Annotated in this window: 37 protein-coding genes, 1 tRNA gene and 1 pseudogene (1 of these 39 only partly in view); 20 read left to right on the top strand and 19 right to left on the bottom strand. The window is 60.4% G+C overall.

Translation table 11 applies throughout. The annotated features are described in order from the left end of the window. The 5 genes from ccmA to HCZ97_RS10415 form a co-directional block, all read left to right on the top strand. The coding region (gene ccmA / locus HCZ97_RS10435; protein ID WP_167688648.1) for a heme ABC exporter ATP-binding protein CcmA at positions 1-491 on the top strand (491 nt) is incomplete at its 5' end. Further along, entirely contained in the window at positions 488-1,144 is a 657-nt protein-coding gene (gene ccmB, locus HCZ97_RS10430) for a heme exporter protein CcmB (RefSeq protein ID WP_167688646.1), read from the top strand. The genes ccmA and ccmB, both read left to right, overlap by 4 nt. 106 nt (positions 1,145-1,250) lie before the next feature. Continuing rightward, positions 1,251-2,000, top strand: a complete 750-nt coding sequence (locus tag HCZ97_RS10425) for a heme ABC transporter permease (RefSeq protein ID WP_167688645.1) — start codon at positions 1,251-1,253, stop codon at positions 1,998-2,000. Further along, on the top strand, positions 1,997-2,155 hold the full coding sequence (gene ccmD, locus HCZ97_RS10420) for a heme exporter protein CcmD (RefSeq protein ID WP_167688644.1): 159 nt from the start codon (positions 1,997-1,999) through the stop codon (positions 2,153-2,155). The genes HCZ97_RS10425 and ccmD overlap by 4 nt, the downstream gene beginning before the upstream one ends. Then, on the top strand, positions 2,145-2,687 hold the full coding sequence (locus HCZ97_RS10415) for a DsbE family thiol:disulfide interchange protein (RefSeq protein ID WP_254871461.1): 543 nt from the start codon (positions 2,145-2,147) through the stop codon (positions 2,685-2,687). The genes ccmD and HCZ97_RS10415 overlap by 11 nt, the downstream gene beginning before the upstream one ends. A gap of 85 nt (positions 2,688-2,772) precedes the next feature. On the opposite strand, the gene HCZ97_RS10410 is transcribed toward HCZ97_RS10415, so the two are convergent. Beyond that, a complete protein-coding gene (locus tag HCZ97_RS10410; protein WP_167688643.1) occupies positions 2,773-3,396 on the bottom strand; it encodes a hypothetical protein in 624 nt (207 codons plus the stop codon). Positions 3,397-3,723: 327 nt separating this feature from the next. Further along, positions 3,724-6,471, bottom strand: coding sequence for an aconitate hydratase AcnA (gene acnA, locus HCZ97_RS10405; RefSeq protein WP_167688642.1), 2,748 nt, complete (start codon positions 6,469-6,471; stop codon positions 3,724-3,726). Positions 6,472-6,995: 524 nt separating this feature from the next. Between acnA and HCZ97_RS10400 the strand changes: the two genes are divergently transcribed. After that, positions 6,996-7,748 carry a thioredoxin family protein gene (locus HCZ97_RS10400; RefSeq protein WP_167688641.1) on the top strand — a complete coding sequence of 251 codons (753 nt, stop codon included), beginning with the start codon at positions 6,996-6,998 and terminating at the stop codon, positions 7,746-7,748. Between the two features lie 195 nt (positions 7,749-7,943). Here the strand turns inward: HCZ97_RS10400 and HCZ97_RS10395 are convergent, their stop codons facing one another. From HCZ97_RS10395 to purB, 4 genes are all read right to left on the bottom strand, one after another. Further along, positions 7,944-8,831, bottom strand: coding sequence for a lysophospholipid acyltransferase family protein (locus tag HCZ97_RS10395; RefSeq protein WP_167688639.1), 888 nt, complete (start codon positions 8,829-8,831; stop codon positions 7,944-7,946). Positions 8,832-8,836: 5 nt separating this feature from the next. Further along, positions 8,837-9,736, bottom strand: a complete 900-nt coding sequence (locus tag HCZ97_RS10390; protein ID WP_167688638.1) for a DMT family transporter — start codon at positions 9,734-9,736, stop codon at positions 8,837-8,839. 460 nt (positions 9,737-10,196) lie between these two features. Next, complete coding sequence (locus tag HCZ97_RS10385) at positions 10,197-11,261, bottom strand: flagellar motor switch protein FliG (protein WP_167688636.1); 1,065 nt, start codon at positions 11,259-11,261, stop codon at positions 10,197-10,199. Between the two features lie 189 nt (positions 11,262-11,450). Next, positions 11,451-12,758 carry an adenylosuccinate lyase gene (gene purB / locus HCZ97_RS10380; RefSeq protein WP_167688635.1) on the bottom strand — a complete coding sequence of 436 codons (1,308 nt, stop codon included), beginning with the start codon at positions 12,756-12,758 and terminating at the stop codon, positions 11,451-11,453. 95 nt (positions 12,759-12,853) lie between these two features. Here purB and HCZ97_RS10375 point away from each other — a divergent pair, with 95 nt between their 5' ends. The 3 genes from HCZ97_RS10375 (at position 12,854) to map (ending at position 15,453) form a co-directional block, all read left to right on the top strand. Continuing rightward, the gene (locus HCZ97_RS10375) at positions 12,854-13,261 is read left to right on the top strand and encodes a DUF6314 family protein (RefSeq protein ID WP_167688634.1); all 408 of its coding nucleotides are present in this window, start codon (positions 12,854-12,856) and stop codon (positions 13,259-13,261) included. Between the two features lie 194 nt (positions 13,262-13,455). Further along, positions 13,456-14,184 (top strand): DUF3445 domain-containing protein, encoded by a 729-nt coding sequence (locus tag HCZ97_RS10370; protein WP_167688633.1) that lies wholly within the window; start codon positions 13,456-13,458, stop codon positions 14,182-14,184. Positions 14,185-14,703: 519 nt separating this feature from the next. Further along, positions 14,704-15,453 carry a type I methionyl aminopeptidase gene (gene map / locus HCZ97_RS10365; protein WP_167688632.1) on the top strand — a complete coding sequence of 250 codons (750 nt, stop codon included), beginning with the start codon at positions 14,704-14,706 and terminating at the stop codon, positions 15,451-15,453. Positions 15,454-15,763: 310 nt separating this feature from the next. On the opposite strand, the gene glnA is transcribed toward map, so the two are convergent. Together glnA and HCZ97_RS10355 are read right to left on the bottom strand one after the other, a co-directional pair. Further along, complete coding sequence (glnA, locus tag HCZ97_RS10360) at positions 15,764-17,170, bottom strand: type I glutamate--ammonia ligase (protein WP_167688631.1); 1,407 nt, start codon at positions 17,168-17,170, stop codon at positions 15,764-15,766. Positions 17,171-17,242: 72 nt separating this feature from the next. Then, positions 17,243-17,581 carry a P-II family nitrogen regulator gene (locus tag HCZ97_RS10355; RefSeq protein WP_119400636.1) on the bottom strand — a complete coding sequence of 113 codons (339 nt, stop codon included), beginning with the start codon at positions 17,579-17,581 and terminating at the stop codon, positions 17,243-17,245. Positions 17,582-17,738: 157 nt separating this feature from the next. Between HCZ97_RS10355 and HCZ97_RS10350 the strand changes: the two genes are divergently transcribed. Next, positions 17,739-19,304 carry an NAD(P)H-hydrate dehydratase gene (locus tag HCZ97_RS10350; RefSeq protein WP_167688630.1) on the top strand — a complete coding sequence of 522 codons (1,566 nt, stop codon included), beginning with the start codon at positions 17,739-17,741 and terminating at the stop codon, positions 19,302-19,304. 123 nt (positions 19,305-19,427) lie between these two features. Then, positions 19,428-19,511, top strand: a tRNA-Leu gene (locus HCZ97_RS10345). 73 nt (positions 19,512-19,584) lie between these two features. On the opposite strand, the gene xerC is transcribed toward HCZ97_RS10345, so the two are convergent. From xerC to HCZ97_RS10315, 6 genes are all read right to left on the bottom strand, one after another. After that, a complete protein-coding gene (gene xerC, locus HCZ97_RS10340; protein ID WP_167688629.1) occupies positions 19,585-20,610 on the bottom strand; it encodes a tyrosine recombinase XerC in 1,026 nt (341 codons plus the stop codon). Further along, complete coding sequence (locus HCZ97_RS10335; protein ID WP_167688628.1) at positions 20,607-20,813, bottom strand: hypothetical protein; 207 nt, start codon at positions 20,811-20,813, stop codon at positions 20,607-20,609. The genes xerC and HCZ97_RS10335 overlap by 4 nt, the downstream gene beginning before the upstream one ends. Positions 20,814-21,103: 290 nt before the next feature. Next, entirely contained in the window at positions 21,104-21,838 is a 735-nt protein-coding gene (locus HCZ97_RS10330) for a hypothetical protein (RefSeq protein WP_167688627.1), read from the bottom strand. Positions 21,839-21,868: 30 nt separating this feature from the next. Further along, a complete protein-coding gene (locus HCZ97_RS10325) occupies positions 21,869-23,347 on the bottom strand; it encodes an ATP-binding protein (RefSeq protein ID WP_167688626.1) in 1,479 nt (492 codons plus the stop codon). Positions 23,348-23,591: 244 nt separating this feature from the next. Next, positions 23,592-24,587: a GIY-YIG nuclease family protein gene (locus HCZ97_RS10320; RefSeq protein WP_167688625.1), complete on the bottom strand. Its 996-nt coding sequence runs from the start codon at positions 24,585-24,587 to the stop codon at positions 23,592-23,594. A 106-nt stretch (positions 24,588-24,693) separates the two neighbouring features. Continuing rightward, complete coding sequence (locus tag HCZ97_RS10315) at positions 24,694-25,215, bottom strand: hypothetical protein (RefSeq protein ID WP_167688624.1); 522 nt, start codon at positions 25,213-25,215, stop codon at positions 24,694-24,696. Positions 25,216-25,337: 122 nt separating this feature from the next. Here HCZ97_RS10315 and HCZ97_RS10310 point away from each other — a divergent pair, with 122 nt between their 5' ends. From HCZ97_RS10310 to HCZ97_RS10300, 3 genes are all read left to right on the top strand, one after another. Further along, positions 25,338-25,535: a hypothetical protein gene (locus HCZ97_RS10310; protein WP_254871459.1), complete on the top strand. Its 198-nt coding sequence runs from the start codon at positions 25,338-25,340 to the stop codon at positions 25,533-25,535. 545 nt (positions 25,536-26,080) lie between these two features. After that, on the top strand, positions 26,081-28,255 hold the full coding sequence (locus tag HCZ97_RS10305; protein ID WP_167688622.1) for a P-loop NTPase fold protein: 2,175 nt from the start codon (positions 26,081-26,083) through the stop codon (positions 28,253-28,255). Between the two features lie 113 nt (positions 28,256-28,368). Then, positions 28,369-32,223, top strand: coding sequence for a hypothetical protein (locus HCZ97_RS10300; protein WP_167688621.1), 3,855 nt, complete (start codon positions 28,369-28,371; stop codon positions 32,221-32,223). A 280-nt stretch (positions 32,224-32,503) separates the two neighbouring features. On the opposite strand, the gene HCZ97_RS10295 is transcribed toward HCZ97_RS10300, so the two are convergent. After that, positions 32,504-33,823: a sensor histidine kinase gene (locus HCZ97_RS10295; RefSeq protein ID WP_167688620.1), complete on the bottom strand. Its 1,320-nt coding sequence runs from the start codon at positions 33,821-33,823 to the stop codon at positions 32,504-32,506. 649 nt (positions 33,824-34,472) lie between these two features. Here HCZ97_RS10295 and ctrA point away from each other — a divergent pair. Further along, positions 34,473-35,192, top strand: a complete 720-nt coding sequence (gene ctrA, locus HCZ97_RS10290; protein WP_167688619.1) for a response regulator transcription factor CtrA — start codon at positions 34,473-34,475, stop codon at positions 35,190-35,192. A gap of 598 nt (positions 35,193-35,790) precedes the next feature. After that, positions 35,791-36,147, top strand: a complete 357-nt coding sequence (locus tag HCZ97_RS10285; RefSeq protein WP_254871458.1) for a cupin domain-containing protein — start codon at positions 35,791-35,793, stop codon at positions 36,145-36,147. 943 nt (positions 36,148-37,090) lie between these two features. Here the strand turns inward: HCZ97_RS10285 and HCZ97_RS10280 are convergent. The 3 genes and pseudogenes from HCZ97_RS10280 to HCZ97_RS10260 form a co-directional block, all read right to left on the bottom strand. Further along, a complete protein-coding gene (locus HCZ97_RS10280) occupies positions 37,091-38,443 on the bottom strand; it encodes a sensor histidine kinase (RefSeq protein WP_167688617.1) in 1,353 nt (450 codons plus the stop codon). A 268-nt stretch (positions 38,444-38,711) separates the two neighbouring features. Beyond that, positions 38,712-39,403, bottom strand: a pseudogene (locus tag HCZ97_RS20595) (IS3 family transposase); the annotation flags it as partial. Positions 39,404-39,631: 228 nt separating this feature from the next. Continuing rightward, a complete protein-coding gene (locus HCZ97_RS10260) occupies positions 39,632-40,795 on the bottom strand; it encodes an MFS transporter (protein ID WP_167688614.1) in 1,164 nt (387 codons plus the stop codon). A gap of 91 nt (positions 40,796-40,886) precedes the next feature. Here HCZ97_RS10260 and HCZ97_RS10255 point away from each other — a divergent pair, with 91 nt between their 5' ends. The 4 genes from HCZ97_RS10255 (at position 40,887) to HCZ97_RS10240 (ending at position 45,237) form a co-directional block, all read left to right on the top strand. Continuing rightward, positions 40,887-42,221, top strand: a complete 1,335-nt coding sequence (locus tag HCZ97_RS10255) for a PLP-dependent aminotransferase family protein (protein ID WP_167688613.1) — start codon at positions 40,887-40,889, stop codon at positions 42,219-42,221. 556 nt (positions 42,222-42,777) lie between these two features. Then, the gene (locus HCZ97_RS10250) at positions 42,778-43,617 is read left to right on the top strand and encodes a putative phage abortive infection protein (RefSeq protein ID WP_167688612.1); all 840 of its coding nucleotides are present in this window, start codon (positions 42,778-42,780) and stop codon (positions 43,615-43,617) included. Positions 43,618-44,134: 517 nt separating this feature from the next. Continuing rightward, the gene (locus HCZ97_RS10245) at positions 44,135-44,644 is read left to right on the top strand and encodes a hypothetical protein (protein WP_167688611.1); all 510 of its coding nucleotides are present in this window, start codon (positions 44,135-44,137) and stop codon (positions 44,642-44,644) included. A 17-nt stretch (positions 44,645-44,661) separates the two neighbouring features. Beyond that, complete coding sequence (locus HCZ97_RS10240) at positions 44,662-45,237, top strand: nucleotidyltransferase family protein (protein ID WP_217701763.1); 576 nt, start codon at positions 44,662-44,664, stop codon at positions 45,235-45,237. A 388-nt stretch (positions 45,238-45,625) separates the two neighbouring features. On the opposite strand, the gene HCZ97_RS10235 is transcribed toward HCZ97_RS10240, so the two are convergent. After that, positions 45,626-48,057, bottom strand: the 3' portion of a protein-coding gene (locus HCZ97_RS10235) for a UvrD-helicase domain-containing protein (RefSeq protein WP_254871457.1). 526 nt of this gene lie beyond the right edge of the window; only the last 2,432 of its 2,958 coding nucleotides appear in the window; the start codon falls outside the window, past its right edge — the gene reads right to left on this strand; the stop codon is at positions 45,626-45,628.

The raw sequence follows: 48,057 nt of genomic DNA, 5'->3' as shown, positions 1-48,057 counted from the left end.
CGCTGCTGCGCACGCTGGCCGGGTTGCAGCCGGCGCGGGCGGGGCGGGTTTCGCTGGATCGCGAGCAGGGGGCCTATTCCGGCCCCGCCGATGGCATCAAGGCGCAACTGACGGTGCAGGAGAACCTGGCGTTCTGGGCCGCCGTTCATGCCCAGGCGGGGCTAGAGGACGCCCTTGACGGCTTTGCGCTGAGGGAGCTGGCCGAGCGGCGGGCGGGCACCCTGTCTGCCGGGCAGAAGCGACGCTTGGGGTTGGCGCGGCTGGCGGTCTGTGGGCGCGCGGTCTGGGTGCTGGACGAGCCGACGGTGTCGCTGGATGAGGACTCCGTGGCGCTCTTTGCGCGTGCCGTGCGGGCGCATCTGGCGGGTGGCGGGCTGGCGGTGATTGCAACCCATATCGATCTTGGCCTGCCGGAGGCGCGGATCCTGGATGTGGCGCCTTTCCGCGCCCGGCTGCCGGAGCCGGATGCCTTTGACGAGGCCTTCCTGTGAGCGCGCTTCTGATCCGGGACCTGCGGCTGGCGCTGCGCGCCGGGGGTGGCTTTGGCCTGGGCCTGGTCTTCTTCCTGATCCTCGTGGCCTTGGTGGCCTTTGGCGTGGGCCCGCAGGGGGCGCTGCTGTCCAGCATCGCGCCGGGCATGCTTTGGGTGGGCGCCCTGTTGTCCTGCCTGCTGTCGCTGGACCGGATCCTGGCGCTGGATTACGAGGACGGCTCGCTCGATCTGCTGGCCACCGCGCCGCTGCCGCTGGAGGCCGTGGTCTCGATCAAGGGGCTGGCCCATTGGCTGACCACGGGCCTGCCGCTGGTGGTGGTGGCCCCGGCGCTTGGCGTGCTGATGAACCTGGCCGGGCCGGGCTACCTGTGGCTGGTGCTCTCCCTGCTGGTGGGCACGCCGGCGCTCTCGACCATCGGCACCTTCGGCGCGGCGCTGACCGTGGGGCTGAAGCGCGGCGGCCTGCTGATGAGCCTTCTGGTGCTGCCGCTTTACGTGCCCACGCTGATCTTCGGTGCGGAGGTTGCGCGGCGCGGGGCCGAGGGGCTTTCGGTGGCCACGCCGCTGGCGCTGCTGGGCGGGATCACCTGCGGTACGATCGCGCTGCTGCCCTTTGCCAGCGCCGCGGTCTTGCGGGTCAACCTGCGATAATGTGAACTGCCCCGGCCCAACGATTGGGCTAGGAGGGGCGCAAGCGACGTGACGAGGGTCTAGACGTGACAAGAGGCAAGACGGGACAATGGGGGTAGGAGGGGACATGGCCTCGATCTGGCGATATGCGAATCCGAAGAAATTCATCGAGACCTCCGACCGGGTCCTGCCTGTCATCGCCTGGGGGGCGGTGGCAGCGCTGGTGGTCGGCCTGGTCTGGGGGTTCTTCTTCACGCCGGAGGATTACCGGCAGGGCAGCACGGTCAAGATCATCTACATCCACGTGCCGGCGGCCATGATGGCGATCAACGCCTGGGCGATGATGCTGGTCGCCTCGCTGATCTGGCTGGTGCGGCGCCATCACGTAAGCGCCCTGGCGGCCCGGGCGGCGGCGCCCGTGGGGGCCGTGATGACGGTGATCGCCCTGGCGACGGGCGCGATCTGGGGCCAGCCCATGTGGGGCACCTGGTGGGCCTGGGATCCGCGGCTGACCTCTTTCCTGATCCTGTTCCTGTTCTACCTCGGCTACAGCGCGCTCTGGGCCGCGGTGGAGGATGACGACACCGCCGCCGACCTGACCGCGATCCTTTGCATCGTGGGCTCGGTCTTTGCGCTGCTCAGCCGTTACGCGGTGAATTTCTGGAACCAGGGCCTGCACCAGGGCGCCAGCGTCATGCGCGCCGGGGCGATTGCCGGGGATACGCAGGAGCGGGTCAGCAATGTCTTTGCCGCGCCGCTCTTCGTCTGCATGGCGGGCTTCGTGCTGCTCTTCGTCGCGCTGGTGCTGCTGCGCACCCAGACGGAGATCCGCGCGCGCCGGATGCGGGCCCTCCTGGCACGGGAGCGGATGGGATGATGGTGGATCTTGGGAAATATGCCGGCACGGTGCTGAGCGCCTATGGCGTCTCGCTTGTGCTGATCGGCGGGATCGTGGCGCTGAGCCTGTGGCGGGCGCGACGGATGAAGGCGCAGCTGCGCGCCGTGGAAGAACGGGTGAAACATGGGCTTTAAGCCGCTGATGGTGCTGCCTCCGGTGATCTTTGCCGGGCTGGCGGGGCTTTTCTTCATCGGGATGCAACGGGAAGATCCCGACCAGCTGCCCACCGCCATGGCCGGCAAGGCCGCGCCGGAGGTGCCGGTGACAAGCTTGGGGGATCTGCCGCTGTTCGACGAGGACACCCTGCGCGACGGAGAGGTCAAGCTGGTCAATTTCTGGGCCAGCTGGTGCGCGCCCTGCCGGGTGGAACATCCCAACCTCATGGCCCTGGCAGAGCAGCGCGACATCCCGATCTACGGCGTGAACTACAAGGACAAGCCCGATGCGGCGCTTGGCTTTCTTGCAGAGCTGGGCGATCCCTATGCGGCCGTCGGCGCGGATGAAAGCGGCCGGATCGGGCTGAACTGGGGCCTTTACGGCGTGCCGGAGACCTTCGTGATCGACGGAGAGGGCCGGATCGTGGAGCGCTTCGCGGGCCCGATCACCCAAAGGGTGCTGGAAAGCACGATCACCCCGGCGCTGCAGAAGGCCGCGGCGGGGAACTAGGGCGCGGCGGGCGGCTCAGCAGGCGGCTTGCCGTGCCCTCTGCGCCCCGTTCAAGCCCGTGGTCGCGCCTGTCACGAGCTCTAGGTCACAGGGGCCAGGTCTTCGGCATGCGTCGCGACAGCACCGGATCGCGCATGAGGTCGAGGTAATTGGCGATCCGGTGATCCTCGCCCTCGTTCACCACCTCGGGGCTGATCCAGGAGGTCCCGCCAACGTGGCGAAAGCCCAGGAAGTTGAAGGGCACATGGCAGACCGTGTCATCGGTGCGGCAGATGTTCAGCACATGGTCTTCGCCCGCCAGCCGGCTGTTGTGGCGGCGCGGGCGCGGGGCTGCAAAGGCGATGGTGGGCACCTTGAGCGAGGCGCCGACAATCTGCGCGGAGCCGGCGCCCAGGGAATGCCCGATGATGCAGCGGGGCTTCAGCGGCTTGGCAAAGGCATAGACCATCTGCGCATGGGCCAGGAAGCCCGCATGCCAGGCGGTGCCACTGTCCCCGGTGAGGGTGGCAAAGCCATGCCTGGCATCCCCGAATAGGTTGAAGTTGAACCGGGTCCAGTCCGAGGGCTCGTTGGTGCCCGGGATCACCAGGGTCCCGTCCGAAAGATACACCGCCTGGACCCCGTTCAGATCGATCTGCTCCACCACGTCGGGATGATCGGTCCCGGCATAGATCCGTTCCATGGTCTCGGCTGCCTGAATGCACTCCATCGTTTCGCCCCCTGGCTTAGATGACACCGCGCCTCTCCAGGGCCGAAGGCCCCGGTGCGCGCCATGGCACAGCTTAGCACCCGGGCCGGCTTTCCCTCAGTCGGGAAAACCTTACCCCAGGGGGTATCCTTCTTCTTGCCGGAAAACTCCGGGGGGAACGCAGGCCGCCCCCATTGAGGGGGCGGCCTGCGTGGGGGGCAGAGCCCCCCGGCGCGCCCGCAGAGCGCGCCCCCGCCCGCACGAAAAAGGGCCCCCCGAACGGGAGGCCCTTTCTGTCTCTGTCCCGCGCTCAACCGAAAAGGGTTGAGCGACGACGCTCCGCCGGGATCAGCTTTTCGCCAGGTCCCGCAGCACGTAGTGCAGAACACCGCCGTGCTCGACGTATTCCTTCTCGATCGCCGTATCGATCCGGCACTTGAGCGTGATCTCCTTCGTGGTGCCATCGGCATAGGTGATCGTGCAGGGCACCTCCTGCAGCGGGGTCACGTCCGAAAGGCCCAGGATGGTGAAGGTCTCATCCCCCGTCAGCTTCAGCGACTTGCGGCTGTCCTGACCGGTGAACTCGAAGGGAATGACCCCCATGCCGACCAGGTTGGAGCGGTGGATCCGCTCGAAGCTTTCCGCGATCACGGCCTTGACGCCCAGCAGGGCCGTGCCCTTGGCCGCCCAGTCACGGGACGAGCCCGCGCCGTATTGTTCGCCACCCACGATGACCAGCGGCGTGCCCGCCTCCTGGTATTCCATCGAGGCATCGAAGATCGAGGTCTGCTCGCCGCCCGGCGCCTTGGTGTAGCCGCCTTCGACGCCGTCCAGCATCTCGTTCTTAATGCGGATGTTGGCGAAGGTGCCGCGCATCATGACTTCGTGGTTGCCACGACGCGAGCCGTAGGAGTTGAACTCGCGCACGGGAACCTGGCGCTCGATCAGGTACTTGCCCGCGGGCGTCGTGTCCTTGAAGGACCCGGCCGGAGAGATGTGGTCCGTGGTGATCATGTCACCCAGCATGGCCAGCATCTTGGCGCCTTCGATGTCCTGGATCGTGCCGGCATCCTTGCCCATGCCCTGGAAGTAGGGCGGGTTCTGGATGTAGGTCGAGCTTGCCGGCCAGTCGTAGGTCTCGGCACCCGAAACTTCCACGCCCTGCCATTTCTCGTCGCCCTTGAAGACGTCGGCATACTTGGACTGGAAGGCTTCGCGGGTCACGACCTTCTCGACCAGGGTGGCGATCTCTTCGTCGGTCGGCCAGATGTCCTTGAGGTAGACATCCTTGCCGTCCGGGGTCTGGGCGATCGGATCGTTGGCCATGTCGATGTTCATGTCACCGGCCAGCGCATAGGCCACGACCAGCGGCGGAGAGGCCAGGTAGTTGGCGCGTACGTCCGGGGAAATCCGGCCTTCGAAGTTCCGGTTGCCCGAAAGAACGGAGGTCGCGATCAGGTCGTTGTCCGCGATCGCCTTGGAGATCTCGGGCTGCAGCGGGCCGGAGTTGCCGATGCAGGTGGTGCAGCCATAGCCGACCAGGTTGAAGCCGACGGCGTTCAGATGCTCGGTCAGGCCGGCGGCATCCAGGTATTCCGTCACCACCTGGGAACCGGGCGCGAGCGAGGTCTTCACCCAGGGCTTGCGGTCCAGGCCCAGCTCATGCGCCTTCTTGGCGACAAGGCCCGCGCCGATCAGCACGTAGGGGTTGGAGGTGTTGGTGCAGGAGGTGATCGAGGCGATGACGACGGAACCGTCGTTCAGCTCGTAGTCTTCGCCGTCCACGGGGGCGGACTTGATCAGCGGCTTCTCGACAACGGCGGTGTCGCCACCCTCTGCGGCCATGTCCTCGGCCGGGTCGGACATGTCCAGGCCACGGAAGTCCGCGACGACGTCCTTGAAGGCGCTGGCGGAGTTGGTCAGGGCCACGTAGTCCTGCGGGCGTTTCGGGCCGGAGATGGCCGGAACGATGTCGCCCATGTCCAGTTCCAGCGTCGAGGTATAGACGGGATCATAGCCCGGCTCACGCCAGAAACCGTTTTCCCGGGCGTAGGCTTCGACCAGCGCGATGCGGTCTTCGTCGCGGCCGGTCTGGCGCAGGTAGCGCAGGGTCTCGTCATCGATCGGGAAGAAGCCGCAGGTGGCGCCGTATTCGGGCGCCATGTTGGCGATGGTCGCACGCTGCGCGAGGGGCAGGTTGTCCAGGCCTTCACCGTAGAATTCGACGAACTTGCCGACAACGCCATGGGCGCGCAGCATCTCGACGACCTTCAGAACCAGGTCGGTGCCGGTGGTGCCTTCGACCATGGCGCCGGTCAGCTTGAAGCCGACGACCTCGGGGATCAGCATGGAGATCGGCTGGCCCAGCATCGCGGCCTCGGCCTCGATCCCGCCAACACCCCAGCCCAGGACGGCGGCGCCGTTGACCATGGTGGTGTGGGAGTCCGTGCCGACCAGCGTGTCGGGATAGGCGACTTCGTCACCGTTCTGGTCGGTGTCGCTCCAGACGGTCTGGGACAGGTATTCCAGGTTCACCTGGTGGCAGATGCCGGTGCCGGGGGGCACGACGCGGAAGTTCTCGAACGCGGTCTGGCCCCACTTCAGGAACTGGTAGCGTTCCATGTTGCGTTCGTATTCGCGGTCCACGTTCATCTGGAAGGCGCGCGGGTTGCCGAATTCGTCGATCATGACCGAGTGGTCGATGACCAGGTCGACGGGAACCAGCGGGTTGATCTTCTTGGCGTCGCCGCCAAGGCCCAGGATGCCGTCACGCATGGCGGCCAGGTCGACCACGGCGGGAACGCCGGTGAAGTCCTGCATCAGCACGCGGGCCGGGCGATAGGCGATCTCACGCGGGTTCTTGCCGCCGTTGGCGCCCCATTCGGCGAAGGCCTTGATGTCGTCGACGGAGACGGTCTTGCCGTCCTCGAAGCGCAGCATGTTCTCCAGCACGACCTTCAGGGCGGCGGGCAGCTTGGAAAAGTCACCAAGCCCGGCCTCCTGGGCTGCGGGGATCGAATAATAGGAAATGCTCTTGTCACCGACCGTCAGCGTCTTGCGCGTCTTGGCGGTATCCTGTCCGACTTGGATTGGCATGGAGATGGCTCCCTTCCGAGATGAATGAGGGGGTATATGCTGCCACCGCTTCTGCCCCATTGCCGGATGGCGATCAAGGGCCTCGCGGAGATTTTAGTATACATTTGTGCACAAAGTCGTGCTTTCCCCGCCCGGGCGCGCGCGCTGACAGGCTGTGCAGCACCCCTGCACAGGGCTGCCGGGAAAAGCGGCGATGCCGGAACGCAAAGGGGAAAGCACCTGCAAACCGGGGTGAGTCGCTTCGCTCCGAAGCCTTGCGGGGCAGGGCAGGCGCGATGCCCCGGCCGCGGCGGAGCCTCCGCCGGAAGCCGTGAAACACGCCCCTCCATCCAAGCCAACCGGGATGGCGCCCCGGCCCGCACTCGCCGCCTGGTTGCGCCGGCCACATCGGCTGTTGCAATACGGAACCGTTGGGAAAAAATCACGGTCGCGTCAATGACGACGCTCTCGCAAAACCTTGATTGGCCAAGCCGGACGGGCTTGGCTAAGTCTCACGGGGTGACGAAACAAGCGGAGACCTGGGGATGATCGGACGGCGCACAGCGATGCTGATGGCGGGCCTTGCGGCGACCTGGCCGCTCTGGAGCGCCGGCACCGCCCAGGCGGACCCGGTCGGGACCGGGGTGCAGACAAGCTCACCCGTGGTGGTGGAGCTCTTCACCTCTCAGGGCTGCTCCTCCTGTCCGCCGGCGGATGCGCTGATCGGCCAGCTGGTCGGGCGCGAGGACGTGCTGCCGCTGGCCATGCACGTGGATTACTGGGATTACCTGGGCTGGAAGGACAGCCTGGCAGATCCCGCCTTCACCAACCGCCAGAAGGCCTATGCCCAGGCGCGCGGCAAGCGGATGATCTACACGCCGCAGATGATCGTGGGCGGATCGAGCTTCCTCAAGGGCACCCATCCGATGCAGCTGGCCGATTACATCGACCTGCACCAGGACCGCCCTGATGCATATACGCTCGAGGTCGATGTGCAGGGCGAGGGCCGCTACCGCCTGATCGCCAGCGAACAGCGGCCCGGCAGCACCAGCCCCGCGCCGCTCACTGTCCAGCTGATCCATTACCGCCCGGTCCAGACCGTCCATATCGAACGCGGCGAGAACGCGGGCGCAGAGATCACCTACATGAACACCGTCGCCAGCTGGGCGGACCTGGGCGAATGGGACGGGCAGGGCACGTTGCAGATCGATTTCAACAGCGACGCCGACCTGCCCGGCGCCATCCTGCTGCAACGCCTGGGCCATGGCCCGATCGAAGGCGCCATCCGCTTGCCGTAATTACGCCCGCACCGCCACCCCGGTCCAACGCGCCGCCCCCCACACACACCGCACGCCCGGTCCCTCTTTCTTCTTGTCGAAAAACTCTGGGGGGAACGAAACAGGGGGGCATCGAGCCCCCCTGTTTCGTGGGGGGCAAAGCCCCCCCGCACCCGGCCGCCGGCGCAAGCCCCGGACTTTCAGGAGCAGCCCTTCTCAGCCCGCTTCTTTCCAGCGCCGGTGGACCCAGAGCCATTGCTCGGGATAGCGGTGCACCAGCGCCTCCAGCGTATCGTTATAGGCCTGTGCCATCGCTTCCGGTGCCATGGAGGGGATCGGCTCCTCGATCCAGAGGTGGAAGCTCAGCCCATCGGGCTGGCGAATGGCGAAACAGGGGATGACCAGGGCGCCGTAACGCTCCGCGATCTCGAAGGGCGAGGTCGAAGTATAGGCGCGATGTCCCATGAAGGTCAGCTCGGCCCCGGTGCCCATGTGCTGATCCAGCAGGATGGCGACATTGCCGCCGCCCTTCAGGTGGCGCACCATCTCTCCCAGGCCCCGTCGCCCGCGCGCAAACAGCGGCGTGCCCGCGACCGAAAGGGCCGAGACATAGTGGCGGTCGAAATAGGGGTTGTTGAGCGGCCGGTAGAGCGCCCCCGCCGGGCTGCCGGAGCGGGTCAGCAGCGCGCGCCCCTCTTCGTAGCTGCCGAAATGGGCCGAGGCGAAGATGATCGGCTGGCCCTTGGCGCGCGCGGCCTCGTAGGCGGCGACGCCGGGGCCTTCCATGACCTTGCACCAGTCGCCCCGGCGCAGTTCCTTGGAGGAATACATCTCGATCAGGCTGCGGCCGGCGTTGTCCGCGACGCCGCGCTCCAGCTCACCCACGCGCGCCTCGGGCAGGTCCGGCCAGACCAGCGCAAGGTTGTCGCGCACCCGCGTGTTCCAGCCGGCCAGCGGGCCGACCACATGGGCAAAGAGCCAGCCCATGAAGCGCACGCGGGTCTTGTAGGGCAGCGCCAGCGCCAGCTTGATCAGGCCGGTCAACAGCAGGTTCACGATGTAGTACCCGACGCGGTCGCGTGGTGGCAGGTCGCTTGGCTGCATGGTTGTCAGAGCCCTTCCGGCGGTGTCTTGGCCTGCGCGGGCAGGGCGGTCTGCTGCCCCGCGCGGGTTTCGCGGTGCCATACATAGACACCGGCCACGACGATCACAAGCGCACCGACAATGGTCCAGAGGTCCGGGTACTCACCGAAGATCACCACCCCCAGGAGCGTGGCATTGATCAGGCCGACATAGGCAAAGGGCGCCAGCATGGCGGCCTCGCCGATCGACAGGGCACGGATCAGCAGCAGCTGCGCCACGGTGCCCAGCCCGGCCAGAAGCACCATCTTGGCGGCCGTCGCCAGCCCCGGCATCTGCCAGTAGCCCGGCAGGATCAGCGTGACGATCACCGCCCCCAGGCCGGCCCCGTAAAGCAGCGAGGTCCAGGGATCTTCTCGGTCGCCCATGTGGCGGGTGATCAGAGAGAAGCCGGTATAACAGCAGGCCGCCATGAACGGCAGCACCGCGTGCCAGGTAAAGACGCCGGAGCCGGGGCGGATGATGATCAGCGCGCCCACGAGTGCTACGGAAATCGCCGCGATGCGCCGGGGCCCCAGCTTTTCGCCCAGGAAGAGCGCCGCGCCCAGGGTGATCAGCACCGGGTTCAGGTCCATGATCGCGGTGTTTTCCGCCAGCCCCAGGAACTGCAGCCCGGAGAAGAAGCTTGCCGTGGCACAAAGCAGGAAGGCCCCGCGCACCGCCTGCATCACCGGATAGCGCGAGCGCACCACCTGGCTCAGCCGCCGCCAGGTCAGCGCCAGCACCACCAGGGTGGAGCCCGCGTAGCGCGCCCACAGCGCCATGACGGTATTGGTATCCTCGGCGATGGACTTGGCCGTTGCGTCCATGGAGGAATAGCAGACGATCGCGATGATCATCAGCATGATGGCGCGGGCATTGTTGGACATGGGGCAGGATCCTGGCTGGAAAGGGCCGGGAGTCTGAAAGCCGGGCCGGAACCGGACGCAGACTAGGGGGCGTGCCAGGGCAAGTCCATAGCCTGCGCCAAGCGCTGCGGGGTCGTGGGGGTCGTCATGGGTGGCGCGGCTGCGTCGCCAGCCTGACTTTTAGAGTCATTGAAAGTCAATTAGTTGCGGGGAAATCTTAAAGTAGAGGTTCGCCTTTCGCGGATCGCTTGGGAACCGGTTTACGCGTTCCGGTAAAGCGGGTTTGCGGATTGCAGCGTGCTTGTCGCAGCGCCTGTCGGGGTGGGGTCCCAGGACAGGCGGAGCGCGGTCTGACAGAGGCGGAAGCCGCAAGAGCAGCGCCGGGGCGAAGCTGGTTTAGGCCCGTCACTAGCCATCAACTGAGCGGCGTCCACCCAGGGGGAGCGTCGCCGTCTGCTCCCGGCCAGCAGCCGCAAGCGCTCTAGCCGTCTTCGGCCTCATCATCGCCCGTGAGCAGCAGCAGGTCGCCGGAGGCTTCCAGCTTGCGGATCTCTGCCACGATTTCGTTCATGGCCTCTTCCGCGTCCTTGGCCTTGACCTTGCCGCGGTCGTTGATCTCTTCGCGCAGGCTGTCGGCCAGGCGGGCGGACATGTTGCCCAGGATGTATTCTGCGGTCTTGGCGGTTTCGGGATCGGTAGAGGCGGCCAGGGCCGTGACCAGCACCACCTGATCGACGCCGCGTACCACCTTGGGCACGTCGCGGGGAGCCACGCGGGCGGGGATGTTGGTGAAGGTGAAGATCGCCTTGCGGACCTTTTCGGCGAAGGCCGCATCGGTTTCATCCAGCCCCTCCAGCACATCGTCGCGCGTGGCGGCGGTGGAGAAGTTCAGGATCGCGCCGACCCGTTCCACCGGCCCCTGGTCGAAGGCCGATTCCGGCTGGTTGTCCAGCTGGGCGGCCAGCGACAGGCCGATGCGGTCCAGGCTGTCCGGGGTGATGCCGCTGGTCAGGGAGACCGCGTAGGTGATGCGACGCGCCCGCGGCCCGGGCAGGAGCGACAGGAGCTTGGCGGCCTTGCCGGTGTCCAGCTTGGACAGCATGACGGCCGCGATTTCGATGCTTTCATTTTCCGCGATGGGCAGCAGCTTTGAGATATCCAGGCTGCTGACCCGTTCCCAGGGATTGCCGGTCTGGCGCACGCCGGCTTCCTTGCGCAGGCGCGCGGCGGTATGGGGGCTGATCTTGCCATCCAGGATCGTCAGCGCCCCGGCTAGCCCCTTGGGGAAGGTCAGGCCCAGGCTATCCAGTTCCTCGACGAATTCATCCACCACCTGGCCCAGCGTGTCGCGGTCGATGTGGCGCATGGTGCCCAGCATGAAGGTCAGCTCTTCCTGCATTTCCTCAGGAAAATCCTTGTACTGCAGGTCGGCACCGCTGTTGAGCAACAGACGGACGATGATCGCCGCCTTCTGCTTGCGCGTCAGCTGGCCCGGGATGACGGGCGCGGGCGGAGAGAGCTGTGCCAATGGCGTCAGATTACCCATTTTCCCCTCGTTCTTGGTTGGGGGCAGATAATCAGGGAAGGGTGAAGAAAGGCTTTAGCGGCGCAGGCTTTGCCGCGGTCGTGGCGTTCCCCTGTGGGGGCGAACAGGCAATCCCGAAGCAGGCGTAGGGGCAACGAAAAAGGGCGGCCCCAAGGAGCCGCCCCGTTTCAACCGATCTATCGCGCGCGATCAGCTTTCGCCGAAGACGCGGGTGAAGATCGTGTCGACATGCTTGGTGTGGTAATCCATGTCGAATTTTTCGTTGATGCCATCGGTGCCCAGGGCCGCGACGACCTCTTCATCCGCCAGCAGCAGCTCACGGAAATCAAGGCGCTCTTCCCAGACCTTGAGCGCATTGCGCTGGACCATGGAATAGGCCGCCTCACGCGAGACACCGGCCTGCGTCAGCGCCAGCAGCACCCGCTGGCTCATCACGAGGCCGGGGAACTTGTTCATGTTGTCCAGCATGTTGTCGGGGAAGATCAGCATCTTGTCGACAACGCCGGCCAGCCGGTTCAGCGCAAAGTCCAGAGTCACGGTCGCGTCCGGGCCAATGCCGCGTTCGACCGAGGAGTGGGAGATGTCGCGCTCATGCCAGAGGGCCACGTTTTCCATCGCCGGGATCACGGTCATGCGGACCAGGCGGGCGAGGCCGGTCAGGTTTTCCGTCAGAACCGGGTTCTTCTTGTGCGGCATCGCCGAGGAGCCCTTCTGGCCCATGGAGAAGAACTCGGCCCCTTCCAGAACCTCGGTGCGCTGCATGTGCCGGATTTCGATCGCGACGTTCTCAATGCTGGAGGCGATGACGCCGAGGGTGGCGAAGAACATGGCGTGGCGGTCGCGCGGGATCACCTGGGTGGAGATCGGCTCGGGGGAAAGGCCCAACTTGGCGCAGACGTGCTCTTCGACGCGGGGGTCGATATTGGCGAAGGTGCCGACAGCGCCGGAGATGGCGCCGGTAGCGACCTCTTCACGGGCGGCTTGCAGGCGGGCCTTGTTGCGGTCCATCTCTGCGTAGAAACGGGCGAAGGTCAGGCCCATGGTGGTCGGCTCTGCGTGGATGCCGTGGGAGCGGCCGACGCGCACGGTCATCTTGTGTTCCAGCGCGCGTTTCTTCAGCGCCGCCAGCAGCTTGTCCATGTCTGCCAGCAGGATATCGGCGGCGCGCACCAGCTGGACGTTCAGGCAGGTGTCGAGCACATCCGAAGAGGTCATGCCCTGGTGGACGAAGCGGGCCTCTTCAGAGCCGACGTGTTCGGCCAGGTGCGTCAGGAAGGCGATGACGTCATGCTTGGTGACGGCCTCGATCTCGTCGATGCGGGCCACGTCGAATTCCACGTCCTTGGCTTTCCAGACCGCATCGGCGTTTTCACGCGGGATCACGCCCAGGTCCGCCATGGCATCGCAGGCATGGGCCTCGATCTCGTACCAGATGCGGAACTTGGTCGCGGGCTCCCAGATATCGGTCATTTCCTTGCGGGCATAGCGGGGGATCATGGCGGGGCTCCTCTGGAACGGCTTTACGCGGTGTCGCGCGGTCTTTACTGCCTGTGGGGCAGGGCGGCAAGGCCGCGAAGACAAGAGCAGGGGTGATGCGGGATCTGAAGGCTTTCGAAGGGACGTGGATCCTCAGCCGCCGGGTGGAGAATGCCCTGGGCGAGGATGCGACGCTTTCGGGCCTGGCGCGGTTCGCCCCCGAAGGCGCGGGGCTGCGCCTGACGGAGCGCGGCGAGATGCGGATCGGGGCGCAGAGCCTGCAGGCGGAGCGCAGCTATCTTTGGCAAGCGGCGGGTCCGATGATCGCGGTGCGGTTTTCCGACGGGCGTTTCTTTCACGACTTCGACCCCTTGGCGGAGCGCCCGCAGGCGCGCCATGACTGCGCGCCGGATCTTTACCGGGTGACCTATGACTTTTCCGCCTGGCCCGATTGGTCCAGCAGCTGGAAGGTCAGTGGCCCGCGCAAGGACTACCTGATGCAGACCAGCTACCGTCGCGCCTGATTTTGCGGTTCCGGGGGACGCAGGCCGCCCCCATCGAGGGGCCGACCTGCGTCGGGGGCAAAGCCCCCGGGCGCCCTGTTGCGGACCGTGGCGATGCTGAAATCGTGATCGAGAGGGGCGGCGCGACGGCGGCGCGCTTTTCATTTGCGCACATCCTGCTCGCCAAGGCGCAAAGCGGGCCATACACAGGTGGCATGGACCCGATCAAACAATCCTCCCTGCCGTACAAGGTGCCCGAGCGGCTGCCCGGGACGGCCCCGATGGACCCGGCAGACTGGCTGCTGATGGATGATGCCTTTGCCGGCCAGATGGCCCTGCGCGATGAGCTGATCGCCACGCGGCCCGAGGATGTGCTGGCGCTGGATCCCGGCGCGCGGGCCCCGGCGGAAGAGCTGCTGGCGACCGTGCTTGACGTGCTGCGCGACCGCCCCGGCTACCGGGTGGAAGAGATGTCCGTGACCCGCCCCGATGCCGTCACCGTGCCCCTGCTCCCCGAGGCGCCGATGGCCACGCTGGGGCGCCTGGTGCAGGAGGATTTCTGCATCATGGAGCGGCGCGAGGGCATGACGGAGCACATGCTGACCGGCGCGGTGCTGTGTTTTCCGGCGCAATGGACCCTGCGGGAGAAGTTCATGCGGCCCATGGTCTCCATCCACCGTCCGGTTGAAGAATACGACGAACAGCTGGCGCGGCGCGTGCAGCGCTTGCTCGATGGGGTGCAGGTGGGCCGGCCGCTATGGCGGGCGAACTTCCTGGGCAATCGCGCGCCGGTCCTGTTCAACCCGGAAAGCGAAAAGGTGGAGCGTAGCCACCGCTATGACAGGGAGGCACCCTACCACCGCTCTGAACGCCAGACCATCTGGCGGCTGGCAGAGAGCAGGGTGGTGGTTTTCGGAATCCATACCTTCATCGTGCCGGCCTGAACGGGGCGGGGGCTGAGCGCTGGTTGAGGGGGCAGGGCGGATGGCGCGGATGCCGGAGACCGACGCAGGCCTTGCTTGGTCGGTTTCGTGCGCGGCATCGCGCCCTTGCTCACTTCTTGCCCATTGGCCGCCGATCGCTTGCCTGAGGGCCATGGCGCGGTGACAGGAGCGGCGCTCGGCTGGACTATATGGGCGGCATGCGCCATGTCGGATGGGCTATCTGTGTGCGAGGTGCTTTGAGCGCGGAAGGCTGAAGCGGGTCGGATCGCGCACGATTTAGTCCGGCGCGATATAATCGCTCCCGACTTGATCGCCCGCGATTTGATCGTGCGGGATAGGATCGCAGACGATTTGGTCGCGCACGTCTAAGCTGGGCGGGACGGGAGCGGAGGCGATGGGGTGACGCATTTAAAAGTGCGCCGCCGCAGAAGATTGGGGCCGCATAAAACGGCCGCCTCAGACAAAGGCCGCGGACAGATGCCGCTGCAAAGGAACGTGGCAAGGGAACAGGGTGCAGAGATGACGATTACCAGGCAGGACGAGCTGGACGGGCTGAAAGAGATCGGGCGCATCGTGGCCAATACCATGCGCGCCATGGCCCGCGCTCTGGAACCCGGCATGACCACGCGGGAGCTGGACGAGATCGGGCGCCTTTGCCTGGAGCAGGCCGGGGCGGTCTCGGCCCCGCAATCGACCTATGATTTTCCCGGCGCCACCTGCATCAGCGTCAATGAAGAGATCGCCCATGGCATCCCGGGCGACAGGGTGATTGCCAAGGGCGACCTGGTGAACATCGATGTCTCTGCCTCCAAGAACGGCTTTTACGCCGACACCGGGGCGACCCATCGCGTCGGGCCAGTGCGCCCCTCTCTTGAGCGGCTGTGCCGGGACGGTAGGCGCGCCACACAGATCGGCATTGCCCAGGTCGGGGCCGGCAAGCCGCTGGCCGGGATCGGCAATGCCATCGGCCAGTTCGCGGAAAAGCGCGGCTATACGCTGATCCGCAACCTGGCCAGCCACGGCGTGGGGCGCTCCCTGCATGAAGAGCCCGAGGAAATCGCCACCTGGCCCACCCGGGGCGACCGGCGGCGGATCCACAAGGGGCTTGTGCTGACCGTGGAACCCTTTCTGTCCCGTGGCGGCCAGTTCGCCAGCGACGGCAGCGATGGCTGGACGCTGTACAGCACGCCGGCCGCGCCGGTGGTGCAATATGAACATACGGTCGTGGCCACGGAGCGCGGCGCGATCGTGCTGACCCTGCCGGGCTGAGCGCGGAATGCCGCGCGCAGTTCTGAGGCTTAGCAGAAGGCGTGGCTCTGACGGGGGCGCAAAATAGCTATTAAGATCAGTTTGATGACTGGCCCGGGGCAGGGGAAACTGGCCCGTGCCTGGCGTGTCTGCTTTGCCTGTGAGTCCCGGTGAAAGACCGTGGCGGCCTCCCTCAAAAGCGCTGCTCTAGCCACATCCAGACATACCCCGTGCCATCCCGACACCAGCGCCCAGACCTATCTTTGCCATCTCGCCAACGAAAAAGGGGCGCCCCGAAAGGCGCCCCTCGTGTCCGTCGATCCGAAAGGGATCAGCAGGAGTAGTACAGCTTGTATTCCACCGGGTGCGGCGTGTGCTCGTACTCTTCCAGCTCTTCCATTTTCAGGCCGATGTAGCCTTCGATCTGGTCCTTGGTGAAGACGTCGCCGGCCAGCAGGAAGTCCATGTCGGCTTCCAGCTCGGTCAGGGCTTCGCGCAGCGAGCCGCAGACGGTCGGGATGTCAGCCAGCTCTTCAGGCGGCAGATCGTAGAGGTTCTTGTCCATCGCGTCGCCGGGGTGGATCTTGTTCTTGATGCCGTCGAGGCCGGCCATCAGAAGTGCGGCGAAGCACAGGTAGGGGTTTGCCGAAGGATCGGGGAAGCGGGCTTCCACGCGTTTTGCCTTGGGGGATTCCGCCCACGGAATACGCACGCAGCCGGAGCGGTTGCGGGCGGAATAGGCGCGCAGAACCGGGGCTTCGAAGCCGGGGATCAGGCGCTTGTAGGAGTTGGTGGACGGGTTGGTGAAGGCGTTCAGCGCCTTGGCGTGCTTCAGGATGCCGCCGATGAAGAACAGGGCTTCGTCGGAGAGATCCGCATACTTGTCACCAGCGAAGAGCGGCTTGCCGTCCTTCCAGATGGACATGTTCACGTGCATGCCGGTGCCGTTGTCGCCTGCGATGGGCTTGGGCATGAAGGTTGCCGACTTGCCGTAGGCCTGGGCCACGTTGTGGATGATGTACTTGTACTTCTGGATCTCGTCAGCCTGCTTGGTGACGGAGCCGAAGATCAGGCCAAGCTCGTGCTGGCAGGAGGCCACTTCGTGGTGGTGCTTGTCGACCTTCATGCCGATGCGCTTCATCGTGGAGAGCATCTCTGCACGGATGTCCTGCGCGTCGTCGATCGGGTTGACCGGGAAGTAGCCGCCCTTGACGCCCGGACGGTGGCCGGTGTTGCCCATCTCGTAATCGGTGTCGGTGTTCCAGGATGCGTCCAGCGCGTCCACTTCGTAGGACACCTTGTTCATGGCAACGGAGTATTTCACGTTGTCGAACAGGAAGAATTCCGCTTCCGGACCCATGAAGGCGCTGTCGCCGATCCCGGAGGAGATCAGGTAGGCTTCGGCTTTCTGCGCGGTGCCGCGCGGGTCGCGCTCATAGGGCTCCATGGTGTCGGGTTCGACAACGGAGCAATGCACGCAGAGGGTCTTTTCGGCATAGAACGGATCGATGTAGACCGACTCGGTGTCGGGGATCAGTTTCATGTCGGAAGCTTCGATCGACTTCCAGCCCGCGATCGAGGAGCCGTCGAACATGAAGCCTTCATCGAGGAAGTCTTCGTCGACCAGGTCCGCAACCACGGTCACGTGCTGCAGCTTGCCCCGCGGATCGGTGAAGCGGATGTCGACGTAGGCAACGTCCTCATCCTTGATCAGCTTGAGAACGGATTCCTTGCTCATTCCCTTTTCCCTTCGGTTTTGAGTCTCTTGGAGTGCGCGCGTCCCCGCACGCCCACCCTGTAAAGGGTGTGTTTAGAGTGCGTCCGTGCCGGTTTCCCCGGTACGAATGCGAATGGCGGTCTCTATCGGAGAAACGAAGATCTTGCCGTCACCGATCTTCTCGGTCTTGGCAGCATCGATGATGGCCTGAATGGCGCCATCCACCTGGTCGTCGTCCAGCACTGCCTCGATTTTCACCTTCGGCAGGAAGTCGACGACGTATTCGGCACCGCGATACAGTTCCGTGTGACCTTTTTGACGGCCAAACCCCTTCACCTCGATGACGGAGAGACCTTGAACGCCCACGTCTTGAAGCGCCTCCTTCACCTCATCAAGCTTGAACGGCTTGATGATCGCTTCGATTTTTTTCATCGGAAACTCCTCGCAGTAACGTCGGTCCGGTCAGACCACTTTCACGTCGCACTCACAATTGACTAATGTCAAACGCCGGTGAGAGGCTAGAGGGCGCAACGAAATGCCGCGCGAAAAATATGCGGCGTGACTAATATTTGTGCAGTTTGGAAAGATCATGTCAATATTGCTGACCGGTGCCCAGATGAAAGCCCGGGAGATGGAGCAGATTTCAGCCGGTTCGGTGACCGGTCTGGAGCTGATGGAGCGGGCCGGGGCAGGGGTGGTGGATGCCGTTCTTGCGCGCTGGCCCCGGCTGGCGGAGGCGCCGGGACGGGCGGTGATTCTCTGCGGGCCCGGCAACAATGGGGGCGACGGTTTCGTGGTGGCCCGCCTGCTGGCGGTGCGCGGCTGGGCGGTGCAGCTTGGCCTGCTGGGCGATCCGGGCGCCCTGCCGCCTGACGCGGCCGCCAACAAGATGCTGTGGGAGGGGCAGGGGAAGACGCTGTCCCTTGAGGAGGCAGCGGGGCAGGCGCCGGGCGCGGACCTTGTGGTGGATGCGCTGTTCGGCACGGGGCTTAGCCGGGCGCTTTCGCCGGATCTGGCCGCGCTGCTGGCCCGTGCCCTGGGGGCGGCGCGCCATGGCGTGGCGGTCGACATCCTCTCTGGCCTCTGCGCGGATTCGGGGCGCTGGCTGGGGGAGGATCCGGGCTATTGCGCCGATCTGACCGTGACCTTCCACGGTGCCAAGCCCGGCCATGTGCTGGGGGCGGGCGGTGAGGCCGGCGGGTCGCTTGAGGTGGTGGATATCGGCCTGCCGGGGGAGGGATCGGATGAAAATCGCGGCACTGGGGGCGGCACAGAGGTGGCAGAGCTGCTGGCGGACCCGCGTTTCTGCGCCTTGGTGGCGAAAAAACAGGCAGGCGCGCATAAATACGGGCATGGCCATGCGCTGGTCCTTACAGGTGGCGCGGGCAAGACCGGCGCCGCACGACTGGCGGCACGGGCGGCGCTGCGGATCGGGGCAGGGCTGGTCACCCTTGGCGTGGCCCCCGGGGCTGAGGCCGAGGTCGCATCCCAGGTCACCGCCCTGATGATGCAGCCCCTTGCCGGGGCATCGGATCTGGCCGCGCTGCTGGAGGATCCGCGTTTCAACGCGCTGTGCCTTGGCCCCGGGCTCGGGATCGAGCGGGCGCGGGAGCTGGTGCCAGTGGCCCAGGAGGCGGCCCAGGACGACGATCGCGGGCTTGTGCTGGATGCCGATGCGCTGAGCGCCTTCGGCTCCGATCCCCAGGCCCTGTTCGCCGCACTGCCCGCGCGCGCGGTGCTGACGCCCCATGGCGGCGAGTTCGCGCGTCTCTTTCCCGACCTGTCCGAACGGCTGTCTGATCCCGCCACCCGTGGGCCGGCCTTTTCCCGCGTCGATGCGGCGCGTGAGGCCGCGCACCGGGCAGGCTGTGTGGTGCTGATGAAGGGCGCGGACACGGTGATTGCCGCCCCTGACCGGCGCGTGCGGGTCCATGCCGCCCTGGGCGCGCGGGCCGCACCCTGGCTGGCCACCGCCGGGTCCGGGGACGTGTTGTCCGGCGTCATCTGCGGGCTGCTGGCCCGGGGGTTCCCGGCGTTTGATTCCGCCGCCATGGGCGTCATGCTGCATGTGGAGGGCGCGCGCCATTTCGGCCCCGGCCTGATCGCCGAAGACCTGCCAGAGGCCCTTCCTGCGGTTCTGCGCGCCCTTGAGTGAGCGCGCAGGCCCTTTGCTGGCAGGGCGAAAGGGCCTGCCGGCATCAATCCCGCGTCGCCTGCCGTTTTAGGCTTCAATCGGCGCGGGCGCTTTGCTAGTAAGCGCGTCACGCGATCAGCGTGTGCGGGTGTGGCGGAATTGGTAGACGCACCAGATTTAGGTTCTGGCGCCTTTGGCGTGGGGGTTCGAGTCCCTTCACCCGCACCATTTTGATTTTAAAGAGAAAACTTCCAAATTTGAAACGCTGCGCTCAGATCGAACAGCCGAGTTTGGCAGTTTGTTAGCACTTTCCTGGTTCGTTTCTGCTCTGTTCCCGTGCTGTCTGGGCCCTTCTGGAGGCTGCTTTCTGGTTGGCTTGAGCGGTATACTTCTGAACCATCGATAGCGTCTTGTGACCGGTCACGGCCTGGATGTCGCGCATATCGACTCCGGCGTCGGCCAACTGGGTCGCCGCCGTATATCGCCACCCATGAGGCACGAGACGATCCTTCCCGGCGAGGACGCCGATCGCTTTCCGAATTGCCTCGAGCTTCTTCTGCACCTGCCGCTTGCCAATTTGCTGCGTGCGGTTCTTCGCGAGAATATGGGCTCCGTTCCGGGGAATGGTTTCCAGGAAACGCTGAAGGCGCGTCGGGCAGTACACCTGGATCCTGGCTGAGGTCTTCTCCTGAACGACTGTCATATACTCGCCATCAAAGTCGGCCCACTTCATCGAGATGCAGTCACCAAGCCGCTGGCCAGTTCCAATTGCCAGTTCATAGGTGATGCGTTCCACGCTATGCTCTTCGCATGCTGCTTCGTAGGCGAGCAGCTTGTCCTCGGGCCAGGGCTCATATTCTCCGCCCGAAAGCTTCTCGACGTCCACGACAGGGTTACGGTTGATCCATTCGAGGTCCACGGCATGGCGCATGAGGATCGAGAGGACGGCCACGCGTTCGTTGGCCTTCGACCAGGTGTCCTGCAATGCATCGCGCGCCTCGATGGCGTGTTTGCGACGGAAAGTGCGGACGTCTCTGGCACCGTTCTTCTCACGGATTGCTTCACAATGCCGTCTGTAGTTGGCTGCGGTTCCCTTGCTGAGGCGCTTGTACTTCGAGCTCTGGTAGTAGCTGGCGATCAACCGGTCCCAAGTCGTTCTAGACGCCGCAGACGGTTGACCACGACGCAGATGCCAGTATTCCCGCAGGAAGGCGTCGCTGCCGGGCGCCGCCTTGAGACGTACCCTTGTCTTGCCTTTCCGGAAGTAGTGGTAGGTACGCCCCTTCACGGTGATGGTGTCCAGGTAGGGAAGTTCCAGCTTCTTCATGTTTCGAACCCTTCGTCGGGCACGGCGCCGGTCAGGATCGCTTCCAGGTCGGAGACACGCCAGCGCAGTACCTGCCCGGCGAGGTCGATAGGCTGCGGCAGCGCGCCGATCTGGACGAGGTTCCTGAACTCGTTCGTGCGCATATCCAGCATCTGCGCCGCGGTTGCTTCCTTGACGGCCAGAAGGGGTGTGCGTCTGGACATGTGTTCCCTCCCTTTCCGGCGGTTGTCCTGCGTGAAGTCGTCTTGCCAGTTTAGTGGGGATTGGGGCCTGCGGGGATGGGGTAGACCCCGTACACGCCTGGAAACATGTGGATAACGGCCCGAACTTGCGGAGAATTTCTCTTCTGGAGCAATTGCCACCGGTACGGCGGCGCGCATGTTGGGCAGCGAACGTTTGGCAAAACTTTTCATGGAGAGAGTATTCCGGGAATACGCGAACCCGAGCTGCGCCTTGAGCGTGCGGGTGCTCAAGGCGCGGCGAGCCGAGACAGTCATGACATGTGTATCGGTTGAAGCGGCGACAGGTCTGACGGCGTATCGCCAAGCCACTGCGCGAGGACCCGGGCGTTCATTTCGCGCCGATGCACCAAGTCGTTCGAGATATTCTCGAGAGTATCCTTCTTGGATCCGAGCAGCGCATATGCCTTGCGTTCCGCCTGACCCAGTTTCGCACTGATCCGCTGTTTCTCCTCCCCGGTCAACCTGTACATGTCAGCAGGCCCAAGCCAGCTATGGCCGTTGCGGCCAAGGCCCAGCTCACGGTCCAGCTGCAGGACCAGGGTGGTTGCAAGAGCGAGGTCGCTTTCCGTGTCTCCCCCTGCGCCGCCGGAGATCGTGCCCAGCACCAGCCGCTCGGCCGCGCGGCCGGCCATCAGGATCAGCAGCTCGGTCTCGATCTCCTCGACCGTCAGCTGGGCGAACGCCGAACGGCGTTCGGTCCGACCGTCGCGGTCAGAGAGGCTGAGCTTCACGACAGATCCCGGCACCAGCAGTTCGGCGGCAAGCGCGTGACCGGCTTCGTGGACGGCGATACGGCGGAGCAGTTCCGGGTTGGGCTGATCGATCCCGAGGTGTCGGCGCACCAGGTCGGATGACATGAGCAGTCGTTGCCGCCGCGCATCGGCGGTGGCGGCACGCAATGCGGCGTCGAGTTCGGCGGGGGTCTTGCCGACTGCGGCGCGCGCCAGGGTATTGATCTCGCTTTTGGGCAGCTTATCCGCCAGCACCTTGCCCAGGATCAGCCTGATGTCCGCGAGCTACGGAAGTGGCATTTGCAGGATCTGGTCAAACCGGCCAGGCCGCGTGATCGCAGGATCGAGCCGGCTGATCTGGTTGCAGGCCCCGATCAGGATCATGCCCGGGGTACGTGCCAGCCGGTCGATCTGCTGGAGGAAGCCGTTCACGACCTGAACCCGGTAGCTAATCCCGTGCTGGTCGCCACCGAAGCGCGACCCGACCGAGTCGACTTCATCGATGAACAGGACGCAGGGGGCGTTCGCGACCGCGTCGTCGAAGCATTTGGTCATAGCGGCAAGCATATGTCCGAGGTGCCCGGCAGCTTGCCAGTCGGCGAAACTACCCTCGACCAGAGCGACACCAGCCGCCTCGGACAGCTGCCGGGCCAGGTAGGTCTTGCCCGACCCTGGGGCGCCATGGATCAGAAGGGAGCGCGACATCTCGCTCCAGTTCAGATCGCCGGCCTGCCACGCCGCAAGATCCTCTACGATGTTCCGGACAGCATGGTGCGCGGGCGTGGTGCCGTCGATGATGGCCGGGCCGGAGCGCTCTCGCGCGACCTCTTCGGTGGGCGCTGTCTTGGTCATAAACGAGATCCGTTCTGCCACTTCTCGGGCTGTCGGCGCGCGGCACGCCATCGCCAGATGTCCCACCTCCAGAGTGGCCAGGCTTTCATCGTTGGGCAACAGTGCCCGCACGCTGTCGGCATCGATCCGTCCGGTCGCGCTGTGGCTGACGCTCAGGGCGAAGAGCAGGATATCGGCATTCACCTTCTCCAAGAAGAGAATGCGCTCGCCTGTCTCGCCGGCGCCGACGAGAGCTGGCAGGTGCTCCTGCTTCGCGACCGGCAGCAGGATTGGCGCCGGATGCTGAAGCAGGCGCTCCAGCTCCTTTTCCATCACTGGGCGGTCAGGCAGCTGGAGCACCGGATGCGGCGCGGACCTTGGCGCTCGGCTCTGGATTGCCCAGCCATTCGGCAGCATGGCGGCAGTCAGCAACTTTCCCAAGGAAAGGGTGGGTTCGAGGCCCACCACGACCGTCAAAGCTCCGGGTTGGAGTGTTGCCTCCCAGGTCTCCGCAGTCCGGAAGGTTGCGGCAAGGCGGGCCAGAAGGATCACGTCGCGGAGGGGAAGCGGTATTGCGGGACGGGTGCTGCCGTCCTGAGCGGTGGCGAAGGGATCGCCGCCGTCTGCCGCGATCGCGTCCCACTCCTCCGGGGACAGATGAGGCGCGCTGCTGACGCGCCCCATGGCCTCGGCGGCGGACTCCATCCCGGAAGCTGCGCGGCGCGAAGGCGGTTTCGGGCTGTCGCCGCCTTCGTACGCCATCAAAGTGTCAACTGCGGCGGCGTCACCATCTGTTGCGCGCCGTTCGAGATCGACGATGTCAGCTTCGGTCGCGCGCAGGCGCGCGATGCAGTCCTGGGCGTAGGCCCACCACTGCGGGCGCTTCGCGCCATTTTTCTTTGGAAGGGGGGATTGGGGGGAAGGTTTGGTCATTGTCAGCTCCGTACTGTACGGATCAGGACGCCCGGGTTGGGACCGCGATCCGGAAGGGGGCGTGGAAAGGTTCAGGGAAGAAGAGGTGGCGCTGTCCGGTATGTGGGCGTTACGGCGCAGGTCAGGACGCCCCGCACCCTGTGGCGTGCGGGTTACGCTTACGGGCAAACGGGCCGGGCCGCTGGGGCGGCTCCGGATCCGGACGGGACCGTTCCGGAACCGGCCCACGCTTGGGTCGCTATTTCTATCGGATGTCGTCCAGGTGCTTCAGGATGATCGGCGCGATCTCGATCCCGTAGACCTCGGTCTTGACCGCCAGCCAGTCCCGAAAGTGCTCATGTGGAATGATCGCGTCCGGATGAGACGTCTTCAGCGCGCGGTGGAGGGCCTTCTCCTGACAAAGCGCGGCGTGGCCTGTCGGCTGCGGAACGGTCCGCAGAAGCTCTGCCTGGATTCCGGATTGCAGCAAGAGTTGATTATGCAGTCGCGATTCCGGGTCTCGGGAGAAGCCCAGCTTGACCACCCGAAGCCCGGTAGGGAGTTCCAGACGAATGGCATAGATATGACTTGGTGCAGTAGCCCAACCTTCCCCGCATGCGGTGCATTGAAAGCGACCGCTCTGCATGTTTGCCCGGGCAACCCGCTGCCTATGCCCATAGCCGTGCTGATAGATCCGGTAGTTCGGGTTGCCTTCGGGATCGCTTCCCAGCAGCTGCCACCCACGGTCAGCTGCTTCCTCGGCTTCTTTCCCGGAGTGACAGGTCTCGCAGCGCAGCTTGCAATGGCCGTTTGCGATACGTTCGATCTGTCCGAACTGTCGGCGCACGGTGTGGCCGCACACCGCGCGGTAGATGCCGATTTTATGATAGTCCGGGTCATAGCCTAGGAACTCCAAGCCAGCCTCCTGCGCGATCACGACGATGGCGCGATGCCTGCAACTCGCACAAGCTGGCTGGGCGGTGCGCAAGGTGAAGATCTTCTGCGCCGTCAAGGCTCCACAGGTGTGGCACCGCAAGACAACGTGGAACTTGTCCCGGACCCTGCGGATCAGGTCGAAGCCCTTAGACTGGGCAATTGTGTTCCACTCCGTTTTGATCGGTCCTGCATAGGTACGGGACCAGCCTTCCGCAGAGAGCTTACGGGAGCCGCGCGGCAGGTAGAGCTTATTCTTGGACGCGCCGACGTAGATATGCGGGCGAACGGGTGCGGATTTGAGAGACGTGTGTGCGGGATGAGCCATCACTGGACCTCCGAGAATATGTCGGCTGAGAACGAGGGCACGTTTGTTTGAGCCCTGACCCGTTCCGGGACAGGGCATCAGGGTGCCGGGACGATGTTTGTGGAGATCAGGCGGCGAAGGGCTCGTATCCGGTGAAAGCCTCCGGGAAGGCCACGGCATCAATCGGGTTCAACATGTCGAGCATGCAGACCTCGTGGAACTGCTGCCGCCCGCGCGCGAGCATCTGCACGATGCGCAGCCCCTCGGGGTCCCTTCCGTTCCAGGAGAAAAGATCCAGGTGACCCGCAACGACCTGGCGAGCAGTCCGGAGTTCGGCAGCGGTCTCGCAGCCGAGCGTCCAGTGCAAGTGACGCGCGAAACGCTGGAGCGGGACATCGCTCGGACGGGTAGCTGGTGCGTCGATGACGGAGCAGCAGCGACCGGTGGCACGCTCCCACCCGAGTTCCGCCTCCTTCAACCAATGATCGAAACCCGGATCGGACCAGAGGCCGTTCTCAATGTCACGCTCGGCCTCGATCGCAGCGGCCAAGGCCGCGAGCAGGTGTGAGAAGTGGCCCGAAACGGGCGAATGACGAAAGTGCGCGGGTTCATCCGCGCCGTGGCGCGTGGTAGGGCAGGTCTCAGCCATGATCGATCTCCATGTGATCGGTTGGGGTTAGAGTGTGATGGGGAGGTCAGAGCCCCCATCGCACTTGACAATTTAGGTTTATGACGTCATTTAGTCAAGTAGTTTCTTGAAGGAGATTCGAAATGGCTAAGATGGGACGTCCAAAACTGGATACCGAACCGGTCACCATCAGAATGGATCGTCAGATGCTGAAGGCGATCGACGATTATCGGCGGGTGCAAGAGGATCTGCCTTCCAGGCCAGAAGTTGTTCGGAGGGTCATGACAGAGTGGCTGGCCACACGGGCAAAGGACGAAGCCGAGGGAGATCGCTCAGCTTGATAAATTAGGGCGCGCGGACCTGATGGCCTGGCCGGGCAGATCTTGGGCGGGGATACCAGTTGCCCCGGACAACACTTTCTCCGGCATAGGGGCCATGCGCGCCGAAGCCGCAAAGTAGCCGCTGAGCGCAGGGAAAGATCCTTGCCACTGAAAGACACCTGGGCACCCAACCAACACGAACCGCCCCTCAGCCGCCATTGGCGGGTTCGCGGGTATAAAGTGCTGCTTCCCCGAACCGGACGGTCCCGGGGGCGCTCGGCGGAGGCGGGGTGTCCAAGATCAGAGACGCCGATCTAAGCTACCGTTAGCCGACTGACTCGGTTTACGCCGCACTTGCGAAGTCAGGTGTGGGCGGGAAGCGGACTTTGGCCGCGCTCGCGAAGAGCTTATGTTAGTGGTCATGGAACCGGACATTCGACTCCTGCCGTGTCCGAAACTTGCCACGGTAAAATAGTTCGTCCGGCCAACATGCAGACTTTAGTGAGGATGGACTTTGTTTTGCTGCAAAGGGTTCTTCCCTGGGCCAAATCTGCACGAGGTAGTAGATGAGTAACTTTGACGATGTTCCAATCACGACCCCCGACAAAGATAGATTTGGGTGTGACCCATTCGCCAAGGCCATCAGCGATTGCATTCGTAGTGTCGAGAACCCGCTTGGCAGCGTGGTGGCAATCTACGGTCCTTGGGGCTCTGGCAAGAGCAGCGTTATCAATCTTGTCCGGCACCATCTTGCGAATGATGCGGCCGATTTCGAAGTGATTAACTTTCCGGCGTGGATGTATCGAACCGAAGATGCGTTGGCCGTGGGATTCTTTAAGGAACTCTACGCTGGGCTTTCGCCCGTCCTTTCGGAGCAGACAAAGGCCGCTGGAGCCCTCCGCAAGTTGGGGGCCAACCTTGCAGGCGCAAGCAGTCTTGCGGGTATGGCTGTAGGCTTGTTTGCAGGATCACTGGGAGAGAAGGCAACGACCGCGACCCTGGACGCACTCGGCGGCTTCATCGAGCAGGGTGAAACTGCAGAGGACCTACAGGCGACTCTTGCAGACGCTCTTCGTGAAGCAGGGAAGAAGTTCCTTGTAATCATTGACGATCTGGACCGTCTTTCACCGGAGGAGGCGCTGGTCATCTTCCGGTTGGTCAAATCTGTAGGACGGCTTCCAAACGTGATGTATCTTTTAGCCTATGATCGAGAGACCACTGAGCAGGCCGTTGCACGTCGGTTTCCGTCTGAAGGCGCACATTACCTTGAGAAGATCATTCAAGCGGGATTCGAGCTTCCTCAACCCGATCAATCACATCTTAACGTCATGATGGGTGAGGTGCTAGATGGTTTGGCGGCTGACCTACCTGACATTGATCCGGTCGAATTTGGCAATTTGTTTCATTCTATCGTGGTGCCGGAGCTGAAAACGCCTCGGGATGTCTTGCGACTGGCGAACACGCTTTCGATTACAATCACTCCCATCAAGTCTGATGTCTTTTTGCCGGATTTTGTGAGCCTTGAAACTCTGCGAGTGTTCCGACCAGCGGTCTATAAGGCCATACGGCAGAACAAATCGGCCATCCTGAACGCAGGTCAGAACGATAGGTACGACCAGCGTGATGCCCGTTCTGCCCAATACGCATCGATGCTCCTGGGGAGTGAACCTGAAGAAGATCATGGGCAACTTCGGGAAGCCCTTATGAGATTGTTCCCTCAGTTGCAGAATGTCTTCGCAAACACCATTCACTCAGGGACAAGGGAATGGGCTCGTCAAAGGCGAGTTTGCTCAAACGAACACTTTGACACCTATTTCCGATTTTCAGTCTCGCCGAAGACCATACCGAAAGCAGAACTCGACTATCTCCTCGACGCATCGAGGACGGTTGAAGAGATTCAGGACCGTGTTCGGGACGCGATAGAGATCACTCAGGCTGAAGGGCGGACCAAAGCCTCATACATCCTTGATGAGTTGACAGCCCACGGACCCAATATCTCCATTGAACAGGGCGAGAAACTGTTGACCGCATTGTTTGGCATGGCCGACGAATTGTTCTTGGACCAAGATGAGGGGCGCGGTTTCGGATCATTCGGCGACAACAGGTTCAGACTGCACTGGCTGTTGCGAGCCATACTCAGAGACCGAACTACCCTTGAAGAACGATCCGAGATATTGGCAAGGGCTGTTGCGGCAGCCACCTTGCAATGGCACGTCGATTTCAGCAATTCGGCTTGGGAGGACCACTACCCCAGCAATCCTGACCGCGATCCTTCTTCGGAAGTGGAAACGCTGACAACTGAAGCCGTAGCTCAGCAACTTCGAGGGCAAACACTCGAGATGCTTCGGGCAGCCGCTGCCGACGGGACCATGCTGTCGTCAACCAACCCTGCCCGCCTGCTTTCTGAATGGGACGGGCTACAGCCTGATGGGTCTGGCGAGGTCATTGCCTTCACAACTCAGGCTTTGGAGGGCGACGCGAAGCTCTACCAACTCGCTTCAGCTTTCCTAGGGAAGTCTTACAGTCAAGGCACGGGAGGTTTCGGTGGCGCACCTAGCGATCTCGTCCAACGAGAGAACGACCGCGCACAGGTCAACGGAATTGACCGATTGTTAGATCAAGACCAGTTCAGACGGCGGTTGAGCGAAGCACAGCGAGGCGACACTCTCAATGAACAGCAGAAGTCTACCATCAGTCGGTTTTTAGCTGCGTGGGATCGACGAGACGCTGGTGAAGACTGACGATCCTTGGCTCGACTCGAGGCCGTTTCCCATTTTGCCACGCGATGCCTGCATCGCTAGATGTTGTGGGCTAAATGTGCTACGCCTACAGCCCGTTGCATTCAGGTGGTGAGATGGCGATCTTCGATATTGAAAAGGATGACCTGCTTCGTTTGTCCGACGAACGGCTGGAGGAGTTGATAGCACGTCTCGCCGAGGCGGAGGTCGCCGCACATGACCATAGCCCCGCAAGTGTCAGTTGGTCAGGCTCGATAAAGGCCCAAGATGAAGGCATCGACATTCATGTGCAGGTGGACACCACCAACTTAGAAACGGGATTCCTGACCCGCCCAAACACAGTTCTCCAGTCCAAGAAGGACTCTATGCCAAAGTCCGCAATTTTGGCGGAGATGCTGAAGGATGGAGAACTGAACCCAACCATCGCAAACCAAGCCCAGATCGGCGGCAGCTACATCATCGTGAGCCTCGCCGACGATTGTTCACCTCCGATGAAGAAGGATCGCTTAAACGCCATGCGGGCAGCGGTAGCCAGTGATCCGAACAAGGGTAACATCCACCTCGATTTCTTCGACCGTTCCAAGCTGGTCCAGTGGGTTAGGCAGCACCCGTCGGTGTTACTGTGGTTGAAAGACAAGCTCGGTCAGGGTTATTCGGGATGGCAGCCATATGGAGCTTGGAGTAATCCGCCCAAAGGATCGCCTGACACTCTGATTTCTGCTCCAGGCGTCACTGTCCATGTGCCGACTGAGCGAGGTCAGGAGTTTTCAATCGAAGACGCAATAGAACCTATGCGTCGGCTGATACGCACATCAAACAAAGCGATCCGCGTCACGGGGCTTTCAGGTGTTGGCAAAACACGGATTGTCCAGGCACTCTTTGACGATACTATAGGCGATGATCCTCTCGATAGGACTATCGCAGTCTACGTCGATACCGGACAAGACCCCGATCCATCCGCCTCTGCCATGCTAGATCGTCTGACTGCCGAAGGTCGTCGCGCGGTAATGATCCTAGACAATTGCCCCTCCGATCTGCATTCGGCATTGGCAGCCAAAGTGTCTGCTGCAAGTGGTGATGTCCGCCTGATCACGGTGGAATACGATATTAGAGACGACAAGCCGCAAACCACTGAAGTGGTCCACATTGAGGCGAATGGACCGGAAGTCGCCGAAAAACTTCTGGTGCGCCGGTTTCCCGAAATCGGTCAAGGAAATGCACGACGTGTCGCCGAGTTTGCCGATGGCAATGCGAGGGTTGCCTTGGCAATTGCAGAAAGGGTTGAAGAGGGTGAGAGCCTCGCACAATTATCAGACGCCGAATTGTTCGACCGTCTTTTCCAACAACGGAAAGGAGCCGATGGTGACCTTCGTGAACAGGCCGAGGCTCTGTCCTTAGTCTATTCATTCTCGGTTTCTGACCCAGAGGTTGGTCAGAATGAACTGGAAGTCTTGGGCTCTATTTCAGCGCACTCAACGGCTCAATTGTTCAAATCTACCAAGAAGCTGGCAGACCGTCACGTTGTGCAAAAGAGAGCCCATTGGAGGGCGATACTGCCCCATGCAGTCGCAAACAGGTTGGCAGAATCTGCATTAGAGAGCATCCCCGTAGAGACACTGAGATCAACTTTCGAAGCACCAGGGAATAGTCGGCTTCTGATGTCGTTCGCTCACAGGCTTGGCTTGATGCATGATAACCCGATTGCCAGAGAGATTGTTGAGGCATGGCTGCAACCGGACGGCCTGCTGGGTCGCGTTTCCAACCTTGATGAGAATGGATCGAGAATTCTGGACTACATTGGGCCCGTTGCACCGGATGCGCTGCTTGACCGCATCGAAGCCGAGCTCACTGCTGCAGATTTTCAGGGAATTGACCCGAGGCACAACCCTCGTAGGACTACGATCATAAACTTACTTCAATCCATGGCATACGAGCCCAAAGCCTTTGATCGCTGCGTAAACCTTCTTATCAGAGTTGCTGATTTCGAGGATGAGGTAAGCAGCTACGACTCAATCAGAGATAAAATCATTCGGTTTTTCCAAGCATATCTATCGGGCACACACGCAGCCTTGGAACAACGTGTCTATCTAGTGGAGCAGTGCATCCAATCAGCAAGTCAGACGCGGCGGTCGTTGGGGCTAAGAATGCTGTCCAGTGCTCTAGAAGGTTCCCACTGGACTGGGTCAGGCTTGAGCGACTTCGGTGCCAGGCCAAGAGACTACGGATATCGACCAGATAACGATCAACTCGCGTCTTGGCGCAAATCGTTCGTTGATATTGCCGTCCAGCTGGGAATCGGCGACGACCCGGGGCTAGCTGAATCGGCAAGGTCGATTCTCGCGCAGAATTTCCGGGGTCTATGGCGCCAACAAGCAATGCAAAATGATCTCGTCGATGCAGCAAGGGCACTTCACGCCAAAGAGCCTTGGGGGGAAGGCTGGAGAGCAATCCGTTCGACCATCTACTTTGACTACAAGAAAAAGAAGCCAGACGCGGACCCAAGGCCGATCCCGAACAGCCTTGTGGCGTTGGAAGCCGATCTCGAACCGCACGACCTATTGCCAATGATCAAGACCTACGTTTTAGAGAAAGGCAGAAACAACTGGGCCTTAGACGAACAATTTGATCATGACGACCCAAAGAAGTATTCGAAAGCTGAAGAGAGGCTTCAAGCCAAAGCCCTGCGGTTGGGGCAAGACTTTGCACATTCGGACTATGACCTAGAAGACCTGGGTCCGGCGCTATTTTTGACGGATTGGATGCCACACCGAACTGCATTTGGCCGCGGTCTTGCAAGAGGTTCTGATGACTTGCGGCAGACATGGCGAAGCCTAGTTGGCCAACTCGAAGCCCAAGAAACGGAAAACTTCGATTATTCAGTCCTTTGTGGATTCCTAGAAGAGGTAGACACCGTTGAACCACAACTTGCGCAGCTGCTGTTGGATCAATGTGCTGACCACAATCTCCTTCGTCAGGTCATAGTTGGGCTACATCCTGCTAGGAAATTCGATGAATCCGACCTTGATAGATGTTTGGCGCTGCTTGGGGGCCGAAACATAAACGGGTGGATGTTCGAAAACATTCTATGGCGAGATACCTACACATCCCTCCCTAAACACCGGATCATTGAAGTCGCAGAGAGAATTCTTGCGAAGCCCAACGGCGATGACGCCGTGTTGGAAGGGCTGACAATGAGACTCCATGGGAAAGACAGCCAATTGGATACACTCGGACCTGAACTTCGGCGTCTTGGCTTAGTTGCCGCAACCCAGCGTATGCTCAGAGATCACAACGATCCGGGCGGTTCAACTAATCATCGGATGGAGTGCGTTGTTCGGGCGGCGCTGAGGTTCCAAGGCAATGAGAAGGAGAAAAATGCCTGGCTCGACGCCATCTTTGAGGTTGTTGATGAAAGATATGGACATCTTCATGCCTTCGAAGGCGCTGTTCGGAACACTGCCGTTGAGATACCAATCGATTTTCTTAATCGTGTATTCGCCGGTGACGACGAAACACGCGAAAAGCGGCGCTTCTTTATTGAAAGTGGTGGCATGGACCGCCTGCCTCTTGCCCAAGTTGATGTCCATACGCTCGTTTCTTGGTGTGAGAGACAAGAAACAGCTGAGGTTTGGTCGGTGATCGGCTCCAGTCTCGAATTATGGAAAGTTGACAAAGAAACTGGAGCAATAGTTTTGACTGACACCGCGATGAGGTTTTTGGAAGCTGCTCCCAATCCACGCGGTGTCTTGAACGGTTATGCGAGCCGAATGGAACCTCGCAGTGGGTGGTCAGCTACTCAAGCAGATACCATGCAACCAAGAGCAGATGCTATCCTCGCTCTAGCTTCCCATGCTGACGCAGAAATCGCAGAAGCCGCTAAGGTCGTTGCAGGTAAAGCAAACGAACGTATTAATCGTATTCGAAGGAGGGAATGTCAACGCGACGAAGCCAGAGAGCAGACTTTTGAATAGCGATATCAATTACATAACAACTGGCTAGATCCTTTTGATAGCTGATCATGTCACGTGATAATTGGGGCGAAACTGCCAAGAATGCAGCTGACGACCAAATCCGAATTCTGCACTTTTAGCCAACGGCAGCTATGCGGGATGCGAGCGCAGCATTTGATAGCTCGGTCGAGCGGCAGCCTTGGGCCGCACGCAACAATGTGCCTGAGGGAGAGAGCATGCAGCATACGTCTCCACATCATTCAACGAAGGTGCTGGGCGGTCTTCAAAGCAAGCGTCGCCGTTACTTATTGCCCGGTGCAGATTCCTCCGTCGGGAAATCTATCATTGGAAGGGCGATACTGAAAGCGGCACCATTTGGGGAGCTTTCTACCTGCAAGAAACCACCGGATTGTCCGACGAACCCTGACACCATAGAAAGACCCAGCCCGGTTCCCTTGCCGATTTCCTTCGTCGTGAAGAAGGGTTCAAGTATGCGGGCGCGAATTTCGTCGGGAATGCCGGGGCCAGTATCCCGGACTGTTACTCGTGCGAAGGTCCCTGGGCCGGCTGTCGCACCATCCGCTGCCTCGGTGATTGTCTTGAGGTCGAGTCTGTCCGCTATGACGCTGATGGTACCAGAATCGCCCATGGCGTCTTTCGCGTTGATGATCAGATTTAGGATTGCGGTCGTCAGATGGCTCTTGTCGACAAGAACTGGCAATTCGCTGTGCGGAATCTCTTTCTCCAGATTGATCGACGTGGTCACCAACGGTCTGCCAAGGCGGATGCAATAGTCGGCGATCTCGCGCAGATCGGCCTTGCGCGCACTGTAATCAGCACGGCGAGCATAAGTCAGAAGCTGTTGAACAGTCCCCCGCGCCCGTTCGGCCGCTAAACGTGCGGCTTCCAGCGTTTCGGCCTTGTCTCTGGAATCCGGAGACAGATCATGAAGTTCCAGGTTTCCTAGAATGACCGTGAGAAGGTTGTTGAAATCGTGTGCAACGCCACCAGCAAGTCGGCCGATCGCCTCCATCTTTTGAGTTTCAATAGAAGCTTTCACCGACGCTTCGGCCTGCAGCCGGTTCTTGCGGGCCTGCAACAGGGACTGCAAAAAATATCCCACCACTCCAATTTCCGACGCCACGACAACCAATTTTATCACAAGCTCGTCTACCTGGTTGATCGCGCGCCAGGCAATGAACATGGCGGCGGTTGCGACGATCAAGACCTGCACCGCGATGATATCGTATTGCTTTTCGGCACGGCTGATCATGAACAGCATGAATGCCAGAATCGCAGCCGTAGCTGGGATGTTCAGCGCAGGATCCTGGATCTGGAGCAGATAGATGGGCATCCAGGCGAAAGAGACCATAAGCATTACCAGCAGCGTAGTCGCGATAATCCTCGATCGTGGAGCTCTATTGCGAACTGCCAGAAAGAGATAGGAAAAGTACGCAATGTGCATGACCGCATATCCGGCAATCCAGTACAGCGACGCTGCCCAGCCCGTGTAGCCGAAGAGCACGATGGCCGCTCCGCCTATGATCGCGCATCGCGCGAAGAATTCTGCGACGTTCTGGTACTCGATCTTGAAGAGCCGCTGAAGCTCATCATGATTCATGTCGCATGGGACCATGATCGTCACACGCCTCTCTACCACTGCGGAACAGTAGAAAGCCAAGCAATCGCATGGCAAGGGGTTTCAACCGAGGCCTGCAGGCTTTCTTCCTACCCCCTCTGCCTGGCGCAGTTCAGCGCATTGGGACTCGTGGTCTGATCGATTGTCGGGAAGAACGCAAAATTCTCTTGCGCTGCAACCTGCGGGCGCTGTCATGTCTCGGAACTTCATTTAGATTCAGCCGGCTTTCATGTGGCAGTCACGCCTGTCGGCCACAGGCCGGGCAACCGGCCAACGCACACGTCTGCCGGTTCGACCGCTCTCCTGCGTCACCCTGCCAAGGTCCGCTTCCGGGAACGCTGCGGCGCAGCGCTTGATGGGCGTGTCGACGGCAGATCTGGGCCGAACGTGTTCGAAGCGCCAGGAAGGCCGCTCTGTCGCGAGGGGCGGAGAGCTGCCGTACGCTGCGACTGGCACGAACGGCGGCTCTGGGCCGCAACCGGAAGCGCCTTTGTTTTGGATCGGACGGCACCTGCGGGCCGCTGTCTGGAAGGAAATAGGGTTTATTTTTGCATTAAGGTTTACGGATCGTTAACCAATTTTTAGCTACTTCTCGACCCCTGATGAGCTTCCCCAAATAGGATTCGAGTAAATGCGCCTCCTCCTTGTCGAAGATGACCCCCAGACCTCACGCAGCATCGAAATGATGCTGAGCAAAGCAAACATCAACGTCCTCACTACGGACTTGGGTGAGGAGGGCATCGATCTCGCGAAGCTGTATGATTACGATCTGATCCTCTTAGACTTGGGGCTGCCTGACCTGAATGGACACGAAGTTCTCCGGACGCTCCGTGCAGCCAAGGTAGCAACACCAATTTTGATCTTGTCTGGAGCTGATGATCACGAAAACAAAATCAAAGGGTTCGGGTCCGGTGCCGACGATTATCTGACAAAGCCGTTCAATCGAGATGAGTTGATGGCCCGAGTCAATGCCATTATCCGACGCTCCAAAGGTCATTCGCAATCAACGATCAAGACTGGCGACATTGAAATCAACCTTGACGCCAAGACGGTGGACGTTTCGGGTCGGCCGGTCAGCTTGACGGGAAAAGAATACCAGATTTTTGAGCTGCTCAGCCTCCGCAAGGGCTCGACGATCACCAAAGAGATGTTTCTAAACCACCTGTACGGTGGGATGGATGAGCCTGAGGTCAAGATCATCGATGTCTTCATCTGCAAGTTGCGCAAGAAGCTCGCCGTTGCGACTGGTGGGGAGAGCCACATAGAAACGATATGGGGGCGAGGATATAAGCTTACTGACCCGAAAGCTAAGATCGTGATCGAAGAGAAGGTCAGCCGGAACGCTGCTTAACACTGATATTGGTGCTGAAGGGGAAGGTTCCTGGCTATGAAACCGATTCATTGTCGAAGCTGGACCTCGCCAAACCGGCCATTCAGGACTGCGCTTCACCTTCGTGGCGACGCCCATTTATTGTCATGATGCTTAGCGCAGGTATAGCAGTTCTTGCTGCAAACCTCTCGGGAAACTTCCGCCTGCTGCGGACACTGTTTGGCATCTGGGAATGCAGGTGATGGAGTGTAAGCGTCCTTTCATGTCGCTCCGTTGAAAGCTAACTTTGTCCGCCCCACTGACCTTGGAGCGGCGGACAATGCTGCACGATGCTGCCGACGGGCGGTTTGGGAAACTGCACTGCAGAGATGACCACGTTAGTGGAAGGCAGCTCTGGGCCGGCAGGGACGCCGCGCGAGGGGCGGCCAGATGTTTGGCCATACCGCACCGCGCAGCGAAGGTTCGGAACGGGTGTGTGTGACGGCAGCGGAACGTTGCACGACTGTCAGAAGCCGCGCTAAGCTCGAAAGAGTGAGTTAGCCGGAAGAGGTGACGTATGACTGAAACAGGAGTGCGGGCGCCCATTTTCCTCAAGCGCGGGCAAGGCCGGAGTTACGACATGGGTCGCATCACCGCCAATTTCAAAGCCGACGGCGATGAAACGGCCAATCAATACTCGATTTCCGAATGGTGGATGGAGCCGAACACCAAGGGTATTGGCGCTCATTCGCACGAAAGCGAGAACGAGATATTCTATGTGCTGGAAGGAACGATGAGCTTTCTTGTCGGCGATGAATGGCGTGATGCGGAAGAAGGATCCTTTATCTTCGTGCCTGCTGGCGTGCAGCATGATTTTGAGAATCGGAGCAAGAATAGATCAGGCGTACTGAATGTCTTTGCGCCTGGTCGATTTGAATCCAACATGCCTGAGATCGTAGATTGGTTCAGGTCAAATCCCCCCAGGGATGCTATTTAGATTTTGTCGGTTACGCAGGCACGGATCAGGCGTTGACATAGTATGTTCAATCGTCAGCTCCGTCTTGCAGCACAAACCCTCAGACATAAAAAATGCTGCACCATGCTCGATTAGCGGGTTCAGGGAAGCCGCAGTGAGACACGAGTGCCAAGCACAAAGATCCGCCATGGGCCGGAAGTTCCATGAAGGCAAGGCGCGCCACACCAGCTGTAAGGACCGCTCAATTGAGCACAGCTACCGTTGATGCCGGATGCAGAAAAAGCCCGCTGTTGGCTCTGCTATGAAAACTCATATTCGAAAGTATAGGTTTGTTATCCTTCTGCAAGCAAGGATATCCCACCGCGCCGATGACTGCACAGTGTGTATTGTCTAGTCCTTCCGTGCTGTGCGCTGGCCAATGGAGAAGTTTATGAGTTCAGTTTGGCAAGAGTCCTTCGACCTTGGCCCGGAGTGCCAGTTGGTCGAGAAACTTGAGGGCGAGGCCCTTGCGTTAGCCCATAGGGGAAATTCTGTCGCAGCCATGAAAAAGTTCGAAGAGGTTTCTCGAACTTGCCTACCGTGTATGAAGGCGACGCCGGGAATGGTCTGCAGAAAAGTATCAGCTTCTAAAGTTGCAAGTTTTTCTGAGCAAGGCTTTGTTGCGAAAAAGGCTGGGTCAGGGACTCATCTCGGGGATCCAGCGTGGTAGCCGGTCTGGATGAGGATAGGGATCGCGCAGTGCGACTAAACCAGGAAATGCTCTGTCTACAGTAAGCCGGTGAAGGCGCCACTGGTGCCAGCCCACCGACGCACGCCCTAAAACAGCGTGGCTCCCCGACGATCTGGCTTAATCCGGAGCTGGTCTGCGTGCCACCGCCAGTCTGAACGGCTACATAGCGCTCGGCAAACCAATCACAGGGCCCGTAGGATAAGCGTGTTTGGAGAACGTGGCGAGGTGCTGGCTTCACGCGCTTTGAGCAACAGAGCCGTCGATCGATGCAAGTTCCTGCGTCGGAAAATCTGTCATTGGAAGTGCAATACTGAAAGCGGCGCCATGAGGGGAGCTCTCAACTTGCAAAAAACCACCGGATTGGTTCGCGAAACCGGAAACCATAGAAAGCCCTAGCCCGGTTCCCTTACCGACCTCCTTCGTAGTGAAGAAGGGTTCGAGTATGCGGGAGCGAAGCTCATTGGGGATCCCAGGTCCAGTATCTCGGACTGTTATTCGTGCGAACACCCCTGGTCCGGCCGTCGTACCATCTGCTGCTTCAATGGTCCTATCAACTTGAAATTTATCAGCTATGATGCTGATCGTACCAGAGCCATCCATTGCGTCTTTGGCGTTAATGATGAGGTTTAGAATTGCTGTCGTCAGGTGGCTTTTGTCTACAACAACCGGCAATTCTGTGGGCGGTATTTCTTTCTCGAGATTGATTGACTTAGTAATCAACGGGCGTCCAAGGCGAACGCAGTACTCGGCGATTTCACAGAGATCTGACTGGCGTGGGTTGTATTCGCCACGCCGAGCAAAAGTCAGAAGCTGCTGTACCGTCCCACGCGCTCGCTCGGCCGCTAAACGTGCCGCCTCCAACGTTTCTTTTTTTTCCCTCGAATCGTGCGATAAGTCGTGAATTTCTAGGTTTCCCAGGATGACCGTGAGGAGATTGTTGAAATCGTGCGCAACTCCACCAGCAAGTCGTCCGATCGCCTCCATCTTTTGAATTTCAATGGATGCTTTTGCCGACGCTTCAGCCCGTAGGCGGTTCTTACGAGCCAGCAGCAGTGTTTGAAGAAAATATCCCACCAGTCCAATCTCGGACGTCACGATAACCGCTCTTAAAACATGTTCATCTACTTGGTGCATCGCTCGCCAAGCAATCGCAATAGCGGCAGCAGAGACGATCAAGACTTGCACTCCGATGATAATGTATTGCCCCTCAGCTCGGCTGATCATAAAGAACATGAATGCCAGAATTGCAGCAGTAGCCGGCAGATGGAGTGCAGCATCCTGGATCTGGAGCAAATAGATAGGCATCCAAGAGAAGGAAATCATTAACAATATATACAGTGTATTGCCGAGGCTCTTTGAGCGAGTAGCTTTGCTCCGAAGTGCCAAGAAGAGATATGAAAAATACGCAGTGTGCGTCACTAGATATCCGACAATCCAGAATAGCGAGATTACCCATCCCGTGTAGCTGAACAGCACTATGGCCGATCCGCTTATGATTACGCATCGTGCGAAAAATTCGGCGACGTTCTGGTACTCGATCTTGAAGAGCCTTTGGAGCTCCTCATGTGTCAAATCGTATGGGGCCATGATGAGCGCACGCCTCGCTACAGTTGTAAGAGACTAGAAAGCTCCGCAACGGCGTGGCAAGGGGATTCGACCCCAACCTCAACTTTTTCGTGCATTCTGTGCCAAGTGCATTTCAGCGCATAGTGGCTGCTGATTAGTCATTAACTGTCGTAAGAGACCGAAGTGAGCTACGCCCCATCTCTTGGACAGGATCTGGCGTAAATTAGGCTACTCGTTGCACCTGCTGATCGGGTTGGTTGATATCATTTCTCTCCCATTAGACCAGCGCCGGAGGCTTGCCGCCGAGGGCCGAGTGAGGGCGCTGGTGGTGGTAGAATGTCATCCATTTCCTGATGGCCGCCTTTGTCTGCCAACCGGTCTCCCAGGCATGCAGGTAGACGCACTCGTATTTCAGAGTGCGTCACAGCCTCTCGATGAAGATGTTGTCGAGGAACCGGCCTTTCCCATCCATCGATATGCGCACGCCAGATCGGCGGAGCCGATCCGTCTAAGCAAAGGATGTGAACTGGGATTCGTGATCGGTGTTCATGATCTCTGGTGGACCGAACTTGTGGATGGCCTCGATCAGCGCCTCTACACAGAAGTCGGCCTCCAGTGTGTTCGAGATTCGCCAGAACAGAACCTTGCGGGTGTGCCAGTCCATGATCGCCACGGGGTAGAGTAACCCGCGCCGCATGGGCAGGTAGGTGATATCCGAGCACAAGACCTGGTTAGGGCGGTCCACCCGCAGGCCTCTCAGCAGATAGGATAGGTCTTCTGCCCCTTCGCCGGCCTGCTTGTGTTCGGTTTCTAATAGATCGGCATCAACCCCATCAGGCGCATCAGCCGGCGTATCCGCTTCTCGTTCACGAGATGCCCGTCATTGCGCAGGTGCCAGGTAATTTGCCGGACGCCGAAGAACGGCGTCTCCAAGAACTGTTCGTCAATCTGCCGCATCAGGCCGAGGTTCTGCTCGGTCTCGCCCTTCGGCTCTGGAGTGCGAACCTTTCCGTCGGTCCATGCTGCATGGCGCGTTAGATGACCGCTCTAGGGAAAACCGACCATCCGCTGCGTCCTGAACGAATGTCCGCAAAGGGCCGGGAGCGACGGACGCGAGGATAAGTCCGGGCGCGCGTCCTGCTGCAACGCCGTATGACCGCTTCGAGCCCATTGTACCGAATGCCGCGCAATGCGCGAATGGCAGCTTCGTTAGTCCGGTTCGGCGGCGAAGGGTGGAACGACCCCTCGTTTCCATATAATCACGATGATCGCCGTGACCGTGATCTGGACCGCTGCGAACACCACCATCGCCGACAGAAGGCCAAGCATATCGGCCAGTGCGCCACTGGCGATCACGGGAAGCGAGAACCCGAAATACGCATAGACGAACAGACCCGCGGTCGCCCTTGCTCGGTCGTCCGGCGCACGCAATGAAACTTCCGCCAATGAAGCGAGATAGGTGAAGCCGTAGCTGGCCGCACTGGTGATGCAGGTGCCGACGAGAACGAATGCCAGAATCTTCAACCAAACACCGGCCAGAAGGACGAGAAAGCCGAGTGGGATCAAAACGAACCCGAGGGCGAGCGCGCGCTCGTTGGTCATGCGCCGGGCAATCGGTTGGCAGAGAAATCCTACGAAGATCGCCAGGAAGATGACAAGGCCCGTCCACCCACCGAGATCGTTCACGGCAAGCTCCAGCGGAATGACCGCGATGGTCATGCCGGTCGTGGACCAGGCGAGCGCCATTGCGGCCCCGAACATCCATGTGCCGGAAGGGAAGACCGGCAGGCGCAGAAGGGACACGGGGCGAGGCTTGTCCATTCGGGGCAGTCTGAGGGCAATTACGGCGAGGACCGGAGCCGCCACGAACAGGGCGATGTAGCTGGCGGGCAAAAGCGTCGGACCCTGCACCCCGAGGCTGATACCGGTCGCCAGAGCGCCGCCGCCAAAGCCGAGAGATGTAGCAGAGGTCACGATCAGGGCGGCGTTCTTCGCGCGGTCCGAGCCGAGAATTTCCGTCATGTAGGCCGTCCCGGCGGTTGTCGCCAGGCCGGTTCCGATTCCGAGCAGGAAGCGCGCGACGACAAGACTTGTCCAGCTTGGCACCTGCACGAGAAGCGCCGTCGCCACTGCGCCTAGGATCAACGCCAGCGCAATCGGAACCCGTCGTCCAATCCGGTCAGACAGCCCACCGAGCAGCAAGAGCGTCGGCGTGAGACCCCCGACATAGGCCGCGAACGCAACCGTCACCGCCGTCGCCCCGACATCACTTTCCGCTGCATAGGCATCATAGAGCGGAGCCTGAAGGTTCACGGCGAACGTCACCGTGAAAAGGCCAAGAGCGAGCAGCGAAACGGGGATCAGTTTGGACATGGGGCGCGGACCTCGAAGATTGACTTGAGATCGGAATGCCATGAGATAGCAAGTATGACAATTTTTTGATTGTACTAGATACAGTGAGAATATGAAGAAAGCTCGTTACATACGCCTCGCCGACCTGGTCTCGACCGCGATTCAAGAGGGCAAGCTGGCCCCTGGCACGAAACTGCCCACACATCGCGCGTTTGCGGAACAGTTCAATGTGGCTCTTGCCACTGCGACTCGTGCTTATGGGGAGCTGGAGCGGAGAGACATGATTGTCGGCGAAGCTGGTCGTGGCACCTTCGTGCGAGATCTCGGACTACCTCCTACGCTGGGGGTCCGACAGACCGCCAGCAATGGCCTCATTGATCTGGTTTTCAACATGCCGGGGGACGCGGCCGATGCGGATATGTTGCGGACGGGCCTGCGGCGACTTGCGGCGGCGGGCGACCTTGAGGCGATGCTGCGTTACCAGCCCCACGGCGGGCGGACGCACGAACGCCGGATTATTGCCGAAAGCCTTGCCGCGACCCTTGGTTCTATCGACCCCGAATGCCTTCTGGTCACGTCAGGCGGTCAGCATGGGCTGGCAACCATCGCCCTTGGGCTTTTGGGACGCGGCGACAGGATCGCAACCGACACCCTGACCTACCCCGGCTTCAAATCCATTGCGGCGTTGCAGGGCCTTGATCTTGTTCCTGTCGAGGGACGGCACGGCGTGATGGAGCCGGACGATCTGGAACGAAAGTGTCGCGCGCGCAAGCTGCGGGCGGTTTATCTGATGCCGACGGTTCACAACCCCTTGGGTTCGGTTATGGATGAGGCAACACGCCTGCGTCTGGTCGAGATCGCGCGCGCGCATGACCTATTGCTCATAGAAGACGCGGCCTACGCTTTTTTGGAGCCGGACCCACCACCAAGCCTCATCGCTCTCGCGCCGGAACGAACGATCCACGTAGGGGGCTTCTCTAAAAGTCTCGCCACAGGGTTGCGTCTGGGATACTTGATCGCTCCTATGACCCACACAGACAGATTGCTTGAAGCGATCAGGGCGACGACCTGGAACGCCCCGGCGCTGATTTCCGGTCTGGTCTCGGGCTGGGTGGAGGACGGCACACTTGCCAACTCAGAAGAGACCCGGCGACGGGATGGCGCGGAGCGTCAGCAGCTATGCCAGACCGTTTTTGATGGACGGTCCATTCTTTCACATCGCAACGCAGGCTTTGCCTGGTTGCCGCTCGAAAAGGGTGTTCGGGCAGAACCCATCGTCACACGTTTGAAAGAGCGCGGTATTTCCGCATCCGGTGCAGAACCTTTCGCAACGACGGTTGCAGTGCCCCAGGCGCTTAGGCTTGCTTTTGGCGGCGTGCCGAAAGATGAGCTGGAGGAGGTCTTTCAGATAGTTCGCAAAGCTGTCGATAGGGCTTCTATGTCGTGAGAAAATTCTGAGAGCTGACATTCGTGAAGCCACAGCGAAATGGTGCTTTGTCCGCATAGCTGCACTTGGGGCCTTGGACTATGCTGCGCGGTGCCATGAAGGTCCTGTGTGGATGGCTCCTGCATAGCAAGACCGACGAGATGATGGAGACACCCACAGCCGTAATCCCGGGAGACCCCGCCGAAAGTCCGGGGCGTAATCGCCCGCATACCTGACAGGGACCCGGGACGCGGAAGCCATCAGGGCCAGCGGCCGAAATGCCGCGCAAACAGGCCGGACACACGACCGCTTCTGAATGGGTGAATTAAAGTCATTTCTCGCTTGCTATGCAGGAGCCATCCACACAGGACATTCGCGCAGATCGAGGCCGCCGCAGTGCGGCTTCCCTGAACCCGTCATTCAAGATACGTTGCAGCAAGGCTAGGCAGGCCGAGGTCCGCAGTGCCAACATTCAAGCCAGGATCTTCCTCCATCCGGTCAGGGGCCGCCTGAAGACTCTATATGAAATTCTCGAACATGGGCATAAGTTGTGAAGAATAAAAGTAGTGGAGACGAGATGCGAAAGCGCATTTCAGGATGGTTTATTATTTTTGTTGCAGTCATTGCGGTTGCGCTTTGGCTCGCTAACCTCTGGATCGGCCTGCATTACAGCGGAACGGAAACCATCATTGGTGAGCGCGGGACGTTCGGTGACGTTTTTGGCGCAGTCAACTCCATTTTCACAGGTATGGCATTTGTTGGCGTAATATATTCCATTGCAATGCAGAGAGAGGAGCTTTTCATCGCGCGGAGCGAAATGACGCAAACGAAGAAAATTTTAAAAGAACAGCAGGACAACCTAAGAGATCAGAACCTTGCAACAAAGAAGCAAGTTTTCGAGTCAACATTTTTCAAGATGTTTGATAGCTTTGTATCCCTGACCAATTCCATTGTTATTCGTAATGAAGAACTCGAACAGCTCAGGGGGAAAGATGCCATCGACTTTCTATTCAAGTCTCTTCAGCGTAGGTACTACGAAAATAAAGAGGGAGTCCACAAAATTACAACGGATAGCTCAGAAGAGCTTTTTGACCGGGTTTACGATCATTTCTTTCACGATTTTGGTCACGAGCTTTCTCACTACTTTAGGACCCTCTACACCTTACTGAACTTTGTCGAAAATTCCGAGATGGAGGACAAGGTGTTCTATGTGAAGTTGGTTCGGGCTCAGCTTTCCGATTCCGAAGCCGCACTTCTTCTGTGCAACTACCTTTCAGTAAATACGACAGAGCGTTTCAATATGATCCAGAATAAATATGGGATGTTGAAGAATGTCGATACAGCTCACCTTATTGTCGAAGACATCTTGCATCTAGTTGCCCCCCAAGCATTCGGACGAACACGTTCGGCCAGCTAGTCGCCCTAAGTGCCGAGAAGTCTTTGCTGCTGTGAATAACGGATGAAGCTCTAGAGCCGGCAACACATCGGTGCGATTGCCCGTGGAGGCGGTCGCTGATATTGTATATACTTAATCAAACACACATTTTCCGTACTCTTGGCCGAAGGAAAGCGGCGTTAGCCGTAAGCGGGCGTGGATGTCGCGGAAGGACTCAAAGCTGGTGTGCGGCCCTGAGTTGGGCCAGTTAACACACTCGCAATGCTATTTAATTCTCTCGGCCCAAAGCTGCTCTGAGCTGCCGTTCGACCAGGACGCAGCGAATGGCAGCTCAGGGCCCTTGGTGTTGATGGACACGAACGGCCCAAAGCGGAGACGATCCGTGATAGTGTTAGTATTAACATGTTTTGTTCAATCTGGCACGACTCGCATGGCAAAATTTCGTTTCTTAGCTTAGAGTGCTGACAACTATCACAGCACAAGCTCATGATTTACAGTCTGTCGACGCGTGACCGTCACAACTTTCTGCGGAAGCCACATGAAAGAGATAGATCCAAGTTACAACGATGAACAGTTCCGCAAGTTCTGTGTAAGGTACCAGAGAAAAGCAGCGGTGATGAAAGAGATTTGTGATCTTCGACACGACAGATCATTGAATCGAGCAATGATCAGAGATTTTTTGACCGTGACTGCTTCTGCGCTTTTTTTGGTACTGACATTTTTTGGTTCTGGAGAAATTTCTCATCTGCTTGGCATTTCTGAATCGTTCGCCACAATTCTGATAAGTGCCGCCACTTTTTTGCTTCTTGCCACTTCTATTTGGCAACTCTCAGCTGACCGCATGACGGCATTCCAAAACTACCGCGGCATCCAAGAGTTTGCATCAATCGCCAACAAAATAGAATACGTGACAAGCGGTTCCACACTTGATGATGATGTGGCGACATATTGGGCTAAAGAGATTACCCTGATGTATGACAATGCCGCCAGAGATATCTCGCGGATTACGGACAAGGAACATGCCGCTGCGAAGAATCGTCTCGAATGACAAAGTATTGTAAAGTGATGGAGCTTTTGGACCACAGCCACATGGTTCGTGAGGCAATCGATGCGTCAATTAGTGTTGATCTGCCAAACTGGTGCATAGTCGGCGGACTTATTCGAGACTTGGCTTGGGGGAAAATCCTCGGACGTGAAGTCCCGCCGAGAGATATTGATTTGATTTACTTCGATCCGATGAATACCACGCCGGAAAAAGACTGGGAAATCGAAGAATATTTAAGCAAGCTTTCTGGTCTTCCATTCCGGTTGAACAACCAAGCGAGAATGCATCAGTTTAACTCTGAGGCTAGGTACACTAGTGTCGTTGATGCAATGACAAAGTTCCCCACAACCGTCAGCGCCATTGGTATTTCAGGTTCTAAAAACCGTACCCCGCTAGTCTTTTCAATTTTTGGCTACTGTGCACTCTTTGAACCCGTCTTCCAGATCACTCCACATTTTTCAAACAGTAGAAGGCAGAATGACTTTAGCAAGTATTTGCGCAGGAACGGTCTTTTCGAGAGATGGCCCGAAGTCCCCGTGAACCTTGGTCCTGAACGTTCAACGAGTGCAAACGTGGTTGCTAGTTTGGAACCCTAGTTGGGATTCTGCGGTTGCCGATGTCCTTCAGCAAGGAACTACGCCGAAAATCTGTGTTAGGTTTGTATATCCCGTATGCGTACCTGTTAACCTGTCGCCATATTATTTTCTCCAACGCCCAATTCAAAGTGGAATAGCTGACATGCGGATGCTGCACTGCCCCACTCGTAGGCGCATTCAATGTCCGCGAAGGGCCGGTCTTGCCCTGTAGGATGCCCTCAGTTTGCAGTTTTGCTGAAGCCGCTTTCTGGGCACTGCTGCCGTCTGTGCCCCCGCAGCGAACGGCAGCTCTCCGCCCGTCGTGTCGTTGCCAACCGTGCGGTTGTGCTGCGTCTGAGCGTCATCTCCGGCCAGGCTTGCCAAGGCGCTGCCGCTCTCCGGCACTTAGTTAGCCACCTGTTCGCTTGCCTGCTTGACGTCCTAATTTCGACTTTCCGGTGCAATCCGGGAAGCGGACGCAGCCCAGGAAAGCCCCGTATCTTCCCCTCCGTTCCACGAGCCAGCCGTCGGTGCATTCCGGACATGGCTCCTGAACGGCTCCGCACTCTCCGCAAACCTTCTCGTCTTTCGGTTCCTTGCGAACCGGAAGCCCGGTGCCGCAAGCGGGACAAGCGGGCATGCGATTGCCGCAGTGCTTGATGTGCTCGCAACGGTACCAGCCTGGGCCATCGCCGCCAGGCACGAACAGCAGGCGCCCACCACATTGCCCGCATGTATGGGTGCGCTCCTGGGCCTCGCGTGGGCTGGCTACGTCGTAGACGGGATCTTTCAGCAGCTCCGTGACGAAGGCTGAAGGGCGCGCCTCGGACGCCAGGATCGTGACCGTTCGTCGCGCCCGGGTCATGGCGACATACATCACGCGGCGCTCTTCGGCGTTGGCGAAGGGTTCCGCTTCAGGAGAGACAAGGGCGAGAAGGGGGTCGTCGACGATCATCGATGGAAAGCCCATGCGTGCGCTATCAGCGCCGAGCAGGACAACGTGGTCGGCCTCCAGGCCCTTCGAGGCATGAATGGTCTTGAAGGTGATCGTCAGGTTCGAATGCCGTCGACGGAGGCTGCGCATGTCGGGCTCGACAAAGCGGTAACGGCCCAGCAAGAGCACCGTGGCCGTGCGACCGGGAGGAGCAGGCTCTGCCGCCAGAGCTCTCAGGGCGTCGTCCAGCACCTGGTCGCCGGTCTCGCGCCGGGTCCATGCAATCCGGATCGCGGGGTGCTCTGCGGCGCCGGCAGGAACAACTGTCTTGGTGATCTGCGCCGTGTTGCAAAGCACGAAGCGCCGGGCCGCCAGGGCAATCTTGTCGACCGAGCGGAACGTCCGTCCGAGGTCCACCGTGCGGTGGACACCGGTGTGGCCGGCGAAGACGCCGCCGAACTCGCGACCGAAGTTGCGCATGATGTGGATGTCGGATCCGGCAAACCGGTAGATGGACTGCCAGTCGTCGCCGACGGCAAATATCCTCGTCTCCGCATGCTGGGTCTTGAGCGCCTGGATCAGCCGCGCCCGGCCGGTCGAGATGTCCTGGAATTCGTCGACAAGGATATGCCGGAATGGGCTTTCGTAGCGACCGCTTTCCACCAGCGCGGTCGCGCGGTTCACCATGTCCTCGAAATCGATGCGCTCGCCCAGCCTGTTCTTGTATTCGCGGTAGACCGCCCCGAAGATCTTGAGAAAAGCCGCGCCGCGCTTGCCCATCTTCAGGGTCGCGGCCTTCGTCTCGCAATCCTCCAGGTGATAGCCGCCGTTCTTGAAGTGCCGCAGGAAGGTTGCGATCAGCGAGGTGAAGCTGTCGACGACCCCGAGGGACGTCACGCTGTCGTAGATCTCGAGGGCAGGGCGCGGGCGCATCGTGACATGCGGTGCAACCTTCTCTGCCAGCGCCTCGAGCAGGCGGCCTTCCTGGTTCTCCCAGCTATAGGTCTCGATCAGGGTCGTGCCGTGTTCGGCATGGACCTGGCGCTTCCACGCCATGCCCTCCAGGTAGGCATCGCGGTCGATGAAGGGTGCGGTGGTCAGCTCCTCCGTACCGTCCCGCCGTGTCGTCTTGCGGACGCCGAAATGCTCAAGATAGACGCCGCTTTCAGTGAGCCGGAAGTCCGGCGTGTAGGCGCGCCTGCCGGTCCCGGCCAGCTTGTGTGCGTAGGTCGGCTCGTATTCGTAGGCGATGCCGTTCAGGTACAGCCAGTTGGCGATCATCAGCTCCTCGAAGCTGGCGACGGTGTCGCCCTTGAGGCTTCGCAGGTTCCGGCTTTCAACCTCGGAATACCACTTGTGGGCGGAGTCGTAGTCCCATGCACTGGGGATGTCGTCGAAGAAGCCTGCGAACCAGCCCACCACGGTTCCGGCAATGTCGGCCATCCGGCTGACGATGTCGCGCAGGATGTCCTTGATCAACTGGAGGAAGGCCTTGTCGTCGGTGGCCGTCGGAGCAAGGGGCGGCTTTTCTCCCTCGACCGCGCCGATGATCTCGTAGGCCAGGGCGTGGAAGGTGCGCGCCATGATCGGCACGCCGCACCGCGCCTCGATGCGCTCGGACATCTCGGTGGCGGCATCCTTGGCGAAGGCCAGAAGCAGAAGCTCAGGCGGCTGCCGGATACCGGCCTTCACCAGATAGGCAGCCTTGGCGGTGATGACCGAGGTCTTGCCCGAACCTGCGCCGGCGAGAACCAGCGTCGCATCCTCGTCGACCACGACCGACAGCCGCTGCTCCGGCGTCAGTGGCATAGACTCCACGGTATCGAAGAACGCTTTCCAGTCCGTCAGCTGCTGGTCGACGAAGGCCGCGATCGCTGCATCGCGGAGTTGCTCTGGATTGCGGGCGA

The sequence above is a fragment of the Pseudooceanicola sp. HF7 genome, assembly GCF_011806405.1.
Classification (GTDB): domain Bacteria; phylum Pseudomonadota; class Alphaproteobacteria; order Rhodobacterales; family Rhodobacteraceae; genus Pseudooceanicola.
Note: the sequence above shows the minus strand (reverse complement) of the source record. Positions and strands in the feature narration are given on the sequence as shown.

Excerpts from the sequence above, each read along its gene's own strand:
- HCZ97_RS10300 (WP_167688621.1), top strand. The coding sequence starts at position 28,369 with ATGGCGATCTTCGATATTGAAAAGGATGACCTGCTTCGTTTGTCCGAC.
- HCZ97_RS10305 (WP_167688622.1), top strand. The coding sequence starts at position 26,081 with ATGAGTAACTTTGACGATGTTCCAATCACGACCCCCGACAAAGATAGA.
- HCZ97_RS10370 (WP_167688633.1), top strand. The coding sequence starts at position 13,456 with ATGGACCCGATCAAACAATCCTCCCTGCCGTACAAGGTGCCCGAGCGG.
- HCZ97_RS10315 (WP_167688624.1), bottom strand. The coding sequence starts at position 25,215 with ATGGCTGAGACCTGCCCTACCACGCGCCACGGCGCGGATGAACCCGCG.
- HCZ97_RS10250 (WP_167688612.1), top strand. The coding sequence starts at position 42,778 with ATGCGAAAGCGCATTTCAGGATGGTTTATTATTTTTGTTGCAGTCATT.
- HCZ97_RS10280 (WP_167688617.1), bottom strand. The coding sequence starts at position 38,443 with ATGGCCCCATACGATTTGACACATGAGGAGCTCCAAAGGCTCTTCAAG.
- map (WP_167688632.1), top strand. The coding sequence starts at position 14,704 with ATGACGATTACCAGGCAGGACGAGCTGGACGGGCTGAAAGAGATCGGG.
- glnA (WP_167688631.1), bottom strand. The coding sequence starts at position 17,170 with ATGAGCAAGGAATCCGTTCTCAAGCTGATCAAGGATGAGGACGTTGCC.
- HCZ97_RS10375 (WP_167688634.1), top strand. The coding sequence starts at position 12,854 with ATGCGGGATCTGAAGGCTTTCGAAGGGACGTGGATCCTCAGCCGCCGG.
- HCZ97_RS10385 (WP_167688636.1), bottom strand. The coding sequence starts at position 11,261 with ATGGGTAATCTGACGCCATTGGCACAGCTCTCTCCGCCCGCGCCCGTC.
- HCZ97_RS10320 (WP_167688625.1), bottom strand. The coding sequence starts at position 24,587 with ATGGCTCATCCCGCACACACGTCTCTCAAATCCGCACCCGTTCGCCCG.
- purB (WP_167688635.1), bottom strand. The coding sequence starts at position 12,758 with ATGATCCCCCGCTATGCCCGCAAGGAAATGACCGATATCTGGGAGCCC.
- HCZ97_RS10395 (WP_167688639.1), bottom strand. The coding sequence starts at position 8,831 with ATGCAGCCAAGCGACCTGCCACCACGCGACCGCGTCGGGTACTACATC.
- HCZ97_RS10410 (WP_167688643.1), bottom strand. The coding sequence starts at position 3,396 with ATGGAGTGCATTCAGGCAGCCGAGACCATGGAACGGATCTATGCCGGG.
- HCZ97_RS10335 (WP_167688628.1), bottom strand. The coding sequence starts at position 20,813 with ATGTCCAGACGCACACCCCTTCTGGCCGTCAAGGAAGCAACCGCGGCG.
- HCZ97_RS10260 (WP_167688614.1), bottom strand. The coding sequence starts at position 40,795 with ATGTCCAAACTGATCCCCGTTTCGCTGCTCGCTCTTGGCCTTTTCACG.
- HCZ97_RS10355 (WP_119400636.1), bottom strand. The coding sequence starts at position 17,581 with ATGAAAAAAATCGAAGCGATCATCAAGCCGTTCAAGCTTGATGAGGTG.
- HCZ97_RS10350 (WP_167688630.1), top strand. The coding sequence starts at position 17,739 with ATGTCAATATTGCTGACCGGTGCCCAGATGAAAGCCCGGGAGATGGAG.
- HCZ97_RS10425 (WP_167688645.1), top strand. The coding sequence starts at position 1,251 with ATGGCCTCGATCTGGCGATATGCGAATCCGAAGAAATTCATCGAGACC.
- HCZ97_RS10240 (WP_217701763.1), top strand. The coding sequence starts at position 44,662 with ATGGAGCTTTTGGACCACAGCCACATGGTTCGTGAGGCAATCGATGCG.
- HCZ97_RS10255 (WP_167688613.1), top strand. The coding sequence starts at position 40,887 with ATGAAGAAAGCTCGTTACATACGCCTCGCCGACCTGGTCTCGACCGCG.
- acnA (WP_167688642.1), bottom strand. The coding sequence starts at position 6,471 with ATGCCAATCCAAGTCGGACAGGATACCGCCAAGACGCGCAAGACGCTG.
- HCZ97_RS10295 (WP_167688620.1), bottom strand. The coding sequence starts at position 33,823 with ATGAATCATGATGAGCTTCAGCGGCTCTTCAAGATCGAGTACCAGAAC.
- HCZ97_RS10245 (WP_167688611.1), top strand. The coding sequence starts at position 44,135 with ATGAAAGAGATAGATCCAAGTTACAACGATGAACAGTTCCGCAAGTTC.
- HCZ97_RS10415 (WP_254871461.1), top strand. The coding sequence starts at position 2,145 with ATGGGCTTTAAGCCGCTGATGGTGCTGCCTCCGGTGATCTTTGCCGGG.
- HCZ97_RS10310 (WP_254871459.1), top strand. The coding sequence starts at position 25,338 with ATGGCTAAGATGGGACGTCCAAAACTGGATACCGAACCGGTCACCATC.
- HCZ97_RS10325 (WP_167688626.1), bottom strand. The coding sequence starts at position 23,347 with ATGACCAAACCTTCCCCCCAATCCCCCCTTCCAAAGAAAAATGGCGCG.
- HCZ97_RS10390 (WP_167688638.1), bottom strand. The coding sequence starts at position 9,736 with ATGTCCAACAATGCCCGCGCCATCATGCTGATGATCATCGCGATCGTC.
- HCZ97_RS10285 (WP_254871458.1), top strand. The coding sequence starts at position 35,791 with ATGGGTCGCATCACCGCCAATTTCAAAGCCGACGGCGATGAAACGGCC.
- ccmD (WP_167688644.1), top strand. The coding sequence starts at position 1,997 with ATGATGGTGGATCTTGGGAAATATGCCGGCACGGTGCTGAGCGCCTAT.
- ctrA (WP_167688619.1), top strand. The coding sequence starts at position 34,473 with ATGCGCCTCCTCCTTGTCGAAGATGACCCCCAGACCTCACGCAGCATC.
- xerC (WP_167688629.1), bottom strand. The coding sequence starts at position 20,610 with ATGAAGAAGCTGGAACTTCCCTACCTGGACACCATCACCGTGAAGGGG.
- HCZ97_RS10400 (WP_167688641.1), top strand. The coding sequence starts at position 6,996 with ATGATCGGACGGCGCACAGCGATGCTGATGGCGGGCCTTGCGGCGACC.